This is a genomic window from Metapseudomonas resinovorans (assembly GCF_002003485.1).
GTDB classification, from domain to species: domain Bacteria; phylum Pseudomonadota; class Gammaproteobacteria; order Pseudomonadales; family Pseudomonadaceae; genus Metapseudomonas; species Metapseudomonas resinovorans_D.
This window is the reverse complement of the sequence record NZ_BDMA01000037.1, coordinates 1-56614: the sequence shown is the minus strand read 5'-3', so window position 1 is coordinate 56614 and position 56614 is coordinate 1. Positions and strand designations below refer to the sequence as shown.

General features: G+C 60.0%; 54 protein-coding genes (1 of these 54 cut by a window edge). 15 read left to right on the top strand and 39 right to left on the bottom strand.

All coding sequences use genetic code 11. From position 1 onward, the window contains the following. A protein-coding gene (locus tag MnOB_RS11395; RefSeq protein ID WP_077524337.1) for an alpha/beta fold hydrolase crosses the window boundary here: on the bottom strand, nt 1-715 show its 5' portion. The gene continues 239 nt to the left of window position 1, outside the view; only the first 715 of its 954 coding nucleotides appear in the window; its start codon is at nt 713-715; its stop codon lies beyond the left edge, outside the window. 15 nt (nt 716-730) lie between these two features. Beyond that, the gene (locus tag MnOB_RS11390; protein ID WP_107504062.1) at nt 731-4000 is read right to left on the bottom strand and encodes a carboxyl transferase domain-containing protein; all 3270 of its coding nucleotides are present in this window, start codon (nt 3998-4000) and stop codon (nt 731-733) included. Between the two features lie 196 nt (nt 4001-4196). On the opposite strand from MnOB_RS11390, the gene MnOB_RS11385 reads away from it, so the two are divergent. Next, nucleotides 4197-5096, top strand: a complete 900-nt coding sequence (locus MnOB_RS11385) for a phosphatase PAP2 family protein (RefSeq protein WP_158713796.1) — start codon at nt 4197-4199, stop codon at nt 5094-5096. Between the two features lie 30 nt (nt 5097-5126). On the opposite strand, the gene ispA is transcribed toward MnOB_RS11385, so the two are convergent. From ispA to MnOB_RS11360, 5 genes are all read right to left on the bottom strand, one after another. Beyond that, nucleotides 5127-6014, bottom strand: coding sequence for a (2E,6E)-farnesyl diphosphate synthase (gene ispA, locus MnOB_RS11380; protein ID WP_077524335.1), 888 nt, complete (start codon nt 6012-6014; stop codon nt 5127-5129). After that, complete coding sequence (locus tag MnOB_RS11375) at nt 6011-6253, bottom strand: exodeoxyribonuclease VII small subunit (protein ID WP_077524334.1); 243 nt, start codon at nt 6251-6253, stop codon at nt 6011-6013. The genes ispA and MnOB_RS11375 overlap by 4 nt, the downstream gene beginning before the upstream one ends. A gap of 581 nt (nt 6254-6834) precedes the next feature. After that, complete coding sequence (locus tag MnOB_RS11370; protein ID WP_077524333.1) at nt 6835-7593, bottom strand: sulfite exporter TauE/SafE family protein; 759 nt, start codon at nt 7591-7593, stop codon at nt 6835-6837. A gap of 296 nt (nt 7594-7889) precedes the next feature. Further along, nucleotides 7890-8324, bottom strand: coding sequence for a protein-tyrosine phosphatase family protein (locus MnOB_RS11365; protein WP_077524332.1), 435 nt, complete (start codon nt 8322-8324; stop codon nt 7890-7892). 90 nt (nt 8325-8414) lie between these two features. Further along, the gene (locus MnOB_RS11360; RefSeq protein ID WP_077524331.1) at nt 8415-10118 is read right to left on the bottom strand and encodes a sigma-54-dependent Fis family transcriptional regulator; all 1704 of its coding nucleotides are present in this window, start codon (nt 10116-10118) and stop codon (nt 8415-8417) included. 382 nt (nt 10119-10500) lie between these two features. Here MnOB_RS11360 and MnOB_RS11355 point away from each other — a divergent pair, with 382 nt between their 5' ends. The 7 genes from MnOB_RS11355 (at nt 10501) to MnOB_RS11325 (ending at nt 16087) form a co-directional block, all read left to right on the top strand. Then, nucleotides 10501-10758, top strand: a complete 258-nt coding sequence (locus MnOB_RS11355) for a phenol hydroxylase subunit (RefSeq protein WP_077524330.1) — start codon at nt 10501-10503, stop codon at nt 10756-10758. A 54-nt stretch (nt 10759-10812) separates the two neighbouring features. Beyond that, nucleotides 10813-11808: an aromatic/alkene monooxygenase hydroxylase subunit beta gene (locus MnOB_RS11350; RefSeq protein ID WP_077524329.1), complete on the top strand. Its 996-nt coding sequence runs from the start codon at nt 10813-10815 to the stop codon at nt 11806-11808. Further along, a complete protein-coding gene (locus tag MnOB_RS11345) occupies nt 11805-12074 on the top strand; it encodes an MmoB/DmpM family protein (RefSeq protein WP_077524328.1) in 270 nt (89 codons plus the stop codon). Before MnOB_RS11350 ends, MnOB_RS11345 begins: the two co-directional genes overlap by 4 nt. Nucleotides 12075-12108: 34 nt before the next feature. Next, nucleotides 12109-13635 (top strand): aromatic/alkene/methane monooxygenase hydroxylase/oxygenase subunit alpha, encoded by a 1527-nt coding sequence (locus MnOB_RS11340; RefSeq protein ID WP_077524327.1) that lies wholly within the window; start codon nt 12109-12111, stop codon nt 13633-13635. A 57-nt stretch (nt 13636-13692) separates the two neighbouring features. Then, nucleotides 13693-14052: a phenol hydroxylase subunit P4 gene (locus MnOB_RS11335; protein ID WP_077524326.1), complete on the top strand. Its 360-nt coding sequence runs from the start codon at nt 13693-13695 to the stop codon at nt 14050-14052. A 10-nt stretch (nt 14053-14062) separates the two neighbouring features. Continuing rightward, a complete protein-coding gene (locus tag MnOB_RS11330; protein WP_077524325.1) occupies nt 14063-15124 on the top strand; it encodes an NADH:ubiquinone reductase (Na(+)-transporting) subunit F in 1062 nt (353 codons plus the stop codon). A gap of 75 nt (nt 15125-15199) precedes the next feature. Beyond that, nucleotides 15200-16087 carry a SphA family protein gene (locus tag MnOB_RS11325; RefSeq protein WP_077524324.1) on the top strand — a complete coding sequence of 296 codons (888 nt, stop codon included), beginning with the start codon at nt 15200-15202 and terminating at the stop codon, nt 16085-16087. A 541-nt stretch (nt 16088-16628) separates the two neighbouring features. Here MnOB_RS11325 and MnOB_RS11320 read toward each other — a convergent pair. From MnOB_RS11320 to MnOB_RS11195, 28 genes are all read right to left on the bottom strand, one after another. Continuing rightward, nucleotides 16629-17567, bottom strand: a complete 939-nt coding sequence (locus MnOB_RS11320) for a class I SAM-dependent methyltransferase (protein ID WP_077524323.1) — start codon at nt 17565-17567, stop codon at nt 16629-16631. Nucleotides 17568-18028: 461 nt separating this feature from the next. Further along, nucleotides 18029-18424, bottom strand: a complete 396-nt coding sequence (locus tag MnOB_RS11315; RefSeq protein ID WP_077524322.1) for a VanZ family protein — start codon at nt 18422-18424, stop codon at nt 18029-18031. Next, entirely contained in the window at nt 18421-20520 is a 2100-nt protein-coding gene (locus tag MnOB_RS11310) for a YjbH domain-containing protein (RefSeq protein WP_077524321.1), read from the bottom strand. The genes MnOB_RS11315 and MnOB_RS11310 overlap by 4 nt, the downstream gene beginning before the upstream one ends. Continuing rightward, complete coding sequence (locus MnOB_RS11305) at nt 20517-21290, bottom strand: capsule biosynthesis GfcC family protein (RefSeq protein WP_077524320.1); 774 nt, start codon at nt 21288-21290, stop codon at nt 20517-20519. Before MnOB_RS11305 ends, MnOB_RS11310 begins: the two co-directional genes overlap by 4 nt. 126 nt (nt 21291-21416) lie before the next feature. Beyond that, entirely contained in the window at nt 21417-22076 is a 660-nt protein-coding gene (locus tag MnOB_RS11300) for a YjbF family lipoprotein (protein WP_077524319.1), read from the bottom strand. A gap of 11 nt (nt 22077-22087) precedes the next feature. Further along, a complete protein-coding gene (locus MnOB_RS11295) occupies nt 22088-23194 on the bottom strand; it encodes a polysaccharide biosynthesis/export family protein (protein WP_077524318.1) in 1107 nt (368 codons plus the stop codon). Between the two features lie 239 nt (nt 23195-23433). After that, on the bottom strand, nt 23434-23745 hold the full coding sequence (locus tag MnOB_RS11290; RefSeq protein WP_107504063.1) for a hypothetical protein: 312 nt from the start codon (nt 23743-23745) through the stop codon (nt 23434-23436). Between the two features lie 131 nt (nt 23746-23876). Beyond that, the gene (locus MnOB_RS11285; RefSeq protein ID WP_077524316.1) at nt 23877-25286 is read right to left on the bottom strand and encodes a mannose-1-phosphate guanylyltransferase/mannose-6-phosphate isomerase; all 1410 of its coding nucleotides are present in this window, start codon (nt 25284-25286) and stop codon (nt 23877-23879) included. 25 nt (nt 25287-25311) lie between these two features. Continuing rightward, the gene (locus MnOB_RS11280; protein ID WP_077524315.1) at nt 25312-25779 is read right to left on the bottom strand and encodes a GDP-mannose mannosyl hydrolase; all 468 of its coding nucleotides are present in this window, start codon (nt 25777-25779) and stop codon (nt 25312-25314) included. Nucleotide 25780: 1 nt separating this feature from the next. After that, on the bottom strand, nt 25781-26755 hold the full coding sequence (gene fcl, locus MnOB_RS11275; RefSeq protein WP_077524345.1) for a GDP-L-fucose synthase: 975 nt from the start codon (nt 26753-26755) through the stop codon (nt 25781-25783). A 2-nt stretch (nt 26756-26757) separates the two neighbouring features. After that, the gene (gmd, locus tag MnOB_RS11270) at nt 26758-27882 is read right to left on the bottom strand and encodes a GDP-mannose 4,6-dehydratase (RefSeq protein ID WP_077524314.1); all 1125 of its coding nucleotides are present in this window, start codon (nt 27880-27882) and stop codon (nt 26758-26760) included. Between the two features lie 52 nt (nt 27883-27934). After that, the gene (locus tag MnOB_RS11265) at nt 27935-28702 is read right to left on the bottom strand and encodes a WecB/TagA/CpsF family glycosyltransferase (RefSeq protein WP_077524313.1); all 768 of its coding nucleotides are present in this window, start codon (nt 28700-28702) and stop codon (nt 27935-27937) included. Beyond that, a complete protein-coding gene (locus MnOB_RS11260) occupies nt 28695-29888 on the bottom strand; it encodes a glycosyltransferase family 4 protein (RefSeq protein WP_077524312.1) in 1194 nt (397 codons plus the stop codon). Before MnOB_RS11260 ends, MnOB_RS11265 begins: the two co-directional genes overlap by 8 nt. A gap of 20 nt (nt 29889-29908) precedes the next feature. Beyond that, on the bottom strand, nt 29909-31129 hold the full coding sequence (locus MnOB_RS28820) for an O-antigen ligase family protein (RefSeq protein WP_158713795.1): 1221 nt from the start codon (nt 31127-31129) through the stop codon (nt 29909-29911). 130 nt (nt 31130-31259) lie between these two features. Further along, the gene (locus MnOB_RS11255; protein WP_077524311.1) at nt 31260-32387 is read right to left on the bottom strand and encodes a glycosyltransferase; all 1128 of its coding nucleotides are present in this window, start codon (nt 32385-32387) and stop codon (nt 31260-31262) included. Nucleotides 32388-32403: 16 nt separating this feature from the next. Next, complete coding sequence (locus MnOB_RS28815; RefSeq protein WP_158713794.1) at nt 32404-33705, bottom strand: lipopolysaccharide biosynthesis protein; 1302 nt, start codon at nt 33703-33705, stop codon at nt 32404-32406. A gap of 7 nt (nt 33706-33712) precedes the next feature. Next, complete coding sequence (locus MnOB_RS11250) at nt 33713-34888, bottom strand: CDP-glycerol glycerophosphotransferase family protein (RefSeq protein ID WP_077524310.1); 1176 nt, start codon at nt 34886-34888, stop codon at nt 33713-33715. Between the two features lie 21 nt (nt 34889-34909). Beyond that, nucleotides 34910-35368, bottom strand: coding sequence for an adenylyltransferase/cytidyltransferase family protein (locus tag MnOB_RS11245; RefSeq protein WP_077524309.1), 459 nt, complete (start codon nt 35366-35368; stop codon nt 34910-34912). Nucleotides 35369-35490: 122 nt separating this feature from the next. Next, entirely contained in the window at nt 35491-37059 is a 1569-nt protein-coding gene (locus tag MnOB_RS11240) for an MBL fold metallo-hydrolase RNA specificity domain-containing protein (protein WP_077524308.1), read from the bottom strand. Nucleotides 37060-37248: 189 nt separating this feature from the next. Next, nucleotides 37249-38640, bottom strand: coding sequence for an undecaprenyl-phosphate glucose phosphotransferase (locus MnOB_RS11235; RefSeq protein WP_234358234.1), 1392 nt, complete (start codon nt 38638-38640; stop codon nt 37249-37251). A 780-nt stretch (nt 38641-39420) separates the two neighbouring features. Then, nucleotides 39421-39927 (bottom strand): transcription/translation regulatory transformer protein RfaH, encoded by a 507-nt coding sequence (gene rfaH, locus MnOB_RS11230; RefSeq protein WP_077524307.1) that lies wholly within the window; start codon nt 39925-39927, stop codon nt 39421-39423. A gap of 92 nt (nt 39928-40019) precedes the next feature. Then, complete coding sequence (locus MnOB_RS11225) at nt 40020-42266, bottom strand: polysaccharide biosynthesis tyrosine autokinase (protein WP_077524306.1); 2247 nt, start codon at nt 42264-42266, stop codon at nt 40020-40022. A 24-nt stretch (nt 42267-42290) separates the two neighbouring features. Next, nucleotides 42291-42725 (bottom strand): low molecular weight protein-tyrosine-phosphatase, encoded by a 435-nt coding sequence (locus MnOB_RS11220; protein ID WP_077524305.1) that lies wholly within the window; start codon nt 42723-42725, stop codon nt 42291-42293. Between the two features lie 226 nt (nt 42726-42951). Next, on the bottom strand, nt 42952-43611 hold the full coding sequence (locus tag MnOB_RS11215; protein WP_077524304.1) for a serine protease family protein: 660 nt from the start codon (nt 43609-43611) through the stop codon (nt 42952-42954). A 301-nt stretch (nt 43612-43912) separates the two neighbouring features. Then, the gene (locus MnOB_RS11210; RefSeq protein WP_077524303.1) at nt 43913-44863 is read right to left on the bottom strand and encodes an adenosine deaminase; all 951 of its coding nucleotides are present in this window, start codon (nt 44861-44863) and stop codon (nt 43913-43915) included. Nucleotides 44864-45272: 409 nt separating this feature from the next. After that, complete coding sequence (locus tag MnOB_RS11205; protein WP_077524302.1) at nt 45273-45857, bottom strand: IMPACT family protein; 585 nt, start codon at nt 45855-45857, stop codon at nt 45273-45275. Beyond that, nucleotides 45857-46525, bottom strand: a complete 669-nt coding sequence (locus tag MnOB_RS11200) for a TetR/AcrR family transcriptional regulator (RefSeq protein WP_077524301.1) — start codon at nt 46523-46525, stop codon at nt 45857-45859. The genes MnOB_RS11205 and MnOB_RS11200 overlap by 1 nt, the downstream gene beginning before the upstream one ends. A 262-nt stretch (nt 46526-46787) precedes the next feature. Continuing rightward, nucleotides 46788-47708, bottom strand: coding sequence for a LysR family transcriptional regulator (locus MnOB_RS11195; RefSeq protein ID WP_077524300.1), 921 nt, complete (start codon nt 47706-47708; stop codon nt 46788-46790). A 120-nt stretch (nt 47709-47828) separates the two neighbouring features. Here MnOB_RS11195 and aptA point away from each other — a divergent pair, with 120 nt between their 5' ends. The 3 genes from aptA (at nt 47829) to MnOB_RS11180 (ending at nt 51068) form a co-directional block, all read left to right on the top strand. After that, complete coding sequence (gene aptA / locus MnOB_RS11190) at nt 47829-49175, top strand: omega-aminotransferase AptA (protein ID WP_077524299.1); 1347 nt, start codon at nt 47829-47831, stop codon at nt 49173-49175. Then, on the top strand, nt 49175-49462 hold the full coding sequence (locus tag MnOB_RS11185) for a cupin domain-containing protein (protein ID WP_077524298.1): 288 nt from the start codon (nt 49175-49177) through the stop codon (nt 49460-49462). Before aptA ends, MnOB_RS11185 begins: the two co-directional genes overlap by 1 nt. 109 nt (nt 49463-49571) lie before the next feature. Then, entirely contained in the window at nt 49572-51068 is a 1497-nt protein-coding gene (locus MnOB_RS11180) for a CoA-acylating methylmalonate-semialdehyde dehydrogenase (RefSeq protein WP_077524297.1), read from the top strand. 158 nt (nt 51069-51226) lie between these two features. On the opposite strand, the gene MnOB_RS11175 is transcribed toward MnOB_RS11180, so the two are convergent. Next, on the bottom strand, nt 51227-52042 hold the full coding sequence (locus tag MnOB_RS11175) for an NYN domain-containing protein (protein ID WP_077524296.1): 816 nt from the start codon (nt 52040-52042) through the stop codon (nt 51227-51229). Nucleotides 52043-52173: 131 nt separating this feature from the next. On the opposite strand from MnOB_RS11175, the gene MnOB_RS11170 reads away from it, so the two are divergent. Both MnOB_RS11170 and MnOB_RS11165 read left to right on the top strand, forming a co-directional pair. Beyond that, nucleotides 52174-52356 carry a type II toxin-antitoxin system HicA family toxin gene (locus MnOB_RS11170; protein WP_077524295.1) on the top strand — a complete coding sequence of 61 codons (183 nt, stop codon included), beginning with the start codon at nt 52174-52176 and terminating at the stop codon, nt 52354-52356. A 32-nt stretch (nt 52357-52388) separates the two neighbouring features. Further along, the gene (locus tag MnOB_RS11165) at nt 52389-52796 is read left to right on the top strand and encodes a type II toxin-antitoxin system HicB family antitoxin (protein ID WP_077524294.1); all 408 of its coding nucleotides are present in this window, start codon (nt 52389-52391) and stop codon (nt 52794-52796) included. A gap of 104 nt (nt 52797-52900) precedes the next feature. On the opposite strand, the gene MnOB_RS11160 is transcribed toward MnOB_RS11165, so the two are convergent. Further along, nucleotides 52901-53239 (bottom strand): zinc ribbon domain-containing protein YjdM, encoded by a 339-nt coding sequence (locus tag MnOB_RS11160; RefSeq protein ID WP_077524293.1) that lies wholly within the window; start codon nt 53237-53239, stop codon nt 52901-52903. Nucleotides 53240-53438: 199 nt separating this feature from the next. Here MnOB_RS11160 and MnOB_RS11155 point away from each other — a divergent pair, with 199 nt between their 5' ends. Together MnOB_RS11155 and cysC are read left to right on the top strand one after the other, a co-directional pair. Next, complete coding sequence (locus MnOB_RS11155) at nt 53439-54143, top strand: sulfotransferase family 2 domain-containing protein (RefSeq protein ID WP_077524292.1); 705 nt, start codon at nt 53439-53441, stop codon at nt 54141-54143. Further along, nucleotides 54136-54717 (top strand): adenylyl-sulfate kinase, encoded by a 582-nt coding sequence (gene cysC / locus MnOB_RS11150; RefSeq protein ID WP_077524291.1) that lies wholly within the window; start codon nt 54136-54138, stop codon nt 54715-54717. Before MnOB_RS11155 ends, cysC begins: the two co-directional genes overlap by 8 nt. A gap of 3 nt (nt 54718-54720) precedes the next feature. On the opposite strand, the gene MnOB_RS11145 is transcribed toward cysC, so the two are convergent. Continuing rightward, nucleotides 54721-55191, bottom strand: a complete 471-nt coding sequence (locus MnOB_RS11145; protein WP_077524290.1) for an LEA/WHy family protein — start codon at nt 55189-55191, stop codon at nt 54721-54723. A 498-nt stretch (nt 55192-55689) separates the two neighbouring features. Further along, complete coding sequence (locus tag MnOB_RS11140; RefSeq protein WP_371579398.1) at nt 55690-56439, bottom strand: phytanoyl-CoA dioxygenase family protein; 750 nt, start codon at nt 56437-56439, stop codon at nt 55690-55692. Between the last annotated feature and the right edge of the window lie 175 nt (nt 56440-56614).

The window sequence follows — 56614 nt, the reverse complement described above, 5'->3', positions numbered from 1 at the left end:
TGCGGGTGAAGTTGCGGTACCAGTTGAGCGGCCCGCGAAAGCCATCCCGGGCCAGGGTGCGTTGGTAGACGGCGAATTCGTCGGCATCGCACCAGCCGGGGAGGGCGGGGGACGGGCTGAGGCCGTCCAGCAGGCCGGCAGTCGCGGGCCGGTCACGCAGGGCCGCGTCGCCGAGCTGGCTCAGCAACAGGCGCAGGCTGCGGTCGAGGTCGGCATCCAGCTCGGCCTCCGCGACCCCAGGCTCCTGGAAGTAGAGGATGTAGTTGAAGCGGCCGGCATTGGCCTCGCGCATGATCTCGGTGGCCGGGCGCTTGGGGCGGCCGCCGAAGGGCACCGACATGGCGCCCACGGCACTGATGCGTTGCGGCTCCAGCAGCGCCAGGTGCCAGGCCACCGGCGCGCCCCAGTCATGGCCAATCACGCAGACATCGGTCTGGCCGAGGCTGTCCATGGCGGCCTGGATGTCTCCGCAGAGTGTCAGCAGTGCATAGTCTTCGATCGCTTCGGGGGCGCTGCTCTCCCCATACCCCCGCATTTCCGGTACCAGCACGCGATAGCCGGCCGCTACCAAAGGGCCTATCTGCTGGCGCCAGGAATACCAGCATTCGGGAAAACCATGCAGCAGCCACACCGGCCGCCCTTCGGCCGGGCCGGCCATGTAGAGGCTCAGGGTGATGCCATTGACCGGCAGCAGGCGGTGTTCGAGTGGCGGCATGAAGGGCTCCGATTCTTACCAGGTGTCGACGAAGGGGCGTTTTTTGCCGGCACGGGGCGCCGGCCTGGGGGTGGCATTCAACCCGCGCAGCAGCCAGGAACGGGTTTCCTGCGGATCGATCACGGCGTCGATCTCCAGGAAGCTGGCCATGTTGATGGCCTTGCCGTTCTGGTAGGCCTTGGCAACCATCTTGTCGAACAGCGCCTGACGTTCGGCTGGGTCCTCCACCGCGGCCAGCTCCTTGGCGTAGCCCAGGCGAACCGCACCTTCCAGGCCCATGGCGCCAAATTCGCCGCTGGGCCAGGCGATGGTGAACAGCGGCGAATGGAAGCTGCCCGCCGCCATGGCCTGGGCGCCCAGGCCGTAGCCCTTGCGCAGCACCACGGTGAAGAAGGGCACCGACAGCCCGGCTGCGGCGACGAACATGCGTGAAACGTGGCGCACCGTGGCCTGCTTCTCTGATTCCGGTCCGACCATGAAACCGGGGGTGTCGCAGAGCGAAAGCATGGGGATGTCGAAGGCATCGCACAGCTGCATGAAGCGCGCGGCCTTGTCGCCGGCCTGGGCGTCGATGGCGCCGCCGAGATGCATCGGGTTGTTGGCCAGCAGGCCGAACGCCTTGCCCTCGATGCGGATGAAGGCGGTAACCAGCCCCGGCGCGAACTGGCGGCGCAGTTCAAGTACCGAGCCCTGGTCGGCCAGGGTTTCGATCAGTGCGCGGATGTCGTAGACCCGCAGGCGGTTTTCCGGAATGGCCTGGCGCAGCAGGCGCTGATCGGAGCATTGCCAGTCGGCCAGGTCGCCCTGGAAGTAAGACAGGTATTGCCGGGCCACCCGCACCGCCTCGGCTTCATCTTCCACCAGTACATCGATTACCCCGTTGGGGCCCTGGACGCTGGTGGGGCCGACGTCTTCCGGCGCGAAGCTACCCAGGCCGCCGCCTTCGATCATGGCCGGGCCGGCCATGCCGATGCTGGCGTTCTTCGTCGCGATGATCACGTCGCAGCAGCCGAGCAGCGCGGCGTTGCCGGCAAAGCAGCGTCCGGAAACCACGCCCATCAGCGGTACCAGGCCGGACAGTCGGGCCATGCCGACGAAGGTGTGGCAGTCGAGCCCGGCCACGCCGACGAAATCCGAATCCCCCGGCCGGCCACCACCGCCTTCGGCGAACAGCACCAGGGGCAACCGCCATTGCTCGGCCAGGCCGAGCATGCGGTCGGTCTTCTTGTGGTTCATCACGCCCTGGGTGCCGGCGAACACGGTGTAGTCGTAGGCGATGGTCATGCAGCGTGCGGCCTCGCTGCCAAACTGCGTGGCGTTGACCGTGCCGATACCGGCCACCAGCCCATCGGCGGGGCTCTGCTCGATCAGCTCTTCCAGCGACCGGCGCCGGCGCTGGGCTGCCAGTGCCAGGGCGCCGTATTCGATGAAGCTGCCGTCATCCAGCAGGTCGTCGAGGTTCTCCCGGGTCGTGCGCTGACCGGTCTTGCGCCGTCGCGCCACAGCCTGCGGGCGACGCTCATCGGTCGTGATGACGTGGCGTTCCAGCACTTCGGCAAGGTCGGCGCGGATGTGTGCAAGGTCGAGGCTTTCCTCGTTCTGCGCCGCATCACCGGCCACTTCCGCCGGTTCCAGGAACAGCAGCGGCGCGCCTTCGAACAGGCTGTCACCGGGTGCCACGGCCAGTGCCCGGACGATGCCGCCCTGGGTCGCCTTGACCACGAACTCCATCTTCATTGCCTCCAGCACTGCCACCGCCTGCCCGGCGGCGACGGCATCGCCCACCTGCACGTCGAGGCTCACCAGCACGCCCTGGCTGGGTGCGTTCAACGGCACGCTACCGGCAGGCGCTTCGGCTTGGCCGGTCTGGCTCTGGCTGGCGGTGTTCGCGCCGCTGACGAACAGGTGTGGATGGGCAGCTTGTTGCGGGGCCAGGAGCTGGCTGATTTCCCGCTCAATGAAACGGGTGTCGACGCCACTTGCCAGTTCCCCGTGACGCAGCAGGTTCTGCAGGAAGTGGATATTGCTCGCCACACCTTCGAGGCGAAACTCACACAGGGCGCGATAGGCGCGGCGCAGGGCGGCGGGCAGGTCATCGCCCTGGACGATCAGCTTGGCCAGCAGCGAGTCGTAGCTGGGGCTGGTGGCGTACCCGGCGTAGCCATATCCATCGACACGGATACCGGGGCCGCTGGGTGGTTCATAGGCGCTGATCAAGCCGCCGGCAGGTCGGGCGCTGCCGTCGGCCTGCATGCTTTCCAGGTTGATCCGCAGCTGTACGGCGAAGCCTCGCGGTGCGACAGGTTCCAGCAGGCCCAGTTCGGCCAGGCTGGCGCCGGCGGCGAGGCGGAGCTGCGCCTGGACCAGGTCGACGCCGGTGATGGCTTCGGTGATGCAATGTTCGACCTGGACGCGCGGGTTGGCCTCCATGAACACGAAGTCGCCACGGTGGGTATCCACCAGAAACTCGAACGTGCCGATGCCGCGATAGCCCACGGCGGCGGCCAGGGTCAGCGCCGCATCGAGGATGCGCTGGCGCAGGTCAGCCGCCAGGTTGGGGGCGGGGGCGATCTCGACCACTTTCTGGTGGCGCCGTTGCAGGCTGCAATCGCGCTCCCACAAGTGAGTGACCCGTTCGCCGTCGCCCAATACCTGGACTTCGATGTGCCGGGCATTCTCGACCAGCCGTTCGACGTAAAGATCGCCATTGCCGAAGGCCGCGCGGGCCTCCGACTGGCAGCGCTCGAAGGCGTGTTCCAGCTCGGTCTTGTCGCGTACCTCGCGCATGCCGCGTCCACCGCCGCCGGCCAGGGCCTTGAGCATGATCGGGCCGCTTTCCAGCAGCGCGCTGGCTTCCTCCAAGGACGTGGCGCGATTGCTCCCAGCGGCCAGCGGCAGACCGCAACGCGCGGCCAGTTCGCGGGCGCGGGCCTTGTCGCCGAACAGTTCTAAGGCCTCAGCAGAGGGGCCGATGAAACGGATGCCGGCGGCTTCGCACTGGCGGGCGAAATCGGCGTTCTCGCTGAGGAAACCGTAGCCGGGATGCACGGCGTCGCAGCCATTCCTGAGCGCCACCTCCACCAGTTGGGCGGCATCCAGATAGGCCGCAGCGCCCCGGCCATTGAGCGGTACGGCGAGGTCGGCCTTGCGCAGGTGCAGGGACTGGCTGTCGTCTTCGGCGTAGACCGCGACACTGCGGATGCCCAGCTCAGCGGCGGCGCGGGCAATGCGGATGGCGATTTCGCCACGGTTGGCGATCAGCAGGGACTGGATGGCTGTGGTCACGGCGAGGGTCCTTGGCGTGCAATCCAGTGATCTTAGGCAGCGTGGAGCGATTGCCGCAGCCAACTGTGCCGCGACGAATACCCATCACTCATGGCGGTTGATGATCCGGTGATATCGAATGTCCGAATCGGCCCTTGTGGTGGCCCGATGCCGTGCAGTATCTGTGGCGCCTTCATTTCTTCCACAAGGACTGTCCATGAACGAGCTGCTGCACAGCCTGGACTGGGTGCTGCCCCTGCGCAGCGATACGCTGACCCCGGTGATGCGTTTCTTCACGCTGCTGGGCTACGAGAAGTTCATCCTGTTCTTCCTGCCGCTGGGCTACTGGGCCTGGAACCGCGGAGTATTCCTGCGCCTGCTGGTGCTGGTGGCCGTGACCGCGCTGATCAACGCCTGGCTCAAGGACTACTGGCAGGACCCGCGCCCGGACATCGCCCTGCGCATGGACCATGAGGTGGGCGACAGCTTCGGCCTGCCCAGCGGCCATGCGCAGATCGCCGTGGTGATCTGGTTCTGGCTGGCCCTCGAGCTGCGCCGCGCCTGGGCCTGGGCAGTCAGTGGCGTGGTGGTGACGGGGATCATCTTCAGCCGGCTCTATCTCGGCGCCCATGATGTGGAAGACGTACTGGGCGGCTCGCTGCTGGGTATCGGGACCTTGCTGCTGTTCGCCCAGGTGCGGAACTGGAATTGGTGGCGCGAGGCTCATGGGCTCTGGCACCTGGCGCTGATCCTGTTGGTGTTCCTCGCCGCCTGGCTGACCTGGCCGGGTGTCGCACCCAGCTATGTGCCGCTGCTGGCGGGGCTAATAGTCGGCGTGCTGTGCGGCTATCGCCAGTTCGCGTTTTCCGCTGAGGTCGCCGTCTGGCGCCGCCTGCTGGCTGCGGCCATCGGCGCGGTGAGCTTCATCCTGCTGCAGAAAGCACTGAAGCTCGCTGGCGCTGCCTGGCCGCTGGACCCGCAACTCTGGCAAGGCCTGCGTGGGCTGGTGATGGGGTTGTTCGTGGCAGCGGCGATGCCCTGGGTGCTGGTGCGCATGAGCCTGCTGGAGGCAGTTCGCAAGCCGCAGGGCGAAGCAGTGGCCGAACCGGCCGCCTGATGAACGCGAGGTGAATGTCGGACGGCGCGCTTAGCTGCGCCGTTCGACGATGTAGCGCGCCAGTGCGCGCAGCGGCTCGGCGCTGTCGCCGAGCGAGGCAGTGGCCCGCAGGGCCTGGTCGCGCAGTTCCAGGGCATAGGCCTTGGCGTTGTCGAGGCCGAGCAGGGAAGGGTAGGTGGGCTTGTCGTGGGCCTCGTCCTTGCCCTGGGTCTTGCCCAGCGTGGCGGTATCGCTTTCCACGTCGAGGATGTCGTCCTGCACCTGGAAGGCCAGGCCGACGGCGCGGGCGTAGATGCGCAGGGCTGCAAGGGCTGCGGGAGTGGCCTGGCCGCTGGCCAGGGCGCCGAGGCGCACGCTGGCTTCGATCAGGGCACCGGTCTTGTGCCGGTGCATGGTTTCCAGTGCTGCCTGGTCGAGTTTCAGTCCAACCGAACCCAGATCGATGGCCTGGCCGCCAACCATTCCTGCGGGGCCGGCGGCCTGACCGAGGCTGGCGATCATTGCCAGGCGGGTTTCGGCGTCGTGCGGATTGCGTTGGGCGTCGGCCAGCACTTCGAAGGCCAGCGCTTGCAGGCCGTCGCCGGCGAGGATGGCGGTCGCTTCATCGAAGGCTATATGGGTGGTGGGCTGGCCACGACGCAGGTCGTCGTCGTCCATGGCCGGCAGGTCGTCATGCACCAGGGAATAGGCGTGGATCAACTCCACCGCGCAGGCGGCGGCATCGGCGCGCGCCACGTCGCCACCCAGGGCTTCGCAGGCCGCGTATGCCAGCAGCGGGCGTACGCGTTTTCCACCGTTCACCACGCTGTAGCGCATGGCCTGGTACAGACGTTCCAGCGGGGCGAGCGGGGGGATGAACAGCTCGGCGAGGGCGGCGTCGACGCGTTCCTGGCAGCGGGCCTGATAGCCGGAAATCATGCTTGTTCGTCCGCGTCGAAGGGCGCTTCTTCCAGCTGGCCATCACGCTCCAGGAGGATCTGCACCTTCTGCTCAGCCTGGTTCAGGGAAGCCTGGCATTCACGGGTCAGGCGGATGCCCTGCTCGAAGGCACTGAGGGAGTCCTCCAGCGAAAGCTCGCCGCTTTCCAGGCGTTCCACCAGGGTCTGCAGTTCAGCGAGGGACTGTTCGAAATCGGGGGTGGCTTTCTTGCGGGCCATGATGCTGTCTCGCGGAGGTCGAATCGGGCGCGACACTAGCAGAGGCGCACCTTGCGGGCAAATGAAGGGGGCGGATGGTTGTCGGGCGTGGAGAGGAACCTGTAGGGGCGAATTCATTCGCCAAGCAGGCCGAAGGGCTGCCAATCGGCCGTTGGGGAACGCTGCGCGTTCCTTGGCGAATGAATTCGCCCCTACAAGGAAGTCCGGATCAGGTTATGGCGAAGTAGCAGCCCGTAGGATGTGGTGGAGCGGAGCGATACCCATCACGACGTCATCGATGGGTATCGCAAGCTCGCGGAACGCCGCCCGACCCATCCTACAAAAGCAGCCGCGCCTGCCAGGGCCGGATCAGGTGGTGGCGAAGTAATACACCGTCATCCCCGTCCCCACCGCAATCACCAGCCAGCGTAGCCATCGGGTCGGCAGCCCACCATCGGAGGTCAGCGTTGGCTGAAGCTCACCGCCCGTAGGATGTGGTGGAGCGGAGCGATACCCATCACGACGACATCGATGGGTATCGCAAGCTCGCGGAACGCCGCCCGACCCATCCTACAAAAGCAGCCGCGCCCGCCAGGGCCGAATCAGGCGGCGACGAAGTAGTAAGTCGTCATCCCCGTGCCCACCGCGATCACCAGCCAGCGCAACCATCGGGTCGGCAGTTTCCGCGCCAGCGCACCGCCGCAGTAGCCGCGGCAACTGGCCGCGCCCAGCAGTACCGCCAGCTCGCTCCAGCTCACCCTGCCAGCCGCCACGAAGGTCACCACCGCCACGCTGTAGATCGTGCTCGACAGCAGGTTCTTCAACGCATTGGCGCGCAACAGCGGATGGCCTTCGATGGAAAAGGCTGCCAGTTGCAGGATGCCCATGCCCGCGCCGAAGTAGCCGCCGTAGATGGCCACAAGGCTGTGGGACAGGTGGCTGGCGAGTCCGTGGGGCGGCAGCTCACCCGCGCTGCGTTGGCGGTTGATCAGCCTGCTCAACCAGGGGCTGGCAGCGAACAGCAGGGTGGCAACCAGCAGCAGCCAGGGAATCAGCCGGCGAAAGTTTTCGTCGCCACCGGCCAACAACAGGAGGCCGCCGCCCAGCCCACCCAGGAGCGACACCAGCACCAGTGGCACCACGTAACGCCCCAGGGGGCGCAGTTGCTCGCGCGCTGCCCAACTGGCGGCGAGGCTGGCGGGCCACAGGGCCACGGCGTTGGTGGCGTTGGCGGTGACGGGTGGCAGGCCGGCCGCGAGCAGGGCGGGGAAGGAGAAAAACGTACCGCCGCCGGCAAGGGCATTCATGCCCCCGGCGGCGAAGCCGGCGACCAATAGCAGGAAGAAATCGTGGAGGCTCATGTTCGCGCACAAAAAGCCGGCAGGTTACCCCCGGGAGTGAACGGTGGCAAAGGACGGGCGAACGGTCGACCGCCTATTTGGCCGCCGACCAGTGAGCCGAATCGCTGATAAATGGAGATGCGCGTTTTCGCGGTAGCAGTATGCTTTCAATAACTCGTATGGGGCGGGGGCGGTAAGCGAAAGGAAGCCCACTCCACAAGCCTTCCCGGGCAGTAACTGCGGAAGGTGACAAGGCAGAGATCCACGCGTTAGCGTCAGGCCGGAATCGGGTTCAGTCGTCCCGCTTCCGGCCTCTTTCATTGTGCCTTCGGGTCGTCCGCCAGCAGGGCGAAACCTTCACGGTTGTCGCTGACAATACGGAAATGTTCGCTTTGTCCGACCTCCACGTGGGCGGCCTTCTCACGACGCAGCCGGCCCTTGGAGCAGAGCGTGTCGTCGGTTTCGTCGATGCCGATGCCGACGATCCGGTCACCCGGCGGCACCTGGAAGCTGGCAACCTCGCCTATGCCGATGCGCGCCGCCAACTGGCGATCCACATGCACGGCGATATAGCAGCCGCTGCCCAACCCGCCCATGTCGCGGTTCACCACGATCTGCCCACCACCCTCTATCGGCTGCTGGAACGCCAGCAAACGGTCGGCCGGAACCGGGACGATGTGTTCCGGCTCGGCCCGGTAGGACGAGCAACCGGCGAGCAGCAACAAAGAAACAGCGGCACAGGTCAGACGCATGGAGCCCTCCTTGGGCGGAGCGAACATCGAGCAATGCTGGAACTCTAGTGGATGCTTCCGGCTTTGCCATGGAAAAGCCCAGCGCGCACTTCAACGCTGGCCCGCGGCATCCTCCGTCGGCAGCTTCTTCAAACGGTAGGCGAGCGCCGGTCGAGTCATGCCCAGCAGGCGTGCGGCTTCCGAGACATTGTTCTGGGCGCGCTTCATCGCCCCCTGCATCAGCGCCTCCTCGACCGTGTCCAGGCTGACACCGCTGTCGATCAGGCGCTCCACCCAGTCGGGCTCGACACTCGGCGTCGCTTCCACCAGCGCCCCGTCACTGGAGAGGCCAATACTATGGGCCTCGTGGGAGAGATGCGGGAAGAGCGCATCCGCGCTGATGCTCTGGTTGGCGTCGGTGATGATCACGCCACGCTCGATGAGGTTCTCCAGTTCGCGGATATTGCCCGGCCAGTCGTAGCGCATGCAGGCTTCCAGGGCCCGGTCGGAAAGCCCCAGGGTAGTCTTGCCGTACGCGGTGTGCAGGCGTGCGAGGAAGTGTTCCACCAGCAACGGGATGTCTTCCTTGCGTTCGCGCAGCGAGGGAATGAATACCGGATAGACGTTCAGCCGGTAGTAGAGGTCGGCGCGGAAACGGCCTTCCTTCACGGCCTTGGCCAGGTCCTCGTGGGTGGCGGCGATCACGCGCACATCCACTTTGCGTGTCTGCGAGTCACCCACCCGTTCCAGCTCTTCCTCCTGCAACACCCGCAACAGGCTGGCCTGGGCACGAGGCGTGAGTTCCACCACCTCGTCGAGGAACAGGGTGCCGCCATTGGCGCGCTCGAAACGGCCCATGCGTGACTGCTGGGCGCCGGTGTAGGCACCGCGCTCGACACCGAACAGCTCGGCCTCGATCAGGTCCGGCGGGATGGCGGCGCAGTTCAGGGCCACGAAGGGGCCGCTGGCGCGTTCGCTGCGTAGATGCAGCGAGCGCGCCATGACTTCCTTGCCGACGCCCGTGTCGCCCAGCAGCAGGACCGAAGCCTTGCCTGGCGCGGCCTTGTCGATCAGCGTGCACGCCTTGCGATAGAGCGGCGCCTTGCCGATGCCGTAGTACTGACCGGCATCCTGCTGCAGGCGCTGGCGCATGTTGGCGACCTGCACCTGCAAGGCCTGGAGTTCTTCGATGATGGGGTCGCACTGGAAGTAGCGCATGAACGCCTCGGCGTCCTCCCATTCCTCCACCGGCTTGCCGATGATGCGACAGCGCGAGTCGCCGCAGCCGCGGCAGCTGACCTCCTTGTAGAGCACCTGGCGACCGAGGAAGAACGACGAGTAGCTGATGGCGTAGCCGAGCAGGGTCCAGCAAACCGGCTGGTCGGATGACATGCCTTCGGCGCGGCAGTTCTCCACCTCGTAGGAGTTCTGCCATTCGAGGTCGGCGTAGAACTGGCCGTTCTCGATGTCGATGTTCATCTCCAGCGGATTGACCTTGACCATGCCTTTCAGCGAGTGCAGCTGTGGGCCGGTGAGGAACATCTCCACCGCGTCGGCATCGGGGCGCAGCTTGCGCGCCAGTTCGGCGTCCTTCAGGCCGGACTGGTAACCCAGGCGCAGGAAAAATCCCTTGGCGCGTTCTTCGCCAAGCATGTCCACCAGCTCGCGTCGGAACGAGCCCATGGCGGCGGACTGGAGCAAGAGCATGCGCTGCTCGTCGAGCCAGATCTTGCCCTCGTTGCCGAGGAAATGGACCCGGTCGGTCAGGTCTTTCAGCGTTGGGCTGTGCTCCGACGCCTTGTAATCAACTTTCATCGTGTTGCACCCCAGATTGTTCTTGTACGGGGAGGTGGCGAACCACCGCTCAGGCGGGCGGTCTGGACGGTTCGACAGGGCGGCTGATGGACGCAAGGAGGGCCGCGCTCTTTTTTCTAAGCGGCCTGAAAGCCAGTGAAATGTCAATCGCCGTCGAGAGCGGGGTAATGCGGATTGGTGATTTGCTCAAGTGCACTCCGGCGATTGAGCAAATGGTGAAAAGCCTTCAAGCAGATTCCCTTGTTCGCGTGGCTTCCTGTCTTAGTTGGTTTCCACAAAAAACACGCAAGAACAAAGGCTTACGCCTGTTTGTCAGGGGAATTCCAGCCCCTGGCACAGGCGTTGCTCTAGCCCTGGCAACCCGCCCATGGAGTTGCCTTGCATGAGCCAGCAACAGACCCGCTTCGATCAACTGCCGCGTTACGTCCGGGTGCGCAGCGAGCCCGACGCCGTCTTCGTCGAGTTCGACTTCGCCATCGGCTATCCCGACCTCTTCGTCGAGCTGGTTCTGCCGCGCGCCGCCTTCACCAGCTTCTGCGAGCAGAACCGGGTTCAGCACATGGATGCGGAGATGGCCGCAGCCATCGACGCCGACATGGAGAAGTGGCGCTACGGCGAGAGCCGCGATCAGGTCGACTGATGGCCTGACCACGACGCGTCGACTCCCCACAACAACAAGTACAGGACGCCCTGCATGAGCATCGAGATCAAGACGGCAACGGCCGAGCCGATCCGCCAGACCTTCAGCCACACTCGCCGGCGCTTCGGCGACAAGCCTGCCAGCCGCTACCAGGAAGCCAGCTTCGACATCGAGGCGGCCACCAACTTCCACTACCGCCCACTGTGGCAGCCGGACAAGCTGCTCAACGACGCCACCCGCACCGCCATTCGCATGGCCGACTGGTACGCCGTCAGCGACCCGCGCCAGTTCTACTACGGCGCCTACGTGCAGACCCGCGCCAGGATGCAGGAGAACGCCGAGCACGATTACGCCTTCTGCGAGAAGCGCAACCTGCTGGCCAGTATCGATGCCGCCAGCCGCGAGCAGATCGCCCGCCTGCTGTTGCCCCTGCGCCACGCCGAACTCGGCGCCAACATGAACAACAGCGGCATCGCCGCCGACGGTTTCGGCACCAGCCTGACCCAACTGCACATGTTCCATGCCATGGACCGTCTCGGCATCGCCCAATACCTGTCGCGCATCGGCCTGATGCTCGACGACGGCGGCACCGACCTGCTCGCCGAGGCCAAGCAGCAATGGCTGCAGGACCCGGCCTGGCAGGGCCTGCGTCGCTACGTGGAAGACACGCTGGTGGTGCGTGACTGGTTCGAGCTGAACCTGGCGCAGAACCTGGTCAGCGACGGCCTGCTCTACCCGCTCATGTTCCACAAGTTCGACGAGCAGCTCTGCGCCCGGGGTGCCGGTCAGGTGGGAATGCTCACCGAGTTCATGCGCCTGTGGTTCGCCGAGACCCAACGCTGGGTCGATGCCCTGGTGAAAACGGTCGTTGCCGAGAGCGCCGAGAACCGCGCGCTCGTCGAAGGCTGGGTCGGCCAGTGGCAGGCCCGTGCCCTGGAAGCCCTGGCGCCATTGGCTGACATCGGCCCTGGTAGCGTTGCCCTCGACACCGTGGCCGGCGAGTTCGCCGCCCGTCTGAAGAAACTCGGCCTTGCAGGAGCCGCGCAATGACCTCCCTCGTCTACATCGCCTTCCAGGACAACGACAACGCTCGCTACATAGTCGAGGCCATCGTCCAGGACAACCCCCACGCCGAGATCCAGCACCAGCCGGCCATGATCCGTGTCCAGGCCGAACAGCGCCTGGAGATCAACCGCGCCACGGTGGAGGAAAAGCTCGGTCGCGAGTGGGACGTGCAGGAAATGCTCATCGACGTCATCACCCTCGGCGGCAACGTCGAGGAAGACGAAGACCGCTTCGCCCTGCACTGGAACTGACCCGCGTACAACGACAAGAATCGGGAGAGCCACCATGGCCGCCAAACGCCTGAACCAGAAAGACAAGTACCGCTGCCTGACCCGCGACCTGGCCTGGGAGCCGAGCTACCAGAGCAAGGACGACATCTACCCATACGAGCGCTTCGAGGGTATCAAGATCACCGACTGGGACAAGTGGGAGGACCCCTTCCGCCTGACCATGGATGCCTACTGGAAATACCAGGCCGAGAAGGAGAAGAAGCTCTACGCCATCTTCGACGCCTTCTCCCAGAACAACGGCCATACCAACCTGTCCGACGCGCGCTACGTCAACGCGCTGAAGCTGTTCCTCTGCGGCGTGACCCCGCTGGAGTACCAGGCCTACCAGGGCTTCGCCCGCGTCGGCCGGCACTTCGGTGGCGCGGGCGCACGGGTCGCCTGCCAGATGCAGGCGATCGACGAACTGCGCCACGTGCAGACCCAGATCCACGCCATGAGCCACTACAACAAGCACTTCAACGGCCTGCATGACTTCGCCCACATGCACGACCGGGTGTGGTTCCTCTCGGTGCCCAAGTCCTTCTTCGAAGACGCACGCACCGCCGGCCCGTTCGAGTTCCTCACGGCCATCTCGTTCTCGTTCGAGTACGTGCTGACGAACCTGCTGTTCGTTCCCTTCATGTCCGGTGCCGCCTACAACGGCGACATGGCCACCGTCACCTTCGGTTTCTCGGCCCAGTCCGACGAGGCCCGGCACATGACCCTCGGCCTGGAAGTGATCAAGTTCCTGCTGGAGCAGCACGAGGACAACGTGCCGATCATCCAGCGCTGGATCGACAAGTGGTTCTGGCGCGGTTACCGCCTGCTGACGCTGGTGGGGATGATGATGGACTACATGCTGCCGAACAAAGTCATGTCCTGGGCCGAGGCCTGGGAGGTGTACTACGAGCAGGCTGGTGGCGCGCTGTTCAAGGACCTGGAGCGCTACGGCATCCGCCCGCCGAAATACGTCGAGCAGACCACCATCGGCAAGGAGCACATCAGCCACCAGGCCTGGTCGATCTTCTACCAGTACAGCCAGGCCACCAACTTCCACACCTGGATTCCCACGGACGAGGAACTGGACTGGCTCTCGGCCAAGTACCCGGACACCTTCGACCGCATCTACCGTCCCCGCTACGAGCAGTGGCGCGAGATGCAGGCACGCGGCGAGCGCTTCTACAACAACACGCTGCCGATGCTCTGCCAGATCTGCCAGATCCCGTTGTCCTTCACCGAGCCGGATGCGGATACGACCTTGAGCCACCGCAGCGTGGTGCACGGCGGCGAGCGCTTCCATTTCTGCTCCGATGGCTGCTGCGACATCTTCCAGTACGAGCCGGAGAAGTACGTCCAGGCCTGGCTACCGGTGCACCAGATTCTCCAGGGCAACTGCGGCGGCGCCGATGTCGAGGCGGTGGTGCGCGACTACTACAACATCGCCTTCGGCCAGGACAACTTCGACTACCAGGACTCGCCGGAGCATCAGCGCTGGCGAGAGTGGCAGGGCGACAAGCCCGCCGACCTCCCCAAGGCCGGCTGAGCCCCGTGGCGGGTGCCACGCGCCCGCCAACTCCCCCATTACAAGAAGGACAGCGTCATGCCCGTGACTGCCATCGGCGCCTATGCGGCGCAATCCCTGGACCGCCAGGAAAACTTCAACGGCCTGCAACTGGTGTACCTCTGCTGGGAACGCCACCTGATGTTCTGCGCCCCTTTCACGCTGCCACTGCCGCCGGACATGCTCTTTGGTGACTTCATCGAACAGGTGGTCAAACCGTCCATCGCGGCGCACCCGGATGCGGCGAAGGTGGATTTCGCCAAGGCCCTCTGGCGCCTCGATGACGCCGACTTCCAGCCTGACCTGAAGGCCGGACTGGCCGCCAACGGCATCGGCCACAAGAGCCTGCTGCACCTTTCCACCCCTGGCCTGGATGGCCTCAACGGCAGCTTCAACTGAGGAGGTCGCCATGAGTTACCAGGTCACCATCGAACCCACTGGCGAGCAGATCGAAGTCGAAGAAGGCCAGACCATCCTCCAGGCCGCCCTGCGCCAGGGCGTCTGGCTGCCTTTCGCCTGCGGCCACGGCACCTGCGCGACCTGCAAGTTGCAGGTGCTGGAAGGGGAGGTGGACATCGGTGCCGCTTCGCCCTTCGCCCTGATGGACATGGAGCGCGACGAAGGCAAGGTGCTGGCGTGCTGCGCCATTCCCCAGAGCGACCTGGTGATCGAGGCCGACATCGACGTCGACCCGGATTTCGCCGGCCACGCCGTGCAGGACTACCGCGCGACGGTAATCGCGCTGGACGACCTCTCGCCCACCATCAAGGGCCTGCGCCTGAAACTGGATCGCCCCATGGCGTTCCAAGCCGGGCAGTACATCAACCTGCAGATCCCCGGCATCGACGGCACGCGCGCCTTCTCACTGGCCAACCCACCGAGCCGTGCCGACGAGGTGGAACTGCACGTGCGCCTGGTGGAGGGCGGCCAGGCCACCGGGTTCATCCATGACGGGCTGAAGGTGGGCGATACGCTCGAACTCTCCGGTCCCTATGGCCAGTTCTTCGTGCGCGGGTCGCAGGCCGGCGACCTGATCTTCATCGCCGGCGGCTCGGGGCTGTCCAGCCCGCAATCGATGATCCTCGACCTGCTGGAGCAGGGGGACACGCGGCGCATGACGCTGTTCCAGGGCGCCCGCACCCGTGCCGAGCTCTACAACCGCGAACTCTTCGAGCGCCTGGCCGAAGAGCACGAGAACTTCACCTACGTGCCGTCCCTCAGCCAGGCTGCCGAGGATACCGAGTGGACCGGCTTCCGCGGCTACGTGCATGACGCCGCGAAGAAACACTTCGACGGTCGCTTCACCGGCAACAAGGCCTACCTCTGTGGCCCGCCGCCGATGATCGACGCCGCCATCACCGCCTTGATGCAAGGTCGGCTGTTCGAGCGCGACATCTTCATGGAGCGCTTCCTCACCGCTGCCGACGGCGCGGGAGAGAGCACCCGCTCAGCCCTGTTCAAACGCATCTGACCCAGCTTCATCCGCCGCTCCGCGCCTTGTGCACGGACGGCGGCTCACGCCCATAAAAACAAGAAGGTATTGCTGATGAGTGCCAAATTGCGTGTCCTTTCCTGCTGCATCCTCGCCGCCCTGGGCCAGGTGGCTCACGCCACCGAAGGCGGCGGTTCCACCTACCCGATGGGCGCCGAGAACTACATGTCCGGCGCCATGCCGCCACCCGGTTTCTACGGCCAGGTGTTCTCCACCCACTACGATGCCGACACCTTGCGCGGCAATGATGGCGACAGCCTGCCGGTGGACTTCCGCGTGCGTGCCAGCGTCATCGCGCCACGCTTGATCTGGGTTTCCGAGCAGCAGTTGTTCGGCGGCAACCTGGCCTTCGCCGCGTTGTTCCCATTCGTGGACCTGAAGGTCGACGTGAACGGCCAGTCCCAGCACAAGAAGGGGCTGGGCGACATCATCTTCGGCCCGGCCCTGGGCTTTCATCACAGCGACAAGCTGCACAGCATCTTCGCCCTGGACTTCATCGCACCTTCGGGCGAATACGATCGCGGCGACCTGGCCAACATCGGCCGCAACTACTGGACCGTGGAGCCGGTTTGGGCGATCTCCTACATCGACCCCGCCGGCCTCAACGCCAGCGTGAAGCTGATGTACGACTTCAACCAGGAAAACCCTGCCACCGACTACCGCTCCGGCCAGGAATTCCACTTCGACTATGCCGTCGGCTGGGGCCTCGGAAATGGCTGGGTGCTGGGCGTGGGCGGCTACTACTACCGCCAGACCACCGACGACCGCCAGGACGGCGACCGCATCGACGACAACAAAGGCCGCGCCTTCTCCATCGGCCCGTCGATCATGTACAGCAACAAGGACGGCTGGTTCCTCACCGCCAAATGGGAACAGGAAACCCAGGTGCGCAACCGCGCGGAAGGCGATGCCTACTGGCTGAAGCTGACGGTGCCGTTCTAGATCGGGGCAGGCCTGCGGCCTGCTTGGCGAATGAATTCGCCCCGTAGGGTGGACGACGCTTTTTTCGTCCACCAAAGCGGAGTTCGCACCAGCTCCGATGGTGGATAAAAAGAGCGTTATCCACCCTACGCACTGAATTGTTGGGCCTCGTTCCTCGGACCAACCTACGGCACGGCTGCGCCCTGCTTGGCGAATGAATTCGCCCCTACAGGAAAAGCGGAGGACTACCCGGCTGGCACAAACTGCCCCCTCTCCCTCTGGGGTGAAGAGGCACGCTTTCGGAAGCACTGCTTCCGGTGCCGATGAACGCCTGAGCGCGAAGCGATCAGGCTGGGGCGCAGAGCGGGGTTGGGGTGAGGGACGCGAAGCCCCGTGCGGTATCAGATCGCGTCCATGCCGGTTCGTAGGTTGGCGCAGAGCGCAGCGAAGCCCAACACCATGCCCACCGGCAAACTCCGATGCCACCGGCGCGAGTCACCCCTCTACCGCTTGCGGGAGAGGGGCCGGGGGAGAGGGAGGTCGTGCTCCGCGCGGTATTCAATTACCCCCGCCTAAACACCAACGCCTTCAACCCCGCATCCTCATCGATATCCGCAAACTCCGGCGGATTCTCCAGCCGCTCCACAAACCGCAATTCCGGCGCTTCGGCCCGCATGCCCTGGATGAGGAAGTCCGGCCCAATGGCAGGATCATTCACACAGGCCAGCACCACCCCGTCCTCGGTCAGCAACTCCGGCAGGCGGCGCAGGATCTTCTGGTAGTCGCGGGTAAGGGCGAAGCTGCCCTTCTGGAAGGAGGGCGGATCGATGATCACCAGGTCGTACGGCCCGGTCTTCTTCACCTTGCCCCAGGACTTGAACAATTCATGGCCGAGGAAGCTCACACGGCTGAGGTCATGTCCATTTAGCCGATGGTTGTCCCGCCCCCGGCTCAACGCCGAACTGGCCATGTCCAGGTTCACCACATGCTCCGCGCCACCCTCGATAGCGGCTACCGAGAAGCCGCAGGTGTAGGCGAAGAGATTCAGCACCCGCTTGCCCTGCGCATTGGCGCGGACCCAGTCGCGGCCGTAACGCATATCGAGGAACAGGCCGTTGTTCTGCTTCCTGCCCAGGTCCAGCTTGAAGCGCAGGCCCGCCTCGCTGACCACACATTCATCCACCGCCTCGCCCCAGAGCAGTTCGACCGTGCTCTCCAGCAGATAGCGATGCTGCATCAGCAGCGTGCTGGCGCCGCTGCGTTGCCAGGCCGGCGACTCGGTGAGGCGAAGCAACATGGCCCGCAATGCAGCCAACTCGTCTTCCCCCACTTCGCGGAACAGCGACACCAGCACCACGCCCTGCAACCAGTCGACGGTGACCTGCTCCAACCCCGCCCAACGCCGTCCACGGCCGTGGAAGATGCGGCGGATTTCGTCCGGCAGGTTCTCTAGCGCAGTGATCAGTTGCTGTTCGAGGGTGGCGATAGCGTCAAGGTTCATGGCAGGGGCGGTTCGGGAATGAGCGGGGGCGGCATTCTAACCCGAGCATTCCGTCAGGTTTGCGTGGCCAGGCGGGCGGCACTTCGCCGGTATGCGTGTTCAGTGGGGATGTGAGGCGGGGATGGACGTACCGGAAGAGCGCAAGGCTTCGGGCCATCGACGGCGCATGAAGTTGAAGTTCACGTTACGAAGAAGGGACCGCACACCCGGGTCGTGACACCCGGGTGGCGTGGAAGCTCGTTACCAGAACAGTGCGATCAGGATGATGATCGGGATGGGGATCCCGATAAGCCAGAGCAGGACGGAACGCATGATGTTCTCCTTTGAATGGCCAGGCCATTCCTTGTGGAAAAGCAGGGTTCAAAGGATTAGGGATGCGTGAGGGGTGGATGGTTCAGGCTTTCTGCCCGGGGGGCTGAACCGTGACGCCGAGATCTGGATGAATGTGATTGCTGGAGCGGTTAAAGGGCATCCGCCCCAGGCTTGCCGGGGTGGTCAGTCTGATCCATCGGCCTGAACCTGCGCAGCAGCAGTGCGAACAGGATTCCGCTCAGCACCCCCAGCACATTGGCGGCGATGTCGGCCCAGGAGGCCGTACGCAACGGCAACAGCTCCTGCCCCAGTTCGATGCCCACTGAAACCAGCAAGGGCCAAATGAACAGCCACACCAGCCGGGTGCGGGGAAAGGCGAGCCAGGCGCTCAGGGTCAGGCAGGCAAACCCCGCCCAGTGGTGCAGCTTGTCCTGGTTATCGAAGGCTTCGGGCACCGGGTCGCTGCTCAACCCGGCTACCAGGATCACCAGCAGCACAAGGCCGAAGGCAATCCGCGCCAGCCAGGTGATCCGTGTGTCCGTCATTCCACCACCTTGTCGAAGTTGCTGTGGAACATATCAATGTTGCGCCCTTCGGTCAGGGTGTAGAGCGAGTAGCTGCGGCCCAGCGAAGCGCCACCGTCACGGGTCAGCGGCGACCACACCAGGTTGGCCCGGCGCATGGTGGAGCTGGCCATCAGCTCGTCGAAGGGAATGGAGAAGTAGATACCCTTGCCGAAGCTACCTTCGCCGTATTCTTCCTTGGTGACGTTGGTGAAGGTCGCCCAGGCGCCGAAGCGCACCCCGTTGCGGAATTCGCGGGACAGGTCGAAGGTCACGCCGTAGTCGCGGGCCAGGTAACGGCCAACGCTGACGGCGGCGAGAATGTCCTCGAAGGGCAGGCGGTAGTAGCCAGTCACATGGCCAGTCATCACGTTGTAGTCACGCAGGCCGAAATCCTGCTCGAAATCACGTTGTTGCACCCAGTTCCAGTTGCCGCCAATGGCCCAGCGCTCACCCATCGGGCGATAGAGAAGCTCTCCGCCCACACCCGCGAACATGGTCTCCAGGTAGCCGCCGTAGGCCATGCCGTAGAGGTCTTCGTCCAGCTGTCGCACCTTGTTGAGCTGGAAGGTGGGCATGGTTATGTCGGAGGTGGTCATGTACTCGCGCAGGTGAGTGCGCACGCGCGGCAGGTTGCTCGGCGCGTCGTACTTGAACTTGTCGAAGTTGTTCACCAGGTTCGCGCTGAGCGTGCCGTTCCACCAAAGGTCACGCTGGAAGCGGTATTCGGCGTTCAAATCCGCGGTGAACTGATAGAGCAGGAAGCCATCGGGGCCGCCGACGTTCTGCTTGTAGCCCAGGCCCAGGCCGTAGGTGAAGGGCGAAAGCTCCTGAGCGAACAGCTCCTTCTCTTGGTGGGGCACGGGTGCGTTCTGCTCTGTGACCCGACGGAGGTCCTCCACCGGACGATCTTTCTGGGCGACTTCGCGGAACGTTTCGCGGGGCAGGCTGATCTCTTGCACCGCCATGCCATTGCGGCTGTCGACCACGGTGAACCAGTCGATCTCGTCGTTCACGCTGTTGTCGAGAATGCGCGCGGCGCGGCCCACGGCCTTCGGCGCGTGGAAGTAACGGGTCTGCTCGCCGTAGACGATCAGCTCGGAGTCGCGCTGGGTGATGCGCTCCACCCGGTAGCCAGCGTTGTTGCGCAGGCGTTGGGCCACCCCAGCCCACTTCACATCTTCCGGGGCTACCTTGGGCATGCTGGCCTGTACCTTTTCGGCCGGCGGGTCGAAGCTCTTGGTCGGCGCCTTGCGGGTGGCGAAGTTGGTGTGCAGGGTGATGCCGAACATCGCGGTGTTGCCCCGCTCCCAGGCGGCGTGCAGATCCACCCAGTCGCTGGCCTTGAACACCAGGCCCAGATTGATGGGGGAGTCCTGCACCTGGTTGTTGTTCTGCGGCTCTTTCTGGTAGTCGTTGCCTTCGTACTCCAGCTTGATCGAGAGTGGCTCCCAGGGTGTCTGGTAGTTCACTCCGCCGAAGAAGGCTGGGCTGCCGCGGAAGTAACTATTGCCGTTGAATTCACCCGCATTCGAAACGTTGCCATCTGGAGCCGGCCGGTCATCGAACTTGTCGTCCAGCAGGCCAAGGGGATTGTCGATATCGCCACGGTTACCGAGATAACCCCAGGCCAGGCCCAAACTCAGGTCAAAGTCACCCAAGCGTTTGTTCCCCACGAAGTACTCACTGGAGAACAGGCCTGTACCACCAATGTCTCGGCCGCCGACTGCAACTTGCGGCAACCAATGGCTTTCTTCGAGCAGCCGCAACTTGGCATCGATGGCCTTGTCCTTGTAGCTCTGGTCGCCACTGAGTGATTCCGGGCCGTATTTGCGGTTGCTGATGGAGGTATAGCGGAAGCTGCCCTCCAGCCAATCGAAGGGCTGGAAGGACACGCTATAGCGGCTGTAGGGATCGGTACGGTTGGCGTTCAGCGACAGTTCGCCCGCCTGGGCCATGCGTGCAGTGGGGGTTTGCAGCAGGCCCACGCCGCCGAAGTCATTCTGCGTGTAGCGGGGCTCAGCCTGGGCGCAGGTTGCGCAGCCAAGCAGCAGGCACGGGAGCAGGTGGCGCTTCACGGGGCCACCTCCAGCGGCTGGGTGGCGATGAAGGCTGCGAACTCTGCATTCAGGTCTGGCGTCGGGTCGCCCAGGCCTGCACCACGTACGGGTACATAGATGCGCGCGCCAGGTGCGGGTGGCGGAGCTGCGTCGGTCCGGTTCCACAGTGCAATGCCCTGACGTTGCACGTGGCCATCGGGTTGCGCCACGAAGAGCTCATCCCGGTCTGCTTCTGCATGCCGGGGGCAGGCTTCCAGGTACTCGTTGGCCGTTTGCAGGGGCACGAAGGGTAGTTGGCACTCGGCCAGGACTGCGCCCTCAATTCGCACATACTCGGGGCGCGCCGGGTAGATCAGTCGATCGCCAGCGCTGAGTTCGGGATTGTGCTCGTGGTTGAGCTCCACCTTCACCGGGTCTAGTTCCGCCACACGACGGCCGGTTACCGGCATCGCCTGGACCTTGGCCGTGAGGCTTCTGGCCAGTTCAGCCAGGGCCGGGCGGTTATCCAGCAGTGCATTTCGCTCGAGGGTGGCGAGATCGAACAGCACGCCCAGTTTCAGGCGTGTCTGCTCCTCGCGCAGCGGGCGGTGCAGCCAGGCGGCACCTAGCAGATAGGCTTTAGGGCTGACCTGGGCGGGCAGCAGCACATCATGCAGGCGTGTCGTCGGGGTGATGGCGTACTGGCCGGGCTCGGCGGCATCACCCTCAACCGTAACGGTTGGAGCAGCACTTGCGGCACAAGCAAACAGAGCGCTGCACAACAGCAGCCAGGAACGAGGGAAGTTCATTGTGAAATCGGTTCGACCATATCGTGTAGGAGCGAGCTCGCTCGCGAACAGCGGTGTTCAACAGCTCTCTCGTAGAAGCGTGCGTGCTGACGAATCGGTGTTAATCCTTCGCCGGCACGTTCGCTTCTATTGGGCGTTCGGCCTCATCGGGCGAACCTGAATAATGCGCAAGGGCAACTCGGGGGTTACATGCTGGACACTGGCGAGGATGAAGCCATCAGCGGGGTCCACCCAGTACTGATTGCGGGCCGAGTAACCCAGTTCGGGCATCTCGATGTGCTCATCGACACGCAACAACTCAATGTCACGATCGAGGATGCGCACCGTCTCCAGCCCTTGCTTCTTGAATTGGCTGATCAGCCGGGTACCCATCTGGTAACGCCCAGCGAAATCCACCTGCCGCTCGGCACGCAAGCCATCCGCAATGCGGTGCAGGCCGGTGCGGAAGGGAGACTCGCCGACAAAGCGGGTGCCGTCGAGGTTGTCATTGAACCCCACGGAGCGGATGGCCAGGCCATCCTGCATCATCAGTACCTGCTGGGTAGAGGCCAGCCAGAACTGCACGCCGTCCTGCAGGCGCACCAAGGCCATTACCGCTTCCCCAGTGGGGGCGGTGATGACGATCTGGTAGTAGGGAACGGCCTCCACCTGCTCTCGGGTCAGCTCCAGGGGCTGCGGCCCCTGGGTGGCGGCCTTGAGCGTGTCCCAACTCGCCCGCATCAGCGGGTTGCAAGCGGTCAGCAGCAGTACGGCAAGCGGCAACAAGGCCAGGCGTGCAATCTTCACGTCATGACCACTCAGTTGCTGTTGTCGCTCATGTCATCCTGAATGGCGAAGCCGGTGCGCAGCAGGTTAGCGGATGGGAACACCTGGCTGATGAAACGGTTCCAGCGGGTGACATCTGCCGGGCCTACATACACCACATCCTGCGGCTGCAGCTTGAAGTGCTCGGCCACGATAAAGGCCGACGGGGACTTGAGGTTGAGCTGGTAGACCTTGGCAACGTCCCGCTGCAGATCATCCACACCGCGGATCACATACACCTCCTTGCCGCTGGAGGTTTCCTGGCGCAGGCCGCCTACGCTGCCAAGGGCATCCGTCAGGTTCATGTTGCTGCCCTTGAAGAACAGGGGGCGGGCGCTGAGTACCTCGCCTAGCAGATAGACCTTCTTGTTGTCGTTGTAAGGCAGATGGAGTTGGTCTCCGTCCCGCAGGTAGATGTTGTGCAGAACCGAATCCTTGCGGTTCAGCGTATCGAGGTCGATCACGTACTCGCGGCCATCGCGCTTGAGCACCAGGCCGGCAATATCGGCCGTGCCAACTTGCACGCTGCCTTGGCCAACTGCATCCAGTAGGCTAAGGGGCGTATTGGTAATCGGTACGGAGCCTGTTTTGTCAAAGGCACCGGAGAGGATGACCTTCTGGCTGGCAAAGCGCAGCACGCTGACGTCCACCTGCGGCTCGGTCACCACGCTGGTTAGGCGCGAGGCGATCAGCGAGCGCAGCTCTTCAATGGTCTTGCCTGCGGCCTCGACATTGCCCACATAGGGATAGAACAGCGTGCCATCAGGGCGCACCAGACGGCCGTTGGCCTCGATTTGCTGTTGAGAGCCAGAGGGCGCGGTGAGTTCGGGATGGTCCCATACGGTGATGTAGATCAGGTCGCCGGCGCCAATCCGGTATTCGCCGGGCTGAAAGCTCAGCAGCTCAGGCGCTACCTGGGTGCCATTCATGGCGGACTCGATGGCCACCAGCTTCGGCGTGATGGGCACCAGCTCGATACGGCTGCTTTCAGGGGAGCCCTCGCGCACCAGATTGCCGGAATCCATGTGCTGGCCAGGGGAGAACATACAGCCTTGCAGGGTGAGGCCAAGCAGCATGGCCAGGGGGAGTGCGCGATTCATGTCGGGTGATCTTGTGCGTGGGGCCAAGCGATGCCAAAAGGGCAGGGCCTGACTCGGAATCCAGGGTGTGGGTTACGGCGTTGATGTCCGGGCCAACATGGGCATGTCGGTAGGCTGCATGCAGGTGCGCAAACAGTCGGGAACTGTGACGATCAACCGGGGCCGCAAGTTACAGGGCCCAATGCGAAACCTCCCAGCGGTGCTGGGAGGTTTCAAGGTGCAGCAACCAAGCGTATTGCTTAGTTGGTGGTGCCGGTAGTGCCGGTGGTGCCAGTGGTACCGGTGGTGCCGCCAGCGCCCGGGGTGCTGTCGTTACCACTGCTAGCGCCGCTGTTGGATGCAGCAACGCCAGCTGCAATGGCAGCAGCGCCAACCGCCAGGCCAGTACCCAGGGTCACGCCGCCCGCGATCGGGGTGGTCAGGGTCAGACCAGAAGTGGCGCCAGGAGTACCGGCCGCAGCTTTGCCCGCGCTGGCAGGAGTGGCGGTCTCAGCGGCCATCAGCGAGGTGCTGAAGGCGGCTGCAGTAACGAGAGTCAGAAGTTTTTTCACGTCCATGCTCCTTTTATGAGCGTGTATGTCCCTAAGGAACGGTTGGTGTCGGAGGTTATGGATAAAGTGCCAGTATTGCAAGCTGAAACTGGCGCCAGACAAGGCGGAGAGCCCTATTCAGACATGTTTGATCAGGCTCTGCCGTACCTGTCATCAAAGCGAACTATGTCGTCTTCGCCCAGATACGAGCCGGATTGCACTTCGATCAGTTCAAGTGGAATCACGCCTGGGTTTTCTAGCGCATGGACCTGCCCGATCGGTATGTAGGTGGATTGGTTCTCGGTCACCAGGTACGTCTTGTCACCATTGGTGACCTTGGCGGTACCGCTGACGACGATCCAATGCTCGGCCCGATGATGATGCATTTGCACGGATAGCTTGGCGCCGGGCTGCACCGTAATCCGCTTCACTTGGTAGCGATGGCCATTATCGATGGAGTCATACATACCCCAAGGCCGGTAGACCTCGCGGTGGTTGATGTGCTCTTCGCGCGAAGCGCTCTTTAGCTGATCAACCACCTTCTTGACGTCCTGTACGCGGTCCTTGTGCGCAACCAGCACGGCGTCCTTGGTTTCGACAATCACAATGTCTTCTACGCCGACAGTGGCAACCAAACGGCTATCGGCATGTACATAAGTGTTCCGTGAACCTTGGTCCAGCACGTCGCCTTTAAAGACGTTGCCTTGCGCATCCTTTTCGCTTACGTCCCAAAGCGCAGACCAGGAGCCGATATCGCTCCACCCGGCATCCAGAGGCACCATCACGGCATCCTGAGTCTTTTCCATCACCGCATAGTCAATGGAATCCTCAGGGCAGGCAGTAAAGGCAGCGGTATCGACTCGGGTGAAGTGCAGGTCTTGGGAGCCCCCAGCCAAAGCCGTGCGGCAGGCAGCCAGAATGTCGGGACGGAATTGCTGCAGCTCTTCCAGGTAGCGGCTCGCCCGGAACATGAACATTCCGCTATTCCAGTAGTAACTACCGGTGGCCAGGTAGTCCTGTGCAGTCGCAAGATTCGGCTTCTCGACAAAGCGGCTGACCGCAAACCCAGTGTCACCGACTTTGCACCCGCGCTCGATATAGCCGTAGCCCGTTTCCGGATGGCTGGGCACGATGCCGAAGGTGACGAGCTTACCGGCTTCAGCCAGAGACAAAGCGGCTTGGATACTGGCCTGAAAGGCCTGCACATCCTGAATCAGATGGTCCGCAGCCAGCACGAGTAAAATCGGATCAGCCGACTCTTGGCATGCTTGCAGTGCCGCCAGCGCGATAGCTGGGGCTGTATTGCGGCCTATCGGCTCTAGCAGGATCTTGGCTTGATCCATGCCCAATAACCTGAGTTGTTCTGCGGCCAGAAAACGATGCTGCTCATTGCAAATGAGCAGTGGAAGGTCACTACCCAAACCCTCGAGACGCTTGATGGTCGCTTGGAGCATTGAAAGGTCAGCGTCTGCCAGTTGAAGGAACTGTTTCGGATTGAGCTGGCGGGACAACGGCCAAAGGCGGGAGCCGGAGCCCCCAGCCATGATTACGGGAAAGAACATACAAGCGTCCTTATGTCGGTCTGTATTATATGGCATCAAAATAGACGCGGGTGTTCTCGTGGACATCGGCACTCAATCGAGCGTCGCTGGGGTGCCACCACCTATAGACGCCATGCTGCGCGGTCGGCAGCTCAAGTACTTCCATTCCCGGCAATGTCAGTTGATAGGCGAGAACCACATAGTGGGTATCAGGGCCATATCCGGCCTCTCCAAAAACGCTGTCATCATAGAAGTGCTCATATACGCCTATGGGACGTGCATTGTTTCGTTCGAACTCCCGCCCTAGTTCAAGCTTAGTTAGGCGACGGAACGCTTCATCCAGCGCTTCATTCTTGAGAATGCGCCCTCCCGGTACGAACCAGTACCCCATGGCCGGCCTATTGCGCCGCTGGCCAAGCAGTGCGTTTCCTTCCGAGTCCTTGAGAATCAAATCAATAGAAACCAGCGGCGTGCTGTTGATTACCGAACGAAATGTGTCGTTGTCGAGAAACACCTTAACTCCGAGCCTTGCTCTGATGCTCGACGAACCAGGCGTAAGCATTTTGCAAACCTACCTCAAGTGGAATACCCGCCTTCCACCCCAAGGCGTTCAATCTGGAAACGTCCATTAGCTTACGGGGCGTGCCATCTGGCTTGGAACTATCAAACGTCAGACGCCCAGCGAAACTGGTGACTTTTGCAATGGCTTCTGCCAATTCCCGAATGGTGCAATCCACGCCGGTCCCCACGTTGATATGCGAGAGCATCGGCTGCGTATTGGCTTGGTAGCCCGGGTTGTCCAATTCCATGACATGGACGCTAGCTGCCGCCATGTCGTCTACATGCAGAAACTCGCGCATCGGCTTGCCGCTACCCCAGATGACAACCTCCTCATCGCCCCGCTGGGTCGCTTCGTGGAAGCGGCGCAGCAATGCCGGGATGACATGGCTGTTTTCCGGATGGTAGTTGTCGTTCGGCCCGTAGAGATTGGTCGGCATCACGCTGCGGTAGTCACAGCCATACTGGCGGTTGTAGCTCTCGCAGAGCTTGATCCCCGCAATCTTGGCAATGGCATAGGGTTCGTTGGTCGGCTCAAGAACTCCGGTGAGGAGCGCCTCTTCGCGCATGGGCTGTTCGGCGTGCTTGGGATAGATGCACGATGAACCCAGGAACAGAAGTTTCTGTACACCCACCTGATGCGCTGAATGGATGATGTTGGCTTCGATCATCAAGTTTTCGTAGATGAACTCAGCCGGAAACGTGTTGTTGGCATGAATGCCACCTACTTTTGCCGCAGCCAGGTAGACCTGATCGATTCGTTGTGCAGCAAAAAAGGCTTGTACAGCTTTCTGATCAAGCAGGTTCAACTCATCTCGAGTTGCGGTAATGACACGGCCGTAGCCCAGAGACTGCAGCTTGCGAACGATTGCGGAACCGACCATGCCCCGATGCCCGGCAACGAAGACAGTCTGATCAAGATCACGCGCCATCATCAGTTCTCCACTGCAACCGGTACTTCGTGGCCGTGCTGCTTGAGCAGGGCGTGTCGCTGGGCAACCTTGAGGTCTTCGAGGACCATCTCGGCGCACATTTCCTGAACTGTGATTTCTGGAATCCACCCCAGCTTCTGCTTGGCCTTGGTCGGGTCGCCAAGCAAGGTTTCCACTTCAGCTGGGCGGAAGTAACGCGGATCAACACGAACAATCACGTCGCCAACATTAAGTGCGGGGGCACTGCTGCCTTCGATTCGTTCGACGACGGCAATTTCGTCAATACCCTCACCTTCGAAACGTAGGGAGACGCCAAGTTCGGCTGCCGACCAGCGAATGAATTCGCGCACGGAATACTGCACGCCGGTAGCGATCACGAAATCATCCGGCTGCTCCTGCTGCAGCATCATCCACTGCATGCGCACATAGTCCTTCGCATGTCCCCAGTCACGCAGGGCGTCCATGTTGCCCATGTACAGGCATTGCTCCAGGCCTTGGGCAATGTTCGCCAAGCCACGGGTGATCTTGCGGGTTACGAAAGTCTCGCCACGACGCGGTGACTCGTGGTTGAACAGAATGCCGTTACAGGCATACATGCCATAGGCTTCGCGGTAGTTCACCGTGATCCAGTAGGCGTACATTTTTGCGACTGCATAGGGCGAGCGGGGATAGAAAGGCGTGGTTTCTTTCTGGGGGATTTCCTGCACCAGGCCGTAAAGCTCAGAGGTCGAGGCCTGATAGAAACGAGTTTTCTTCTCGAGTCCCAGTAGGCGAATGGCTTCCAGGATTCGCAAGGTGCCCATGGCATCCACATCAGCAGTGTACTCGGGGGCTTCAAAGCTCACTGCAACGTGAGATTGAGCGCCCAGGTTGTAGACCTCGTCCGGCTGAACCTCTTGAATTATACGGGTAAGGTTGGAAGAGTCGGTGAGATCGCCGTAGTGCAGAACAAAGTTACGGTTGTCGACATGTGGGTCTTGATAAATGTGGTCCACGCGCTGGGTATTGAACGAAGATGCGCGGCGCTTGATGCCATGAACTTCATAGCCCTTTTCCAGCAGAAACTCCGCAAGGTAAGAGCCATCCTGGCCGGTGATGCCGGTGATAAGGGCTTTCTTCTTGGTCATCTATCGGTACTCATGAGATCGAAAAAATTGGATGTGGAGTGAGCTGTTAGTTTCAACGGCTGAGGAGTTGCCGTCCCGCGTAGAAAATGAAAAGTGTGTTGGTAACGAGATAGCGCTTCCATAAGCGTCGTGGCTCGCTGCACAGGCGATGAAGCCATTCCAGGCCATTGCGCTGCATCCATAGCGGCGCACGTTTTATGGTGCCAGCGTGATAATCGAACGCAGCACCAACACCAATCATTGCGGCATTAATTAGTCCTCGGTGCTCTGCCATCCATTTTTCCTGTTTAGGGCAGCCAAGGCTGACCCAAACGGTGCCAGCGCCAGAGTCGTTGATGGCTTTTATAACTGCAGAATCTTCGTCATCTGTCAGCTGGCGATAGGGAGGGGAGTAAGCCCCTGCGATCTTCAGTCCCGGAAACTCACTAAGTAGCTTCTTCTGAAGGATTTCCAAGGTATTCGGCATACCGCCATACAAGTATATGGACTCTTCACGCTGGGCCGCTTCGGCACAATAGCGCCACATCAGATCGGGCCCGTTGATACGTTCTTGGCTAGCAACGCCAAGGCGACGCATCATCCAAGCCACAGGAGCACCGTCGGGGGTGGCCATGTCGGCTTCGCGAACCACCTTTCCAAAGATTGTGTCCTTGCGGGCGGTGACCACCGAATGGGCATTGCAGATGCACACGTATCGGCTTTCCCGTGCTGCCGCCCAGCCTTCAATTCGCTGGAGCGCCGTTCTCCAGCCCAAAGAGTCGATCGGCGCCCCAATAACTGAAGCCAAAGCGCGATTGGCAGCACGTGGTTGATTATTCATTGCGAGAAACCTCGATAGCTTTCCGGTATATATCCATCAAAGTGGCGTAGTTAGCTTCTTCGGTATACTTGCTTTCAAATTCCAATCGTGCACTTCTTCCAAGTTTGGCTAGATAACCCTTGTTTTCCCACGCGTTGCGAACTTCCTGAAGTAGCGACTGAGGGTTTGCAGGTTCAAAGACGATACCGCTTTTGCCATTCTCGACAATTGATGGAAGGGGGCCTAGGTTAGAAACTGCAACCGGCGTGCCGAATGCGAAAGCTTCACGTACAACCATTGGGAATCCTTCAAAACACTCAGAGGGCAGCACTAGTAGTTGTGCATTTGCTATCTGTGCTTGTGCTTCTTCGGAGCTAACTTTACCAAGGAATTTTACGGGCAAACCGGATGCCATTATTTCCAATTCTGGTTGCAATGCTCCTCCGCCGACTAATCTGAGTTCGGGGGCGTTCGCCCCCCAGTTCTTCCACGCACGTAAGAGATTGACTACTCCTTTCTCCGCAGTTAGTCGTCCGGCAAATACCACATAAGGTTTGCGATTGGGCCAATTTACCACTTCAGGATTTCCTGGATAGAAATTTGGCTTGACGTGTACTTTGTGTGCCGGTAGGCCTGCGTCAATCATTAGGTTGCGCTGAAAGTCACTGAGGACAATAAAAGCATCCACTTGATTCGACCAAGTATTTAGTGCGCGATGCAGTCCAACACTCAGGGCAAGTGGTACTGTTGCAACTCGACTCTCTCTGTAACACCCATGTATCAGTGAAGGTAATGAGGATCGCTTGTCAAGGCAGTCGGTGCAGGGCTTCCCATTTTTCATTGGAATAGCTGCAGGGCAGTAAATTCGGTAATTGTGCAGCGTAATGACGCGCGTAACTTTTCTCTTTGCCGCATGGAAAACGGATGGCGATAGCAAGGGGAATGTGTTGTGGATGTGTATTATGTCGGGACTTGTATCCTTGATTTTTTTCAAGGTTTTGCGGGCGGCGAACGGATTCCATGGGGTAAGAATTGCTGCGACAAAAGTACCAATTATGCCTTTAGCACGTATGTCGTCACTGTGGCGCGTCAGAGAGTGGACATCGTGTCCATTTTTCTTGATTAATTCCCTTTCACATTCGAATACTTGGTTCTCCCCGGACGGAACTAAAGACGAATAGTAGTTGTGGGATAAAAGTATCTTCATTTTCAGTTTTTGGTTGTATTCTAATAAGTTTTTCGTGATTTTATTAACGTGGCGCTAAATGCTGAATTTGTTTTTGTGGTTTCTGAAATTATTACTAAAACATACCAGACTAATGAGTAGACGAGGACGTTATCAAAGAAAAGTGTGATATTAAGGAACAGCAAGCAGGAACAGGTTATTTTGTAATGCTCTTCTAGGTCTTTGTTTTTGAGCATTTTTGATGGCGGGTAAATAGTTGCTATGGTTAATAATGATAGGGCCAGACCAATTTCAATGTATAGCCTCAAAACCTCGTTGTGTATCAATATCTTTTCGATTTCTTCAAAGTTCTGGAAATCTAGTATGCTCGATAGGTGTATGTAGGTGCTGCCGATCCCACTTCCAACAATTAAGTTTGACCAGGAGGTTAGTTCAAGGCCTGCTTGGTAAAGCGCGCTTCTTCCCATGGTCAAGGCATTTGCGCTAAGCCCGAAGTTTTCTTGGGTGAAGTTTGAGAAGGGATCGCTGGTGATGAAAATTGAAAAATATAGCCATGCTAGATTCAGTGAAATAACAAACGGCCGATTGAAAACAAGTTTTTGAAATTTTAAGGGGGATAAATAAATTATAAATATTGCAAGTAGCGCAACGAATGCTGCTCTTTTGGATGTGAATATTACTCCAATAAGTGCGGCTACTAATAGGAGTCTCTGTTTTGTCCAAAGGAAATATATGGAAAATAGGCTAAAAATATAGCACGCGATGCTAAATTTTAAGCTTGAACTCGACGAGCTTACGTAACTTGTCTTTTCCTGGAGCGTTACGGAACTTAGTCCGTGAGTTAGTATTTGGCCGGCAGCCCAAAGGGTAGCGCATAGGCAGAAGTAGTAAAAAAATTTCTCGATGGGTATTTGTATGTTTTTGCAGCTTATGGAGAATGCTGCAATGCAAAAATAAATGAACAGATCTATTGCGGTGTATGTGCTTCTGGTGAAAATTATAGAAAAAAGTGATAGTACTGATAAAAGCAAGAATGCTCTAGAGACTCCAGAACCGAGTATGGATATATTCCTTCCATTTGAAAGTTGCGAGTAAATTACTAGGAGAGAGCATGGGAGCGTGGCGTACTTTAGGTAATTTAATGCTGGAAATAAACTGTAGAGCAATGACGCGAAAGATATGCAAAGGAAAAATAAAATAATACCCTTGTTAACGTTTCTCTTCGGGGGGGCGAGTGGGTATTCCTGGCTTCTAGTTGTCATGCCTTCTTACGTTTCATGTCCAGTGAGTGTTTGAGAGGATTTTTTATTCTCCTCAAATCATTGATTTAAACTTTTTGTCAAAAATGATGGTGTAATGGATGGGGGTTAAGGTCGCTATATAAATAGATTATCAAGTTGATCTTGACAGTTTTTTCAAAAGGGTCGCATATGCGGTAATGGCGTCATTAAAACTGGTTGTCATCATGGATGGTTTTTCAGAAAGGATTCCATTTCGGTCTATTGTATGGCACTTGGATATCCACGAATTTATGGCTGAAATAGTCTGTTGAGGGGAGTCTGGATTTACTATTGATCCATTGACGCCTTCTTGGATCAGAGTTTTTGCCCCTGCATTTTGTGTGCAAACAACAGGGAGTCCTGCGATTAGGGCTTCATTAACTACAGCGCCAAAAGCTTCAAAGTCGGAGAGGAGAATAAAAACGCTACCTAGAACGTACCAGCAAAGTAGCTCTTTCCCCTCCTTTCTCCCTGTAAATATTACTTTTGATTGTACATTAAGGGCCGTAGCGAGCTCTTTTAAGTTGTCCGTATCGGGGCCATCACCAACAATCACCAAGATAATATCGTCACGAAGCTCAGAGAGCTCTGAGAAATAAGTAATTACTCGATCTGCTCTTTTTTCAGGGGAAAGCCTTCCCACATAAAGTAGTATTTTTTTATTGTAAAGAGTATGGCTTTTGGCTAGCTCGATGGCGTCACTTTTAGCAGCGGCTAGGCAGGCTCTAAATTTTAGTTCTTCTTGTAGTATCGGAACAATTGCGGTTGGTATCTCTGATTGCCTGTAAATGGATGCTGCATCCAATGACGTAAGAACTAGTCCGTCTGACAGCGGGGAAACTATTGATCGTATGATTCTTCTGGATCTCGATTCGCGTTTTATAAAGTTTGGATTGTCATCCGTCCAAACGACGTGCTTGAAGTTTTTATGGGTAGCTTTGCGCAGTGCTGTGATTATCGTAGTTGGAGAAAATTCGGGTGTTATTACAATGTCTGGTTTAAATTCTTCAATCTCTGAAGAGATTCCGATCCTAAAATTTTTGTTTAATATTCTGAAGCCTTTGGTGAGATGGGTGAAATCGGCTTTGAGTTCTGCGGTGAGTTTTTTTTGGTCAAATGATTGGCTTATTAAATTTTTCTGTAAGAATATTATTTTAAGCTCAAAGAGTTCGGATAGACGATTGAATAAGTCAAGCCTGTATGGGGCCAGTGCGGGGTGGAAAATTAGAACTCGCAGCATCTATTTCTCGTCTCGGTTAAATCCCAAGTTTTAATCTTGGAGACTGTCTTTTTAAGGTGGCTGTGAGAAGTATGCATAGTAGTAGTTCGGTTGATATCAGTGCGATCAATGCTCCTTCTCCGCCGAGGTGCAAGCTCAGAGTGGTGCTAGCAATTATCGCAAAAACGGCAGAAATTAAGTTGCATTTAAATATTTCTTTAAAGTTCTCAGTAACTTCCAGTGTGATTGATAATCCATTTCGTACGGAGAGTAAGATAGTGTTTGCGCACCACAAGAAAATGAGGTTGTCGATGTCGGGATATTTGCCGTCAGTTATTATCGGAAGTGCCCATGGAAGTAGTGGGAGTAAAGTTGCTGCGTATATGAGGCAGATGGCTAGTAGCGTAAGTGTTGTGAGGGTGGATATTCTAAGTAGACGAGATGGGTTAGTAGTTCGAAGCTGAGCAAGTCGAGGTGTGACTATTTGAGACAGTGGAGGAATAAGCAGGATTGCAGGCGTTACGAATGTCCTGGCAGCATTAATCTCTGCTAAGGCGACAAATCCTAAGATGGGGGCTGAAATAAAATTGTGTGCCTGGGTCCTGAGGTTATAGGTGATGTTTGTCATTAAGTTCCACTTGCCACCACCCCAAGAGCGGATGAATGAGTCTTTTAATCCTGCTGTTGTGATGCTGCTAATTTTTGGAAGCTTTAGGAGTAAATAGGTTGTTAGGAGCCCAGTAAATTGGCTGGCGGCGTATATTAAAAGAGAGGTCTCGTCCGTAAGCCTTTGGTTCAGTATATTTGTGAGGAAGAAACCAAGAAAAATAGTAACGGAGCTAATCGTCGTACTTGTTAAAACTACACTTTCTTTTCTTTCCGAAAATGCTAAGCGCGATAGCAGGTCACGTAATCCGTAAAAGGCAGAAGAAAGGGCGACTGCTAAATAGATTTCAGTAGCAGGGAGGTATGCTTCGAGGGTCCAACTAGCTGCTAGTCCGATCAAAACTATTAGTCCTCCGATAGCTCCGGAGATCACTAATTGATTTAAGGTATAAGCTTTTCTCTGGTCTACCGGTAGCCTTGGTAGGTTGATAGCAAGAGGAACGGAAAAAAGGGAAACGGTACATCCGGATATAAGAAGGATTGTGGCAAATCCTAAGCTGTAGGTACCAAACTCAAGTTTTTCCAGTTCTCTAAGTAGATAGAGCAGGATTCCGAAGTTAGAAGCGCTACTGATGATTTGATTTGCTAGGCTTATTGAAAGCGACTTTGAAAATCCCCTTACCTTAATAAAGAATTCGCCGGCTCTAGTCGAAGTTGGGGCTGGGTTCGCCATTTTTGGATCAGCTAATAGAAAGTAGGGTGGTTATCGAGTCGCAGGCCGAGCTGCCGATTGGCTTGTTATAATTCACGCTTCCTTGCTCGAAATTTATGTCTGATTTGCATGCTTGAAAGAAAATATCAAAATCATCTATTTTTGATATTTTGAATGATTTGAAGTTTTCTTCAAAATTTAGCTCTTCAATAATTCCTCTTTTGTATTCGGTGATGGAATTGACGGTTATTCCTATGGGGCGATTGGTTAGTTGGTAGTCTATCAGTACGGAGGAAATGTCAGATATTAGGCCAGATGAAACAGAGAGAAAATCGTATAGGTCGAGGTTGAGGTCCTCCCAACTGTTTGACGTGAATATATGGATGTTGCTGAATTTTTCGTACTCAAACTCTCTGTTTAGGCTGTCCATTGGGTGGAGTTTTATAATTAGGTGGATTTCTCTCGCCTTGGCTAATTGGTTTATTTCGTCAAGGATGCGAGGTTCCCACTCGTCAAGGAAGCTGCTGGTTTTTGAATCTTGTCGAATATCTCCGATAACTGACTTTCTATAAGTCGGTAGCCACGCTACAAATTTATTTCCTTCCCAGAACGAAAATTTCTCGGCGATCAATTTCCTGTCAGTGTTTGCTGATGCGGCGAGTACGTCATTTCTTGGAAGTCCTAAATGGAATATTTTTTCACTTGAAACACCAAAGGCCGCGCTCAAAATTTTCGAGAAGAGTGGTGACGTGCTTACAAGAATGTCGGAGTAACAAATATCATCAGGTGATTTGTTATCTAGCAGTCCTATATTTTTTAACGGCATTCCGTGCCATAGATTTATTAAAGTTGTGTCGGATTTTTTTCTAATAAATGAATATGTCCCGTGGGTGTGGAATGTGTGCTTGGATGTAGCGAAGTGGTAGATTCCCAATAGGGAGTTTTTTTTTGCTATGGTGACTTTGTTGCTATTTTTTTTGCTTACTAGGTTTATCTTATTTTTGAGCTTTGTAGAGGGAGGTTCGTTTGTAAGCCAGACAAAATGATGGCCTTCCAGCCTCTTGGCCATGTGGCGATAAAGGTGCCAACTGTTGTCTGAGGCATCAGGAAAGCTGAAGAATGAGATTTTCTTCGCTTTTCTCTTTACTAATGGTGAGACCAGCTTGTAGATAGTGGATACTGCGCTGGTAATATTTTTTTTCATGGGGTTTGGTCGGGGTGTTGGTTAATCTAGTTGTTCGACTATAGACGACATTATGTCAAGGGCGCGCTTGAGCTCATTTATATTTACTTTGTCTATAGGGTGTAGGGATTTCTTGATTTCGGTGCTGGATATTCCTTCGGTGCGTGGCAGGTATACTACTTTGCAGTACTTATTTAAGTCGTCAAATTTCCCTTCCCAATCGCTGCCCATGCCAAATACGGAAATATTGTTTGATATGATGTCTGCTTCTTTTTGGTCCCAGGAGTCTTCGGCTATTACTGCGTCCACACATTTTATATTGCTGACGATTTTAATTCTGTCTTCAAATTTTATAATTGTTTTCTTTCCTTTTGACGCATTGAATTCGTCAGTTGAGACTGCGACAGTTAGATGGTCTCCAAGGTTTTTGAGTCGTTGGAGAAGTTTGAGATGCCCGGTGTGGAAAAGATCAAATGTTCCGTAGGTGATAATCTTTTTCATGGAGATTTAAAGTATTTCTTTGATATGATGCGGGGTTGTGATTGCTTTTCAAGCTTTTTTATTGAGTTAAAGTTATTTTGGCATGTGGCGGTGAGTTGCATGGTTTTATTGATTCTGGAAAATTAACTAACTTCCTGTCCCGTCAATTGCTCTAAAGAGTCCCGGTAGGCTGTCCCCCCCCTTGGGGTGCATATGTTTGCAGTGGCGTTGCGCTGCCGGTAGCGAGTCTTGAGTTGTTGGCTTAGTGCTTCTTTAGCGGGTGTCTCTCCGTGGACCAACCGAATCTCACTCGGCCAATGCCGCATGCGAGTCACGAAGTTCACCAGCCCTTTCTGGTCCGCATGGGCGGAGTAGCCGCCCACGGTGTGAATGCCGGCATGGATATCGAAGCGTTCTCCATCGAGGTCGACATAACCCCCTTTAGTGCCGTGCTTCTGGATCAGTTGGCCGGGTGTGCCGTTTGCCTGGTAACCCACGAACAGCACGTTGTGGCGTTTGTCGCCCAGCATGGCTTTCAGGTAGTTGACGATTCGGCCTCCGCTGCACATGCCGTTACCCGCAATCACGATGGCGGGGCGGGCGGTGCTAGTGAGGTGACGCACCATGCGCAGGTGGGTGTCGTGGCTCTCAATCGTCAACAGTTGTTCGAAGCCCAGTGGTTTGCGCCCGACTTTGATGCGCTTTTGCGCTTCGGCGTCCCAGAAGTGCTGGAGGTCGCGGTAGGCGTGAGTGAAGCGGGTGGCCAGCGGGGAGTCGAGGATGATGGGGAGGGTGGGCCAGTGGGGTTCTGGGCTGTCCTCCGGAGTGTTTTTGCTGCCGGTGGTTTCCCTCACCCCCGGCCCCTCTCCCGGAGGGAGAGGGGAGGAAGCTCTCTCCGAGGGAGAGGGGAGTAAGTTTGCGTGGTGGATGATGTCTTCGAGTTCGTAGAGCAGTTCCTGGGTGCGGCCGATGCTGAAGGCGGGGATCAGTACGGTGCCGTTGTCGGCCAGGGCCTGTTCGACGATGGCTTTGAGGCGCATTTTGCGTGTGCGGCGGTCTTCATGAAGGCGGTCGCCGTAGGTGCTTTCAAGCACCAGGATGTCGGCCTTCCAGGGTGATTTTGGCGCCGGCAGCAGAGGCGTATGGGTAGCACCCAGGTCGCCGGAGAATACAACGCGCTTCTGTTCGCCACGCTTGGGATAGCGCACATCGCACTCGATGTAGGCCGAACCCAGGATATGACCTGCCCGCTGCAGGCGGATACGCGCTTGCAGGTCGGGGGTGTCGATCAGGCTGTGCCAGGTGCGGAAGGGAAGCGGCATTACGCGTTGCTGTATCAGTTTGAGGTACTTCTGCAGTTGCTCCCGGTCGCGCCCGAAGGTGAACTGGAAGGCGTCCTCCAGTACCAGCGGAAGCAGCTGCGCGGAAGGCTGGCTGCAGATAATCGGGCCTTTGTAGCCAGCGGCGAGCAGGTAAGGCAGCCGACCGACATGGTCCATGTGTACGTGGGTGAGCAGCAGCGCCCTGAGGGTGCTGATGTCGAAATCGATATCGAGGTTGTTTGCGCTTGCCCGGCCTTCGGCAGAGGTTTCGGCGCCCTGGAACAGGCCGCAATCCACCAGCAGGCTGTGTTGTTCGTCCATTAGTAACTGATGGCACGAACCGGTTACGCCGGTTACGGCACCGTGATGATGGATGTCTGGGTAGCGCATGGGGCATTAGTCCTTTTCGGTCGAGCTGTAGCCGCTCCGTCCTGGAGCGGGTGTTGCGTGAGGCGATATAGGAAGAGCTTCGCGAGCGAGCTCGATCCTACAAAGAGCTGGGCGTTGCGTGACGCGATAGAAAGAGCTTCGCGAGCAAGCTCGCTCCTACGAAAGCGGAGCGGGGGCGCCGGGCCTGATTTAGTAGATATCTTTGCCGAGCAGGGTGAACGGCGTTTTGATCAGGATCTTGATATCCAGCCAGATCGACCAGTTGTTGATGTAGGCCAGGTCCAGTTCCACGCGTCTTGCCATCTTGTCCAGCGTCTCGGTCTCGCCACGGCAGCCGCTGATTTGCGCCAGGCCGGTAATGCCGGGCTTGATGCGGTGTCGGGCCATGTAGGCGTCGATCTTGCCGGTGTAGTAGTCGTTGTGGGCAACGGCATGGGGGCGCGGGCCCACGAGGGACATGCGACCTTGCAGGACGTTGAACAGCTGCGGCAGTTCGTCGATTGAGGTGCGGCGAATGAAGCGGCCCACGCGGGTAATGCGTGGGTCTTCACGGGTGGCCTGCTTGACTTGCGTATCGGCATGCATACGCATGGAGCGGAACTTCCACACCTTGATTACCTTGCCGTTCCAGCCATGGCGCTTCTGCTTGAACAGGGCAGGGCCCGGGGAAGAGAGCTTTACCGCCAGCGCTGTGCCCAGCAACAGCGGGCTTAGCAGCAGTATGGCCAGCAGGGCGACACTGCGGTCCAGCGCGGCTTTTGTCAGTGCGGCAGTGGGGTAGCTGGTGAGTGGGCTTTCATTGAGGTTGATCGCCGCCAGGCCGTCGATATCGGACACCGAATGATTGAGCAGCTTCAGGCTCTGCAGGTCCGGGATCCATACCACGTCGACGTTGGCATCGAGCAGGTCGATGTAGAGGCCTTCGATTTGCTCGGCGGCGGAGACGGGCAGGGCGATATAGAGCCGGCGGATCCGGTGTTCGCAAATCAGCTCGCGCAGATGACTGAGGTTGCCGATGAGGGGGTACAGGCCATCGTCCGGGTGAGGATGGTCGTCGGCGGCCACCAGGCCCACCAGGGGCTCACTGCGCTTGCGCACCAGTTTGTCGGCCAGCTCCTGGGCAAGGTCGCCGGTGCCGATGATGAGTGATGTGCGCGCGGACTGAAGCTTGTTGTGATAGCGGCGGGAGAAGGCGTGCAGCGGCAGGAACAGGCAGGCCTGGATGACGTAGCCGGAGCAGGCCCAGATGATGATGACCTCTCGCGAGAAGAGTTCGCTGGTCTTGGTCAGGAAGGCCATGACCGTCAGGCCGGAAAGCAATACTAGCCAGCCTGCCAGCAGCCTGCCTGCACCCACCAGATAGCCATGATGCTTGTGGTACACCCGCAGCAGCGAATAGGCCGGCACGGAGCCCAGCAGGGTGAAAAGGGCAAGGATGCGGTACTGGGTTTCGAACTCCCCCGTCTTACCCACGGCCAGCGCGCAGAGCAGCAAGGTCAGCATGCCCATTGCGGCGGCCCATTGGCCCCAGAACGTCAGGCCACGGCCTTCCGGTACGGGATTTTCACGCTTGCCGATCAGGTTGATATGGCTGGTGCGTGCGCTGTTGGCGCCACGGTGAACCTTGGCGGCACGCTCGAACACGCCTGTGCTGGCGCGATGCGTGGCATGGCCCTTGGCCTTTGCAGGGGCTGCCTCAAAGTGATTGGGCACGATTGAAACCTGTCCTGATGGTAATGCTACGGTCGGGAAGCTCGCCTGCGTTCCTGCGGCGGGCCATGGGCTACTGTCCTGCGGATTCCGCTGTGTCTTCCTTGATGATCCAGAGGCTGTCTGGATTCCTCGGGGCTTGTGGCCCCTGCCCTGTTTACCGGGGGGTCGGTTTTGCCCGATCGTGCTTTTGGCACGCTACCGCCCCAGGGTTAATCGTTGATTCCCCGAGAACGATCGCTATAAGCGATGGCTGGCCTCGGGCAGGGCCCGAAGCGGCAGTAGTCTGGCGTGGTTGTAAGCGCGTGTGCCGAGTCTGTGCTGGCTTGCGCTTTTACAGGAGGGGGTGTCGTCCCTGAGGGCTTGAACTGCTTATAAGCAATCTGCCTACTTCCTGAATCGGAATATTTCCGACGCCGCATTTTACGTATTCACGCAGGATTGTGAAGCTCATCACCTTGGACCGCTCGTCGCAAAGTGAATTCTGACTTGCCTGTCGTTTCGAAATGTGTCCGAACAGCCTGATGACTCGGTAGGAGCAAGCCTGCTCTGGGCTGCGGCTTCTGAGGCCATGCTTCAGATACTGGAAATTGCACGGAAATTCTGAAGGAGGGGAATGCTCGTGGTGGCTAATTCGACGGGCGGCAGGAACTAAAGCTTATCGACGCTGTTTCGCGGGACGCTGAGTGTGTGTTCGCGCTGCAGAAGTTGCAGGAGGATGAGTACGCGCTCTGTTCCATCCCTGGCCAGGAAGATGGCTTCCATCTCCTGCAGGCAGGCGCTTTTCAGGCGAATGCGGTCGCCAGGGCTCAGGCATGGCTCTTGCGGTTGTGGGGAGGCCAGGCGTTGCTGCAATTGCTCGATCAGCTCGTCGGCGATGGCAACTGGCTGGTCACCGAAGCACACCAGCTGGCTGACGCCACGAGTCGAGCGAATGGGGTGCCAGTTGTCGTTGATCTGGTCGAGTTGGATGAACAGGTAGCCGGGGAACAGCGACTCGACGCTCTCCCGCTTTTGGCCGCCACGCAGGCGCGTGACGCAGTGGGTTGGGCGATAGCACCGGAAGGCTTGGCGTACCAAGTGTTCTTCTGCCCTAGCGTCCTGCTTTGGCTTGCACTGGATCAGGTACCAGCGCGGTGGTGCAGGCTTACCTGCCATGCGGGGCACCTCAGTTGTCGGTCTGTGCCTGGCGACCGGACTTGCTCTCTACAAGCCCTCTCCCTGGGTGGGAAAGGGCGGTGCAGGGAGGCTTATGCGTTGTCCGATTTGTACTCGTACTGATAGTAGGCGTAATTGCCGTAATAGCCGTAGGCCGAAGCCTTGCGTTCCACGGCATTGAAGATGGCGCCCTTGAGGCTGATGCCGTTCTGCTCGAAGCGGCGCTTGGTGAGCAGGATTTCCTTCGCGGCGTTCATGCCGAAGCGCGTCACGATCAGGCTGGTGCCGGCCTGGCGGCCTACCAGTGCGGCATCGGTTACCGCGAGGATGGGCGGGGTGTCGATGATTACCAGGTCGTAACGGCTGCTTGCCTGTTCCAGGAATTGGGTGAAGTTGGCATGCATCAGCAGTTCCGACGGGTTCGGCGGGATCTGGCCACGGGTGATCACGTGCAGGTTTTCCACTTCCGAGGCATAGGCGGCCTGGTCGAGGTTGATCCGCGCGGTCAGCAGCTCCGACAGGCCGTTTTCCGCTTCCTGCTGGAACATCTTGTGGATGTAGCCCTTGCGCATGTCTGCGTCGACCAGCAGGACCTTCTGCCCAGCCTGCGCGATGATGGCGGCCAGGTTGCTGGAGACGAAGGATTTACCTACCGAGGGGCTGGGGCCGGAGATCATCAGGATGTTGTTCTTCGCCTCCAGGGTGGCGAAGTGCAGGCTGGTACGCAGGCTGCGCAGGGATTCCACGGCGAGATCGGCCGGGTTGGTCACCGCCAGCAGCAGGGAGCCTGTGCTGGCATTGCCTTTGGCCTTGCTCTTGAAGCTCAGCTCGTGGGCGGCCTGCTCCTTGCTGTGCGGGATGGAGGCATACACCGGCAGGCCCATCTGCTCGATCACGTCCGGGTCTTCCACTCCACGGTTGAGGGCCTTGCGCACCAGCACATAGCTCACGGCGATCAGACCGCCGAGCAGGGTGGCGATCAGTACGATCAAGGCCTTCTTCGGTTTAACCGGTTTTTCGACGTTGGCGTCGGCCGCGTCGATGATGCGCACGTTGCCTACGGTCCCTGCGCGGACGATGTCCAACTCCTGGGACTTGTTCAGCAACTGGGTGTAGATCTCGGTGGTGACCTGCATGTCGCGGCTCAGGCGCAGCAGCTCCTGCTGGGTTTCCGGCAGGTTCTCCACCTTTTTCTGCAGGTCGCGCTTCTGCTGCTCAAGCTGGCCCATCTGGGTGATCAGCGCCTGATAGCTGGGGTGCTGGCGGGTAAAGCGGCGCTCCATCTCGGCGCGCTTGAGCTTCTGCTCGGAAATCAGGGTTTCCAGGGAAACGATCTGGTCCAGTACCGCCTTTGTCTCGATGGTGATGTCCACCGAGCGGGCGCTGGTCTGGTAGGCATTGAGCTGGGCTTCGGCCTTTTCCAGTTGCTTGCGCACTTCCGGCAACTGGCCCTGGAGAAATTCCAGGCTCTGGGCGGCCTCGGCCGAGTTGCGCTGTACGTTCTGCAGCACATACAGGCGGCTGACTTCATCCAGCACCTGGGTGGCATGGGCCGGGTCCTCGCTTTCCAGCGAGAGGCCGATGATGCCGGACTCCTTACCACGCTCGCCTGCGCCGAGGTCTTCCTGATACTGCAGGATGGTGGTCAGGCGGCGCTGCTTGGTGACGCTGAACAGGCTGCCAGGATTGGCGTCCAGCTGGGCGATCTGCACCTTGAAGCCGTCTTGCTCCAGTTGCTCGCCGACATTGCCGGTCAGCAGCACTTCATCGTCGTCGTTGAGCAGGGTGAAGGCACCATTGCCGTCGGCGCGCAGGGTCAGGCCCTTGCCCAGGTACACAGCCGGTACCTCTAGCTGGAATACATCCAGCGTCTCACCACCCCAGGCGAAGCTGCTGAGGCCGAAGAGGGGCTCTGCCACTTCATGCTCGCTGGCAGGTTGGAAGCGGCGCGCCAGGAACTGGCCGAACAGCGGGAAGTAGTTAGGCTCGACGATGATGTCGAGCTTGAGATTCGCGACTGCCTGACCCAGCACTGCACGAGATTTCAGCAGCTCGATTTCGGTGACTGCAGCGGAAGTGCCGCCAAACATTTCGGTCATTTCCGACATGCCGGTCAGCGCGGCCATGCCACCCTTTTTCTCCTCGACTTGCACCAGTGCATTGGCCTGGTACACCGGTGGAGTCAGTACGGCATAGGCAACACCCATTACGGTGAAGAAGGCTGTGATGCCGACAATGATCCACTTGCTGTCCAGCAGGGTGCCGAGCAGCCCGAGCAGGTCGATTTCGTCTTCGTCGTCGCGGGTGTCCTGCACGTGCAGGTTGTTCTGGGTCGTCATGGTGCGCGCTTCTTCAGAAGTTCTTTAGATTTTCTGCGACCAGCTTTCGACGCCTTGCGCCATCAGCTGGTAGACATGTTCGAAGGCCGGCTTCTGCTGGCGATAGGGGTCCGGAATATCCTGATTGCCCTGCCATTTGCCGAGGAGGAAGGTCTTGCCACGGGCTTCGGGGGCCATCTGCACGATGCGCTGGATATGGCCTTGCTCCATGGTCAGCACCAGGTCGTACTGGTGCAGCATTTCGCGGCTCAGCTGGCGCCCCTGGTGGTCGGGGTGATCGCCACCATGCTCGCGTAGCACTTCGAGGGCGGTGCTGTCCATGGGTTTGCCGGCGAGGGCATGGATGCCCGCGGAGCCGACGTTGATACCGCGTGGGGCGAGCTTTGATTTGAGCAGGGCTTCGGCAGTCGGACTGCGGCAGATGTTGCCGACGCAAACGACCAGGATGTTCTTGAACATAGGATCAGCACAGGTTGCGAAATCGGTAGTAAGCCGCAGGTGTGCTGTGAAGGCGGAAGGTGGATTCCATTCCAGCGTCCCGGTACGGCATCCCTGAAAGTTGCGCAACTTCCAGGGGGGATAGAGGGGGGGTGCACTGTAGGGGGCAGGTGGGGCTGGGTCAATACTACTTGGTCGCTTTCTGCGCAGACGGGTTCTCGGTGAATGGCGACCGACCCCTGCCGGATCACTCGTTGATGGAAGCGCTTCGCCTATCTGTGGACGTCAGCTTCGCATGCAGCAGCGTCCATTCCCGCAGGATGACCGAGTAGGGAATGAATACGCTGATGCGCTGTGCGTCTTTCACGCCGGGGTGGTAGCTGAGATCGTTCAGGGTGACCGAGTAAATCCCCATGTTGATACCCACCACACTGCCGTCACCGGCGACCACGGGACCGCCCGACATGCCCTTGGCGATGGGCGCATCGTGGATGGCATAGAGCTCTCCGCTGTCTTCGTCAGTGTTGATGAAGGGGGCGGGGTAAACCTTGCCCTGCCCGCTGGCAGCGACCAGGTAAGGGCTTGCACCGGTACTGGTGATGCGTTCGCCTGGTTGTGCGGCCCGCCAGGAAGGGATTCTGGTTTTGGCCTTGTGGCGGAAGAAGACCAGATCGCAGCCCGTGCTACAGCGAAACTTCTCGTAGGGTATGAGAGGCGTGTGGGCCGTGGTGACGGCGTAATCCTCGTTCCACTGCACTGCGGACGCCATATAGAAGTAGGGCAGGGGGAAACCCGAGAAAACGGGAAAGTAGTTGTTGGTCGTGGAGCTGGCGAACTCCGGTTTCACTACGCCGTTGCATCCTGCACACAAGGCTCCTAGCAGCAGACAGGCCTTGATCATGCTCATTGTCGGTCACCGACATTCGTATGAATGGGTAGCCGACCCTGGCTGTACGACTTTCCCGCGTTGACCCGGAAGGGGGCTGGCGCGTTATTGAAAAGGGTAGTGGGTGGGGGAAGTTCGGTGGCGGCTCTCGCGGCCTAGGGGCGCCAGTGGTAACAAAATCGGCGCGAGCGGATTACAGCCCCCCCACTTCAACGGTAGGGTGCGCCTTTAGCTGAGGACACAGCGCACTCTACGATCAATATCGAGCAGAAGAGGTCGACCTTTTTCTCGGGTACCAATTCAGCCCGCAGCGGGCGCTGCCTTATTTGATCAGTCGCGCATCCAGGCTGTTCTGCGCCAGGCGCTTCGCTTGGTCCTCGGTCATGCCGAGGTGCTTGTGCAGGGCGGCGAAGTTCTCCGTCACGTAGCCGCCGAAGTACGCCGGGTCGTCGGAGTTCACCGTCACCTTCACACCGCGCTCCAGCATGTCGAGGATGTTGTGCTGGCGCATGTGGTCGAACACGCAAAGCTTGATGTTGGACAGCGGGCAGACGGTGAGCGGAATCTGCTCGTCGATGATGCGCTGCATCAGTCGCTCGTCCTCGATGGCGCGTACACCGTGATCGATGCGCTCGATCTTGAGCAGGTCCAGGGCTTCCCAGATGTACTCCGGCGGGCCTTCCTCGCCGGCGTGGGCGACGGTGAGGAAGCCTTCGGCGCGGGCGCGGTCGAACACGCGCTGGAACTTGCTTGGCGGATGCCCCTTTTCCGAGCTGTCCAGGCCGACGGCGATGAAGGCGTCGCGGAACGGCAGCGCCTGGTCGAGGGTTTTCTGCGCCTCGTCTTCAGAGAGGTGGCGCAGGAAGCTGAGGATCAGCCCGGAGCTGATGCCCAGTTGCTCGCGGCCGTCGTCCAGGGCCTGGCGGATGCCGGATAGCACCACCTCGAAGGGAATGCCCCGGTCAGTGTGGGTCTGCGGGTCGAAGAAGGGCTCGGTGTGGATCACGTTCTGCGCCTTGCAGCGTTGCAGGTAGGCCCAGGTGAGGTCGTAGAAATCCTGCTCGGTGCGCAACACGTCGGCACCGGCGTAATAGAGGTCGAGGAACTCCTGCAGGTTATTGAAGGCATACGCCTTGCGCAGGGTTTCCACATCGGCCCAGGGCAGCGCGACCTTGTTGCGTTCGGCCAGGGCGAACAGCAGTTCGGGCTCCAGCGAACCCTCCAGGTGCAAGTGCAATTCAGCCTTGGGCAGGGCATTCAGCCATTCGTACATGGTGGATTCTCTTCATCAGGCAGGGATGGCGGAAAGTTTACCTGTTGTTTAGGCAGATACATTCGCCAGGGACGGGCACTCTTCGTCTGTTTGGCTCTGTTCGTTTTTTGATCAGTCTTCCGAAAGGCTCACCAGCCCTGGGCTGCGGCGGATACTCCCAAGCTTATCCACAGTCTTTTCCCCGTTGGGCGTGGACAAGGTCGGACCTGCCGAGCACTTGCTGCGCTGCGTTGGTGCGCGGAGGAATGCACAGCAAATCAGATGCTTATGTTTGGGGCAGGGGATAAGTCGGCTACTGGGCAAAAAGCGAACAGTTCTCGCTAAGCCGCGCCGCTGCGGCGTTCCAGGCAAAAGCCCACGAGTTATCCACAGAGGGCTCCACAGAAAATGTGGGTGGTATTCGATGGGGTCAGAGCCGTCTTACTTCCAACCGGCCCCGGCTGATATCTCGCAGGACCTGCTCCAGCCTGGTGATCTGGCTTTCGGGGAGCGCAAGCACCAGTTCCGCGCCTTCGGCATCGAAGCTTTCACTTTCCACCAGCGCTTCGAAGTCGGCGAGGCGCGCCTTCAATAGCGGCAGTTCGGCAAAGCCTGGGTGACAGCTGATGCGGCTGCGCGCCACCAGTTCCACACGCTGGCCGCCCTGCAGGCATTTGGCGGCGCTGCCGCCATAGGCGCGGGCGAGGCCACCGGTTCCGAGCTGGATGCCCCCGTAATAGCGGATCACCAGCACTGCCACCTGGTCGCAATCCTGACCTTCGATGGCGGCGAGGATGGGGCGGCCGGCGGTGCCGCCGGGTTCGCCGTCGTCGCTGAAACGGTACTGGTTGCCCAGCTTCCAGGCCCAGCAGTTATGGGATGCGCCGGGCTCGGACAGGCGTGCGATGAAGGCCTGGGCCTCCTCGACGCTGGCCACTGGGGTGGCGTGGGCGATGAAGCGGCTCTTCTTGATCTCCTCGCGGTACTCGGCGGGAGCGGACAGCGTATAGGGCATCAGGCGGCCGCGGGTGGTTTCAGGCCGCAGCCCTTGAGGATGATCTGGATGAGATTCTGCGTGGCCGCTTCGAAGTCTTCCTTGGTCATGCGCTTGCGGCCGGTGACGCGGCAGATCTGGGTGTTGAAGTCGGCGTAGTGCTGGGTGCTGCCCCAGAGCAGGAAGATCAGGTTGACCGGGTCCACCGGGTCCATCTTGCCGGCGGCGATCCAGGCTTCGAACACGCCTGCGCGGCCCTTGAACCAGGTGCGGTAGTCCTGATCGAAGTGCTCGGCCAGGCAGCCCCCGCCGCTGATGATCTCCATGGCGAAGATCTTCGAGGCCAGCGGGTGACGTCGGGAGAACTCCATCTTGGCGCGGATGTAGCGGGCCAGCGCCTCGGCCGGGTCATCTTCGGCGGTGAGGGCGTTGAAGGTGCTGTCCCAGAGTTCCAGGTGGTTGCTCAACACCGCGATATACAGCCCCAGCTTGTTGCTGAAGTAGTAATGCAGGTTGGCCTTGGGCAGCCCGGCGCGCACGGCGATGGTGTTCATGCTGGTGCCTTTGAATCCGTGGCGGGCGAACTCTTCCTCGGCGGCCGCAAGTATCAGTTCTTCGTTCTTCTGACGGATGCGTCCGACGGGTTTCGCGGAAGGATTCGGGCTGTGGGCGGGCACCAGTGAGGTCATAGGCTTCCTGATTCTTATAGGTAAATGGCGACTGCACAGATACCCCAAGCCTGGCCTGTCCGACAAGCCAAAACTGTTGCGCCGGTCAGGTTATCCATGGATTTTTCGGAACTGCACCGAAATGGGGCTTGAGCGCAGGGTGGATCACGTTTCACCGACCCACCATCGGTGCCGCGCTTGGCCTCGTTGGTGGATGTAAAAAGCGACATCCACCCTACAAGACGTGAGAGCGAGAGTCGGGAGGCTTTCGTTGTGGGAGCGGTCAAGTCGTCGCGGCCAGTGCTTCCAGGAAGCTTTCCAGCACCAGGTGTGGTCTCCGGCCCTTGCGGGTCACCGAGGCCAGCGAGAGGTCATAGAAACGGCTCGCCGGTTTCAGCGCCCGCAGGCGCCCCTGTTGCACCCAGAAAGTGGCGTAGTGGTCCGGCAGGTAGCCGATATAACGTCCGGTGAGGATCAGGAAGGCCATGCCCTCGCGGTCTGAGGCACTGGCCGTGCTGTTGAGCACCTGATAGTGCGACTGGATCTCTGCCGGCAGGCGGAAGGTGGGAGCGATGGCGTCCTGCTGGTTCAGGCGCTCGTCGCTCAGTTGCGCGTCGTCGGCATAGAACAGCGGGTGGCCGACGGCGCAGTAGAGCAGCGAACGCTCGCTGTACAGCGGCTGATATTCCAGGCCGGAGAGGGCGGCGGTCTGCGGTACCACGCCGACATGCAAGCGCCCGTCGAGCACCCCTTGCTCCACTTCGCTGGGCGGCGTCATGCGGATGTTGATCTGAACATCCGGCCCGAGGGTCTTGAGGCGGGCGAGGGCGTTGGTGATGCGCATGTGCGGCAGGGTCACCAGGTTGTCGGTGAGGCCGATGTTCAGCTCGCCGCGCAGGTGCTGGTGCAGGCCATTGACCTCGGTGCGGAAGGTTTCCAGCGCCGCCAGCAACTGCATCGACGACTGGAACACCTCACGGCCTTCCTCGGTCAGCGCGAAGCCGGCGCGGCCACGCTGGCACAGGCGCAGGCCGAGGCGTTGCTCCAGGTCGCTCATCTGCTGGCTGATGGCCGAGCGACCGATGCCCAGCACGCTCTCGGCAGCGGAGAAACCGCCGCATTCCACCACGCTGCGGAAGATGCGCAGCAGGCGGATGTCGAAATCGCTGACCTGTGCCAGCGGCTCGGGGCGGCGGCTGCTCATGGTTTAGTAACCTCTGATCTAAAGATAAGTAAAGTTGGATTTTCGTGACTTTATGCCCGTGGCAATGTCGGCAGCAAGTAGCGCGTCGTTCCTCAGAACAAGACACTTTCGAGGCCACACATGAACATGCCGCAGACCGCCCAGCTTCCTCTCGCCAGCCAGCTCAAGCTGGACGCTCACTGGATGCCGTTTTCCGCCAACCGCAACTTCCAGCGCGACCCGCGTCTGATCGTCGCCGCCGAAGGCAGCTGGCTGATCGACGACCAGGGCCGCCGCGTTTATGACAGCCTCTCTGGCCTGTGGACCTGCGGTGCCGGTCACTCGCGCAAGGAAATCCAGGAAGCCGTGGCCAAGCAGCTCGGCACCCTCGACTACTCCCCGGGCTTCCAGTACGGCCACCCGCTGTCCTTCCAGTTGGCCGAAAAGATCGCCAACCTGACCCCCGGCGAACTGAACCACGTGTTCTTCACCGGCTCCGGTTCCGAGTGCGCCGACACCTCCATCAAGATGGCCCGCGCCTACTGGCGCCTGAAAGGCCAGCCGCAGAAGACCAAGCTGATCGGCCGCGCCCGTGGCTATCACGGCGTAAACGTCGCCGGCACCGCCCTGGGCGGCATCGGTGGCAACCGCAAGATGTTCGGCCAACTGATGGACGTCGACCACCTGCCGCACACCCTGCAGCCGGGCATGGCCTTCACCAAAGGCGCAGCCGAAACCGGCGGCGTGGAGCTGGCCAACGAACTGCTGAAACTGATCGAGCTGCATGACGCGTCCAACATCGCCGCGGTGATCGTCGAGCCGATGTCCGGCTCTGCCGGCGTGATCGTGCCGCCGGCCGGCTATCTGCAGCGTCTGCGCGAAATCTGCGACCAGAACAACATCCTGCTGATCTTCGACGAAGTGATCACCGCCTTCGGCCGCATGGGCACCATGACCGGCGCTGAATACTTCGGCGTGACCCCGGACCTGATGAACGTGGCCAAGCAAATCACCAACGGCGCCATCCCCATGGGCGCGGTGATCGCCAGCCGCGAGATCTACCAGACCTTCATGAACCAGGCGACGCCCGAATACGCCGTCGAGTTCACCCACGGCTACACCTACTCCGCGCATCCGGTCGCCTGCGCTGCCGGCCTGGCCGCCCTGGACCTGCTGGAGAAGGAAAACCTGGTACAGCAATCCGCCGAACTGGCTCCGCACTTCGAGAAAGCTATCCATGGCCTGAAGGGTGCCAAGCACGTCATCGACATCCGCAACTGCGGCCTGGCCGGTGCCCTGCAGATCGCCCCGCGTGACGGCGATGCCATCGTCCGTCCGTTCGAGGCCGGCATGGCCCTGTGGAAAGCCGGTTTCTACGTACGCTTCGGTGGCGACACCCTGCAGTTCGGACCGACCTTCAACGCCAAGCCGGAAGAACTGGACCGCCTGTTCGACGCCGTCGGCCAGGCCCTGCAGGGCGTCAACTGATGAGCCAGCGTCCCCAGGCCGTACCCACTGTGCAGGTGGATAACGACGAGGTGATCGTCACCGAGTGGCGCTTCGCCCCCGGTGCCGAAACCGGTCGCCACCGCCATGGTTATGACTACGTCGTGGTGCCGATGACCAACGGCACCCTGCTGCTGGAAACCCCGGAGGGCGACAAGCACGCCCCCCTGGTGGCCGGCCAGAGTTACTTCCGCAAGGCGGGCGTCGAACACAACGTGATCAACGCCAGCGACCACGAAGTCGTCTTCGTGGAAACCGAATTGAAGTAGCGCACGGACTACCCCCTCTCCCTCTGGGAGAGGGCTGGGGTGAGGGGAATACCCGCCCCTCGGACCTGCCGGCGCCACCAAGACAAAAGCCCTACAAGAGACCCCACCCATGAGCCTCATCCCGCACCTGATCAACGGCGAACGCATCGACGACCAAGGCCGCACCGCGGACGTGTTCAACCCGTCCACCGGCGAAGCCCACCGCAAGGTCGGCCTGGCCAGCCGCGCCACCATCCAGCAGGCCATCGACGCCGCCAAGGCCGCCTTCCCGGCCTGGCGCAACACCCCGCCGGCCAAGCGCGCCCAGGTGCTGTTCCGCTTCAAGCAACTGCTGGAGCAGAACGAAGCAGTCATCTCCAAACTGATCGCCGAAGAGCATGGCAAGACCCTGGAAGACGCCGCCGGTGAACTGAAGCGCGGCATCGAGAACGTCGAGTACGCCTGCGCCGCCCCGGAAATCCTCAAGGGCGAATACACCCGCAACGTCGGCCCGAACATCGACGCCTGGAGCGACTTCCAGCCGCTGGGCGTGGTCGCCGGCATCACTCCGTTCAACTTCCCGGCCATGGTGCCGCTGTGGATGTACCCGCTGGCCATCGCCTGCGGCAACACCTTCATCCTCAAGCCCTCCGAGCGTGACCCGAGCTCCACCCTGCTGATCGCCGAGCTGTTCCACCAGGCCGGCCTGCCCAAGGGTGTGCTGAACGTGGTCAACGGCGACAAGGAAGCCGTGGACGCGCTGATCGAGGCCCCGGAAGTCAAAGCCCTGAGCTTCGTCGGTTCGACCCCGATCGCCGAGTACATCTATGCCGAAGGCACCAAGCGCGGCAAGCGCGTGCAGGCCCTCGGCGGTGCCAAGAACCACGCCGTGCTGATGCCCGACGCCGACCTCGACAACGCCGTCAGCGCGCTGATGGGCGCCGCCTACGGTTCCTGCGGCGAGCGCTGCATGGCCATCTCCGTGGCGGTGTGCGTGGGCGACCAGATCGCCGATGCCCTGGTCGACAAGATCGTTCCGCAGATCAAAGGCCTGAAGATCGGCGCCGGCACCAACTGCGGCCTGGACATGGGCCCGCTGGTCACCGCCGCTGCCCGCGACAAGGTGGTCGGCTATATCGACGACGGCGTCGCTGCCGGCGCCAAGCTGGTGGTGGATGGCCGTGGCTACCGTGTGGCCGGCCATGAAGATGGCTACTTCGTTGGCGGCACCCTGTTCGACAACGTTAAAGCCGACATGCGCATCTACCAGGAAGAAATCTTCGGCCCGGTGCTGTGCATCGTCCGCGTCGGCAGCCTGGAAGACGCCATGCAGCTGATCAACGACCACGAATACGGCAACGGCACCTGCATCTTCACCCGCGACGGTGAAGCCGCCCGCCTGTTCTGCGACGAGATCGAAGTGGGCATGGTCGGCGTCAACGTGCCGCTGCCGGTACCGGTGGCCTACCACAGCTTCGGCGGCTGGAAGCGCTCGCTGTTCGGCGACCTGCACGCCTACGGCCCGGACGGCGTGCGCTTCTACACCCGCCGCAAGGCCATCACCCAGCGCTGGCCGCAACGCGCCAGCCACGAGGCGGCGCAGTTCGCGTTCCCCAGCAACGGCTGAGTGAGCCGTTGAACAAAAAGCCCCGGCAATTGCCGGGGCTTTTTTGTTTGATGGGTATCGCGTCGCTCCAGCGGAGCGCCGCCTGCGATCCCCATCAGAGAGGCACGGATGTAGGTTGTGGCTGAGCTATGCGAAGCCCAACGATACCGGGCGGGCGGCTATTTGCCGGTCTTGCGATTGCGCACGAACAGCACCTTTCCCCCGGTCGTGGTGGTTCCACGCTCCTCGAGTTCGAAGCGATGAGGGTTTCCCTTGATCAGGTCGCTCAGCTTCTTGAAGCCGTACAAGCGTGGATCGAAGTCGGTTCGAATCTTGGTGATATCGGAGCCAACTGCCGCAAGCGGCGCCCAGCCGTCTTCGTCGTCGAGTCCGTCGATCACCGTGGCGATCGCATCCACGGGAACCTTCTGCGGCTTGATCGGAGCAGGCTTGTCAGTCGATTTGGCTGGCTCGGCGGCTGGCGCTGGAGCTGCGGGCTGTGGTTTGTCGCCGCTGGCAGCGGGCTCCGGCAGCACCTCCGCGCGCAGTATCTCCGTATAGATGAACTTGTCGCAGGCGGAGACGAAGGGCTTGGGGGTCTTCTCTTCACCGAAGCCGTATACGGTCAGGCCTTCTTCTCTCAAGCGCGCGGCCAGACGGGTGAAATCGCTATCGCTGGAAACCAGGCAGAAGCCATCGAAACGCCGGGTGTAGAGCAGGTCCATGGCGTCGATGATCAGTGAGCTGTCGGTGGCGTTCTTGCCCTTGGTATAGGCGAACTGCTGGATGGGTTGGATGGAGTGGTCGAGTAGGACCTTTTTCCAGCTGCCGAGTTGCGGTGCGGTCCAGTCGCCATAGATGCGTTTGACACTGGCGACGCCGTACTTGGCGATCTCTTCGAAAAGGCCTTCGATGATGGACGCTTGTGCGTTGTCGGCATCGATGAGCACGGCGAGGTGCTTCTGTTGGTGCGTTGGGTGGGCTTTGCTGGCCATGGTTCATCCTTGAAGGGAGATGGCTGAACATACTGCGAAGTCATTGAGCAGCGCCAACCCATCGGACGGAGGAATTGCGGTTTGCTGTTTGGTGGTTACTATAACCACCAAATCCACGCCAAGGACCGGACGTGAACAGTCGACAACTCATGGAACTGATCGAAGCCGATGGATGGTTTCTGGTCAGAACCCGAGGCAGTCACCATCACTTCAAGCACCCGACGAAGCCGGGACTGGTGACGATCCCGCATCCGAAGAAAGACCTGCTGGCCCGGACGGTGGCGAGCATTCTCAAACAGGCCGGACTCAAGTGAGCCAGTCGCATCCACTCCGGAGGAGCCACGCCATGCTTTACCCGATCGCAATCCTTCCCGGTGATGACGGCCACGCCTGGGGTGTGGAGGTTCCTGACTTGCCTGGCTGCTTCTCCGCAGGGGACGACCTGGACGATGCGATGGCCATGGCGCGTGAAGCCATCGAGGGTCATCTGGAGATTCTGGCGGAGGAGGGCGCACCGATTCCGGTGGCGAGGAAGGTGACCTTCCATGCGGCCAATCCGGACTTCGCTGGCTGTACCTGGGCGCTGGTGGATATCGACGTGACCCGCTACATGGGCAAGGCGGAGAAGCTGAACATCACCCTGCCGGGCTATCTGCTCAATCGCATCGATGAGTATGTGCGCAGCCATCCTGAGCAGAAGAGCCGCTCGGGGTTTCTGGCGGCAGCGGCGTTACGGGTATTGCAGGAGTCCTGAGGGGGCGAGGACATTTTGTTGGGCTTCGCTGCGCTCTGCGCCAACCTACGAAACACAAAAAAAGCCCGGCATCTGCCGGGCTTTTTTGTGGCGAGCGGAAAGGCTCACACCTTCCGCACGAACTCCGACTTCAGCTTCATCGCACCGATGCCATCGATCTTGCAGTCGATGTCGTGGTCGCCGTCGACGAGGCGGATGTTCTTCACCTTGGTGCCGACCTTCACCACCAGGGACGAGCCTTTGACCTTGAGGTCCTTGATCACGGTGATGGTGTCGCCGTCCTGCAGGACGTTGCCGACGGAATCCTTGATCACCTTGTCGTCGCTTGCTTCGGCGCCGGCTTCGGCGGACCACTCATGGGCGCACTCCGGGCAGATCAGCATTGCGCCGTCTTCGTAGGTGTATTCGGAGTTGCATTTGGGGCAGGGCGGCAGGGTGCTCACGGTTTACCTCGACTTCGGTGTCACGAAAAACCATGGATTGTATAGGGTTTTGCCATCGCTTTTGCCCGTTTCTACGATTTCGTATGTCAGATGTATCGGATGCTTTACCGACTTGACCATGTCCAAATCTTTTCAGGAAACGCGGCTGCTAGTCTGCCCGCTCGGATTATTCGCGGGCTGGGCCCGCATCGAGGGTGCCATGCTGCAACGTGTGTTCTGGAAGCTGATTCCCAGGGAGCAGCGCAGTTTTCTGCTGAGTCGCCTGAGCGCGATGGATCGTCAGGTGGTGAACAGGTCGATGTCGGCCAGGCTCGGGTTGCCGCCGCAATTCAGCCTCAACGGTTGTCTCTTCATCCATGTGCCGAAGTGCGCCGGCAGCAGTGTCAGTTCGGCGCTGTTCGGCAACTGGCGGCCGGGGCATGTGCCGCTCTACTGGTACGAACAACAGTTCCCCGAGCACTACGCGCAGGCGTTCAAGTTCACCTTCGTGCGCGACCCGCTGGAACGGGCCTATTCCGCCTACAGCTACCTGCGCAACAACAAGCTGCGCATGCGTGAGCTACCGGCGCAACAGATGGTTTGCCGCTACCGGGACTTCGATGAGTTCGTCAGCCGCTGGCTGCATGTGGACAACGTCCGCAAGCAGGTGCACTTCACACCGCAGACGGATTTCCTGGTGGACTCGCTGGGCAACCTGGCGATGGATTTCATTGGCCGGCAGGAAAGCCTGGATCGGGATTTCGCATCGCTTTGTCAGCGTTTCGACATAGTTGCGCCGTTGCCCCATGTGAATCCGACGCTGCAGCGCCAGGCGGTGCCAGTGCGGGAGTTCTGTTCGGCGCGCACGCGACGGCTGGTGCGCCGGGCCTATGAACGTGACTACGAGTGGCTAGGTTATGAGTGACGCCGTTCCATACGAACTGGCCCTGCCGGTGTGGGCCAGGGCATCGATCAAACATCAGCGGCCGCGCTGCATCTGGCTGACCGGCCTGTCCGGCTCGGGCAAGTCCACCTTGGCCAATGCGCTGGAAGTGGAGCTCAACGCCCGTGGCCTGCACACCTATGTGCTGGACGGCGACAACGTGCGCGGCGGCCTGTGCCGGGATCTCGGCATGTCGGCAGAGGATCGCCGCGAGAACGTCCGGCGCATCGCCGAGGTGGCGCGCCTGATGGTGGATGCGGGGCTGGTGGTGATCGTGTCCGCCATCTCGCCCTTCCGCGCCGATCGCGAGGCGGCGCGGCAGATGTTCGCGTCGGGGGAGTTCTCCACGGTCTACGTCAGCACCTCGTTCGACGCCTGCGCCCGCCGCGACCCCAAGGGGCTGTACCGGGCGGCGCTGGAAGGGCGCATTCGTAACTTCACCGGCCTGGACAGCCCTTATGAGCCGCCCCTCGATGCCGATTGGGAAGTGGACACCGAGGCGATCGCTCTACCACTGGCGATCCACGAACTGCTTGGGTTCGTGCTGAGCCATTGAGCCTCAGGGCGTATCGATGGGCTCGGGAATGCTCAGCACGCCGGCATCGGTAAAGCGCCGGGTTCCCCAGAAGCCGCCGCCCAGTTTGCCGCGCAGGGCGTAGGGCACGTTCTGGACCGGATGGCCGCCGGTGAGCGTCCAGGCCTGGCGCAGCACCGAGAACGCGGAAATGGTCACCGGAACTTCGATCAGCGTCTCGCCGAAGCCAGCCACCGTGCCGCCCTGGCTGCTCACGCCGCTGGCCAGGGGCAGGTCGTTGAGGTCCATCTCCAGCGCCACGCCGCTGTAGTGGATGGCGCCCTCGTTGGGGTTCTGCACCCGGAGTTTGAGATTGAAGCGCACCTCCAGCCCCTCGCCGGGGATGGGTTCCATGCCGGCCAGGTCGACCTGCAGCGGATCTCGCGTACCAAAGCCGGCGCAGCCTGTGAGCAGCAGCAGGTGGAACAACAGGGCAGCAAGGCCGGTGGCGCGCATGAAGTGCTTCCTGCGTAAGGTGGTGCCTTGAAGTAAAGATCAGGCCGGTACGGGCGTGCCCACATTTTCTGTGGAGCGAGCTGTGGATATCTTCTGGATGAATGGCTGCGGGGCCCGTGTCTGATGGGTTGGAGCCGGTTGCTCGTTTCCTGTGCACCCGGGGTGCAACCCGCTCCGCTCGCCTGGCTGCCGCAGATACCCACGGAATCTGTGGGGCAAGTTGTGGATAGCTTTGGGGTGGATCGCTGAAGAGCCCGGATTGCGCGCCTTTCAGAAGGGTGGTTGGATTTTGCTCAGGTATCTTGAGGCGTTTGGGCAGTGGGTTGCGATGGTTCTGAAGTTCGCGAATGAATTCGCTCTCACAAGGTCAGGCAAGTTCCTGGTGGCAGGTCATGTATTGCCCACAAAAACTGTGGGTCGCTCTGTGGATATCTTCGGGATAAATGTCGCTGCGGCCCATGGGAGATGGGCTGGAAGCGCTTGCTCGGTTTTTCGGCGTCAGTCGTATTCGGCCGCTGCGTGATCGCCCAGCAGGCGACGCTGCCGTGGCGTGCAGGCGGCCAGCACTTCAGGGTTGAAGTGGAAGGCGAGGTAGGGCGAGAACTTCTGCGCCACCATGCGCCGGCCGTAATGCACCTGGAGCAGGTAGCGCGTGCGGTCGGTCGTGCGATTGCGGCTGCCGGCGTGCCAGAGTTCGCTGCGGAATATCAGTACGTCGCCGGCCTTGCACAGTACGGCCTCGGCAGGTTGTCCGCGCCAACCGCTTTCGCCAGCGCGGGGCTTGCGCCCGGCCCGGTGGCTGCCAGGAATGACCAGGGTGGGACAGAGGTCGGCGTCGATATCGTCGAGGTAGATATGCGCGGTGCATATCTGCATCGGCAGCGCAAAGGTCGGATCGTCCAGCAGGCTTTCCGGCAGTTCCATCGCCAGGTGATCCACATGCAGGTCGCCACCGATGAAACCCGGGTGATTGCGCCAGGCGGTCATGCCGATCAGGTGGCAGTCTTCACCGAGTGCCGCTTCAGCCAGTTCGATGACCCCAGGCAGATCGAGATACGGCAGCCATTCCGGCCCGCGGTTGAACACGCATTTGAAGTGGTCGTCCACCAGGCCGCAGTAATCCCAATGGATGGGCTGGAGTTGGTCCATCAACTGGCGCAACGAGGATACGGCGGCGACTTCGAGCACACCGGGAAGCAGGGTGAAACCCTGCTCGTGCAGGGCGTGGAGGTGCTCGGCGGTGGACATGGGCATGTCCTCTTTCGCGGGTGGAGCTACCTGTAGGGTGGACCACGCTTTACCGGTCCACCATTGGAACCGGGACTCCATCGTTGGGTGTGCCGCGCGCACCAGCCGTTCGGCACGGAACAGCGGTGCGCGCAGTGTTCAGCCGGGATACATGGGTAACGCCTGTCGGGGGACA

Excerpts from the sequence above, each read along its gene's own strand:
- MnOB_RS11385 (WP_158713796.1), top strand. The coding sequence starts at position 4,197 with ATGAACGAGCTGCTGCACAGCCTGGACTGGGTGCTGCCCCTGCGCAGC.
- ispA (WP_077524335.1), bottom strand. The coding sequence starts at position 6,014 with ATGATTTCCGGCTATCAGGCCCGCTGCCAGGAACGCGTCGACGCCGCC.
- MnOB_RS11375 (WP_077524334.1), bottom strand. The coding sequence starts at position 6,253 with ATGGCCCGCAAGAAAGCCACCCCCGATTTCGAACAGTCCCTCGCTGAA.
- MnOB_RS11370 (WP_077524333.1), bottom strand. The coding sequence starts at position 7,593 with ATGAGCCTCCACGATTTCTTCCTGCTATTGGTCGCCGGCTTCGCCGCC.
- MnOB_RS11365 (WP_077524332.1), bottom strand. The coding sequence starts at position 8,324 with ATGCGTCTGACCTGTGCCGCTGTTTCTTTGTTGCTGCTCGCCGGTTGC.
- MnOB_RS11360 (WP_077524331.1), bottom strand. The coding sequence starts at position 10,118 with ATGAAAGTTGATTACAAGGCGTCGGAGCACAGCCCAACGCTGAAAGAC.
- MnOB_RS11355 (WP_077524330.1), top strand. The coding sequence starts at position 10,501 with ATGAGCCAGCAACAGACCCGCTTCGATCAACTGCCGCGTTACGTCCGG.
- MnOB_RS11350 (WP_077524329.1), top strand. The coding sequence starts at position 10,813 with ATGAGCATCGAGATCAAGACGGCAACGGCCGAGCCGATCCGCCAGACC.
- MnOB_RS11345 (WP_077524328.1), top strand. The coding sequence starts at position 11,805 with ATGACCTCCCTCGTCTACATCGCCTTCCAGGACAACGACAACGCTCGC.
- MnOB_RS11340 (WP_077524327.1), top strand. The coding sequence starts at position 12,109 with ATGGCCGCCAAACGCCTGAACCAGAAAGACAAGTACCGCTGCCTGACC.
- MnOB_RS11335 (WP_077524326.1), top strand. The coding sequence starts at position 13,693 with ATGCCCGTGACTGCCATCGGCGCCTATGCGGCGCAATCCCTGGACCGC.
- MnOB_RS11330 (WP_077524325.1), top strand. The coding sequence starts at position 14,063 with ATGAGTTACCAGGTCACCATCGAACCCACTGGCGAGCAGATCGAAGTC.
- MnOB_RS11325 (WP_077524324.1), top strand. The coding sequence starts at position 15,200 with ATGAGTGCCAAATTGCGTGTCCTTTCCTGCTGCATCCTCGCCGCCCTG.
- MnOB_RS11320 (WP_077524323.1), bottom strand. The coding sequence starts at position 17,567 with ATGAACCTTGACGCTATCGCCACCCTCGAACAGCAACTGATCACTGCG.
- MnOB_RS11315 (WP_077524322.1), bottom strand. The coding sequence starts at position 18,424 with ATGACGGACACACGGATCACCTGGCTGGCGCGGATTGCCTTCGGCCTT.
- MnOB_RS11305 (WP_077524320.1), bottom strand. The coding sequence starts at position 21,290 with ATGAACTTCCCTCGTTCCTGGCTGCTGTTGTGCAGCGCTCTGTTTGCT.
- MnOB_RS11295 (WP_077524318.1), bottom strand. The coding sequence starts at position 23,194 with ATGAATCGCGCACTCCCCCTGGCCATGCTGCTTGGCCTCACCCTGCAA.
- MnOB_RS11285 (WP_077524316.1), bottom strand. The coding sequence starts at position 25,286 with ATGTTCTTTCCCGTAATCATGGCTGGGGGCTCCGGCTCCCGCCTTTGG.
- fcl (WP_077524345.1), bottom strand. The coding sequence starts at position 26,755 with ATGGCGCGTGATCTTGATCAGACTGTCTTCGTTGCCGGGCATCGGGGC.
- gmd (WP_077524314.1), bottom strand. The coding sequence starts at position 27,882 with ATGACCAAGAAGAAAGCCCTTATCACCGGCATCACCGGCCAGGATGGC.
- MnOB_RS11265 (WP_077524313.1), bottom strand. The coding sequence starts at position 28,702 with ATGAATAATCAACCACGTGCTGCCAATCGCGCTTTGGCTTCAGTTATT.
- MnOB_RS11260 (WP_077524312.1), bottom strand. The coding sequence starts at position 29,888 with ATGAAGATACTTTTATCCCACAACTACTATTCGTCTTTAGTTCCGTCC.
- MnOB_RS28820 (WP_158713795.1), bottom strand. The coding sequence starts at position 31,129 with ATGACAACTAGAAGCCAGGAATACCCACTCGCCCCCCCGAAGAGAAAC.
- MnOB_RS11255 (WP_077524311.1), bottom strand. The coding sequence starts at position 32,387 with ATGCTGCGAGTTCTAATTTTCCACCCCGCACTGGCCCCATACAGGCTT.
- MnOB_RS28815 (WP_158713794.1), bottom strand. The coding sequence starts at position 33,705 with ATGGCGAACCCAGCCCCAACTTCGACTAGAGCCGGCGAATTCTTTATT.
- MnOB_RS11250 (WP_077524310.1), bottom strand. The coding sequence starts at position 34,888 with ATGAAAAAAAATATTACCAGCGCAGTATCCACTATCTACAAGCTGGTC.
- MnOB_RS11245 (WP_077524309.1), bottom strand. The coding sequence starts at position 35,368 with ATGAAAAAGATTATCACCTACGGAACATTTGATCTTTTCCACACCGGG.
- MnOB_RS11240 (WP_077524308.1), bottom strand. The coding sequence starts at position 37,059 with ATGCGCTACCCAGACATCCATCATCACGGTGCCGTAACCGGCGTAACC.
- rfaH (WP_077524307.1), bottom strand. The coding sequence starts at position 39,927 with ATGGCAGGTAAGCCTGCACCACCGCGCTGGTACCTGATCCAGTGCAAG.
- MnOB_RS11225 (WP_077524306.1), bottom strand. The coding sequence starts at position 42,266 with ATGACGACCCAGAACAACCTGCACGTGCAGGACACCCGCGACGACGAA.
- MnOB_RS11220 (WP_077524305.1), bottom strand. The coding sequence starts at position 42,725 with ATGTTCAAGAACATCCTGGTCGTTTGCGTCGGCAACATCTGCCGCAGT.
- MnOB_RS11215 (WP_077524304.1), bottom strand. The coding sequence starts at position 43,611 with ATGAGCATGATCAAGGCCTGTCTGCTGCTAGGAGCCTTGTGTGCAGGA.
- MnOB_RS11210 (WP_077524303.1), bottom strand. The coding sequence starts at position 44,863 with ATGTACGAATGGCTGAATGCCCTGCCCAAGGCTGAATTGCACTTGCAC.
- MnOB_RS11205 (WP_077524302.1), bottom strand. The coding sequence starts at position 45,857 with ATGCCCTATACGCTGTCCGCTCCCGCCGAGTACCGCGAGGAGATCAAG.
- MnOB_RS11200 (WP_077524301.1), bottom strand. The coding sequence starts at position 46,525 with ATGACCTCACTGGTGCCCGCCCACAGCCCGAATCCTTCCGCGAAACCC.
- MnOB_RS11195 (WP_077524300.1), bottom strand. The coding sequence starts at position 47,708 with ATGAGCAGCCGCCGCCCCGAGCCGCTGGCACAGGTCAGCGATTTCGAC.
- aptA (WP_077524299.1), top strand. The coding sequence starts at position 47,829 with ATGAACATGCCGCAGACCGCCCAGCTTCCTCTCGCCAGCCAGCTCAAG.
- MnOB_RS11185 (WP_077524298.1), top strand. The coding sequence starts at position 49,175 with ATGAGCCAGCGTCCCCAGGCCGTACCCACTGTGCAGGTGGATAACGAC.
- MnOB_RS11180 (WP_077524297.1), top strand. The coding sequence starts at position 49,572 with ATGAGCCTCATCCCGCACCTGATCAACGGCGAACGCATCGACGACCAA.
- MnOB_RS11175 (WP_077524296.1), bottom strand. The coding sequence starts at position 52,042 with ATGGCCAGCAAAGCCCACCCAACGCACCAACAGAAGCACCTCGCCGTG.
- MnOB_RS11165 (WP_077524294.1), top strand. The coding sequence starts at position 52,389 with ATGCTTTACCCGATCGCAATCCTTCCCGGTGATGACGGCCACGCCTGG.
- MnOB_RS11155 (WP_077524292.1), top strand. The coding sequence starts at position 53,439 with ATGCTGCAACGTGTGTTCTGGAAGCTGATTCCCAGGGAGCAGCGCAGT.
- cysC (WP_077524291.1), top strand. The coding sequence starts at position 54,136 with ATGAGTGACGCCGTTCCATACGAACTGGCCCTGCCGGTGTGGGCCAGG.
- MnOB_RS11145 (WP_077524290.1), bottom strand. The coding sequence starts at position 55,191 with ATGCGCGCCACCGGCCTTGCTGCCCTGTTGTTCCACCTGCTGCTGCTC.
- MnOB_RS11140 (WP_371579398.1), bottom strand. The coding sequence starts at position 56,439 with ATGTCCACCGCCGAGCACCTCCACGCCCTGCACGAGCAGGGTTTCACC.